This is a genomic window from Caulobacter sp. BP25 (genome assembly GCF_002737755.1).
Lineage (GTDB): Bacteria > Pseudomonadota > Alphaproteobacteria > Caulobacterales > Caulobacteraceae > Caulobacter.
On record NZ_PEGH01000020.1, the window covers coordinates 226744 to 284414 of the forward strand.

Genomic DNA, 57671 nt, shown 5'->3' on the forward strand with positions numbered 1-57671 from the left:
GCCCGCAGATGAAGGCCCTGGCTGGCGGCATCGACGTCCTGGTCGCCACCCCCGGCCGCCTGATGGACCACATGGCCGAGAAGTCGGCCATCGTCTCGGGCACCGAGATCTTCGTGCTCGATGAAGCCGACCAGATGCTGGACCTGGGCTTCGTGGTGCCGATCCGCAAGATCGCCAGCCAGCTGACCAAGAACCGCCAGAACCTGTTCTTCTCGGCCACCATGCCCAGCGAGATCGGCAAGCTGGCCGGCGAGCTGCTGAACGACCCGGTTCAGGTCTCGGTGGCTCCCCAAGCGACCACGGTCGAGCGCATCGACCAGCGCGTCCTGTTCATCGAGGCCCAGCGCAAGCGTCCGCTTCTGGCCGAGATCCTGGCCGAGCCCGGCGTGGAGCGCACCATCGTCTTCACCCGCACCAAGCGCGGCGCCGACCGGGTGGCCAAGTATCTGAACGCCGCCGGCATCGAGGCCGCCTCGATCCACGGCGACAAGACCCAAGGCCAGCGTGAGCGTGCCCTGGCGGCTTTCAAAGCCGGCGAGATGCGGGCCCTGGTGGCCACCGACATCGCCGCGCGCGGCATCGACGTCAACGACGTCAGCCACGTGATCAACTACGAGCTGCCCAACGTGCCGGAGGCCTATGTCCACCGGATCGGCCGCACCGCCCGCAAGGGCAAGGACGGCATCGCCATCAGCTTCTGCGCCGATGACGAGCGCAACCTGCTGAAGGACATCCAGAAGGCCACCCGCCAGACGATCCCGGCCTTCGATCGCCGCAACGACAAGAACCTCGCCGCCGCGGCGGCCGTGGCCGACAAGCTGGCGCCGCCCGAGAAGTATGTGGATCCGCGCCGCGCCGACCCGCGCAACGACGTGCCCTCGGAACTGCGCCGCAAGCGCAACCGCAACGGCAATCGCAATGGCGGCGGTGGCCAGGGCGCTCAAGGTCAGGCTCAGGGTCGCGGCCAGGGCCAGGGTCAAGGCCGCGGGAACGGCCAAGGCAAGCCGCAAGGCCAGAAGGCCGCCGGCGGCGGCAACAGCTTCCGAGGCCCCAAGCGCCCGCCGGCGCCGGCCGAGAAGCGCTGGTCGCCGGTCGACTAAATTCCATGCCCAGGGCCTGCGACCTTTTGTTGCAGGCCCTCCCCCTAACAACCGAGATAGGCTTTCCCCCTCGCTTTAGGCCGGCTGACGAGCCGGATGGGGGGCCAACGGAATGGGCGGGAGCGAGCCCAGCGCCACGCCTGGATTGACCATGCTCGCCCGTGGCGAGATGGCCGAACGCGTGCGCGCGTTCGACTGGTCCGCCACGCCTCTAGGCCCGATCGAGACCTGGTCCCCCAGCCTCCGGTTCGCCGTCGACATGGTGCTGGCCACCCAGCTACCGATGGCCCTGCGCTGGGGCCCCGAGCTGGTGCTGATCTATAACGACGCCTATGCCCCGGCGCTGGGCGAGCGTCATCCCGAATATCTGGGCGTCCTGTTCAAGGACACGTCCGCAGACTTCCAAGCCTCTACGCGGGCGCTCTACGCCGACCTCCTCAGCGGCGCCAGCCGGGGGTTCGTGTTCGAGAAGCTGCCGTACAAGCTGATGCGGACCGACCGGCAGGAGACCGCCTGGTTCACGGTCAGCTACAGCCCTGTGCCCGACGCGACCGCGCCCCACGGAGTGGGCGGCGTGCTGATCAGCGCCGTTGAGATCACCGAGACCGTAGCCTCCGCCCAGAAGCTTCGCGGCGCGGAGGAACGCTATGAGCTGGCGCGCGAAGCCGCCGGGGTGGTCGGTGCGTGGGAATGGGATGTCCGGGCGAACAAGGTCTATGCCGACGCCCGCTACGCCGAGCTGCATGGCGTCGTGCCCGATCTGGCCGCAGCGGGCCTGCCCGTCGAGGTCTACACGCCAGCCGTCCACCCCGACGACATCGACCGCATGATCCTCGCCGCCCAGACCTCTCTGCGCACCGGCGGCGACTTCTCTGAGGAGTATCGGCTGGTCCAGGCCGACGGCTCGATCCGCTGGATCTATACGCGCGGCCACTCGTATCTCAGCGCCGACGGCAAGCCCGCGCGCACCACCGGCGTCATCATCGACATTACCGAGCGCAAGATGGTCGAGGCCGCGCTGGAGGCAGCCCGCGTCGACGTCGACCTCGCCGCCCAAGCGGCGGGGATGGGCCGCTGGGACCATAATCCGTCAAAGGGCCTGCGCTACTGGGACCCCCGCGCACGGGCCATTTTCGGCATCGCGCCGGACGCGCCGCCTTCGACAAAGATCTTCGAGCAGGCCGTGTATCCCGACGACCTGCCCGCCGTGCGGGCGGCGGCGGCGGCGGCCGTCGATCCGGACGGTTCGGGCCTGATGAACCTGGAGTACCGGATCATCCGACAGAACGGCGCCATGCGCTGGGTCGAGGTGTTCGGGCGAGCCTTCTTCGAGGGGCGGGCCTGCGTGCGTTTCGTCGGCGTGGTCTCGGACGTCACCGAGCGGCGCGAGGCGATTGACCGGCTGCTGCGCCAGGAAGAAACCCTGCGCCTGGCCATCGACGCGGCCGACGTCGGCACCTGGGACTACAATATCGAGACCGGCGACCTGGTTTGGTCGGACCGTGTCTACGCCATGTTCGGCATATTGGATTCAACCGAGCCGCCCGCCGTATCTACGGCCGTGGACCATGTGCATCCCGGCGACGCAGACCGCGTCCGTGACGCCATCGCTCGCGCCATGGATCCCACGATCCGCGCCGACTATGCCGTCGAGTACCGGGTAATCGGCCGAGACGACCACGTCGAGCGCTGGCTGAGCGCCAAGGGCAAGGTGTTCTTCAGCCCCAACGGCGCCCCCGCGCGGTTCGTCGGCGCCGCTGTCGACACCACCGACCGCAAGCGCGCGGAGCTGCACCTGCGCCTGCTGGTCAACGAGATGAACCACCGGGTGAAGAACAGCCTGGCCACCATCCAGGCCATAGCGGCTCAGAGCTTCACCGACGCCCATTCCCTGCCCCAGGCCAAGGAGGCGTTCTCAAACCGCCTCGTCGCCCTGGCCGAGGCCCACGATCTGCTGACCCGCGAGAACTGGGATGGGGCCGACCTGCACGAAGTCACCGAGCACCTAGCCGCCCTGCACGGCGGCGCTGAACGCTTCGAGCTGAGTGGTCCGGCCGTGCGACTGTCGCCAAAGACGGCGCTCTCGCTGTCGATGGCCCTGCACGAGCTGGCCACCAACGCCCTCAAGTACGGCGCCTTGACCACGACCATCGGGCGCGTCCGCATCGAATGGGATATCGTCCCCTCTGCCGGCGCCGAACGGCTGAGCCTGACATGGATCGAGCGCGACGGTCCGCCCGTGACGCCGCCGACACAGCGGGGCTTCGGCTCGCGTCTGATCGAGCGCGGCCTGGCGGCGGAGCTATCCGGCTCGGCGAAGATCGAGTTCGAACCGACCGGCGTCGTCTGCAGGATCGAGGCGCTGCTCGAGGCTTAGAGGGCGTCGCCGCGCCTATCCCACCGCCGCCGCGCGCAGAGCCGCCGCGATCTGCTCTTCGGTTCGACGCAAGGCCATCAGCAGGGCCACGGCCACGATCAGGGGCAAAGCGGCCCAGGTCAGCCAGCCCGCGACGGCCAGGGCGGTGGCCGCGCTCAGCAACATGGTCACGACAACCTCGCCCAGCGCCGCCAGGAACGAGCTTCCCCGGCGACGGCGGAAGTCGGCGCGCTTGCCCGGCTTTTGACGCCAGACGCCGATCATGCCGGCGGCCCAGGCGGTCAGTCCCGAGCCGAGCGCCGTCCAGAAGCCCGCCAACGGCTGGAACCAGGCCAGGATCGCGACCGGGACCACCAGCAGCAGGGCCACGGGGATCAAGGCGGCGGTCAGCTTGGCGCGGTTCAGCACCGACACTGGCGTCGGCGAGAGCGCCAGAAGGTCGGGCGTGTCCTCGGCCGAGACGGTGATCCAGATCAGGCTGCCGGCGACCTGCCCGGCTAGAAAGGCGACCCCGGCCGCGCCGCCCGCTAGCATCCAGGCGGGCTGATCGGCGGCGTTGCGCGCCAGAACCAGAGCCAGCGGCAGCATGTAGAGCACGCGCAGCAGCACCTGCGAGAGCAGGGCCGCGTCTCGCCCCATCAGCCGCAGCTCCTTGCGCAGCGTGGCCCGGAAGGCGCCGGCGGCGAAGGCGCGTCCCGGTCCGACGGCCGCCTTGCGAGTCTCCGCGCCTTGGGTGGCGGCGGTCGCGTCGGCGAAGCGGCGGCCCAGGGTCCAGGCGGCCAGCAAAAAGATCGCGACCCCGACCGCGACCAGGGCCAGCAGCGGCAGAGGCTGGCCCAACGCCGCTCGCAGCGGCAGGTCGGCCAGGGGTGGCGGCTGGAGGCGACCTTCCCTGGCGTCGAGAGCGATGCGGGCGAACAAGCTCTCGCTGGCCTTGTCGCCCATCAGGGTGCGGTACTGGCTGCCCAGGAAGAAGGCTGCGCCGATCAGCGCCGCCATGATCTGGGCCACTGTGCGCGTGCGTCGCGGGCCGATCAGGGCAAACAGGACCATGGCCAGCAGCAGCCCGACGCCCGTCGCGGTCAGGGCGGCGGCGATCAGCACGACGAACACGCCAGCCCAAGCCGGGTGGCCCAGCACGATCGAGGGCGTAAGCAGCAGCACCGCCGGGATCAGGAACCAAAACAGGGCCGACACCCCCAGGCCCAGGGCCCGGACGAACAGCACCTTGCGCGGCGACAGCGGCGAGGAGAACAGCAGATCGAGGTCCCCTCGCACGTACAGGGCGTCGGCGGCCCCGGCCAGGGTCGTCGAAAGCATCAAGGTCAGGATCACCGCCAGGGCCAGGGCGACGATCACGATCGTCAGGGGCTGGATCGGGATCTCGCGACCGCGCAGGCCCAGGCCCAACAAGAGGCCGAGCGCCAGAAGCGCCACGCCCGCGACTGCGAGAGCGATCAGGCTTCCCACGGCGCTGCCCTTGCGCCCCGACATGGCGCCGCGCCAGGCCAGGCGCAGCTCGTGGGCCAGCAGCCAGGCCGTGCTGGCCGGCTTGAACAGCGCCATCAGGTGGCCTCGGCCGTCAGTTGCAGGAAGATGTCCTCCAACGTGCCGCCACTCGATGCGTTACCGACGGCCTCGCCGGCCTTGCCGCGCAGCTCGTCCAACGTGCCCTCGGCCAGGAGGCGGCCGCCCGCGATGATGCCGATCCGGTCGGCCATGCGCTCGGCGACCTCAAGAATGTGGGTGGTCAGGATGACCGTGGCGCCCGCCTCGACCCGGGCGCGCAGCATATCCTTCACCAGGCGCGCGGCGGCGGCGTCCAGGCCGGTCAGCGGCTCGTCCAGGATCAGCAGCTTGGGATCATGGATCAGCGCCCCGGCCAGGGCGACCTTCTGCTTCATCCCGCGCGAGAAGCCCTCGCAGCGTCGCCGCGCCTCGGCCGTCAGGCCCAGGGTGGACAGCAGGTCCTCGGCCCGCGCCTTGGCCGTCGTCGGCTCGATGTTCCAGAGCCCCGCGACGAACTCCAGATATTCCAAGGGCGTCAGCTTGTCGTAGATCATCGCCTCGTCGGGCGCCCAGGCCAGCAAGGCCTTGGCCGCCGCCGGCTCCTTGCGAGCGTCGACGCCGAAGATCGAGACCTCACCGCGATCCGGCTGGGTCAGGCCTGCGACCATGCGCAGAGTGGTGGTCTTGCCGGCCCCGTTTGGCCCCAGCAGCGCATAGAGCTCGCCTGCATGGACCGTCAGGTCGAGATCGGAAACCGCGGGCTTGGCGAACGCCTTGCTCAAGCTGCGAACAATCAGAGCTTCCGTCAAACCCGCCCCCACGCTTGTCACGCGGCGGAGTTGAGCGCGATTGCGTCATGACAGCAAGGCCGTCCGACGAAACGCGGGCTTGCAATGGTCTGACCTCTTGTCTTTATTGGTCAGATAAGACGCCGGCATTCACGTTCGACGGTTGGGGGAAGCGTGCAGCTCTATCGGTTCATCCTGCGAGGCGCGTTCGGTCTCGCCCTCTCCGTTTCTGCTGCTTCGGCGGCCTTCGCCTGCGATACGCCGGTCAGCGTCTGCGCCACGGGCAAGGCGACGAGCCTGCCCTTGATCCAAAAGGGTCGCTCGGCCGCAGTCTATGTCGACGCCAACGCCAATCCGGCCGTGCGCCACGCCGCCGAGAGCCTGCGCGGCGACCTCGCCCGCGTCGGCGGCGGCGAGGTGGTCAAGCTCGACGACCTCTCCAAGGCCAATGGACCGGTCGTCATCCTGGGCGTGCTGGGCCAAAGCCCTGTGATCGACGGCATCGTCAAATCCGGCAAGCTGAAGGTCGAGGACCTGCAAGGCCAGTGGGAAGGCTTCCGCCAGGTGGTGGTCGAGCGCCCCGCCCCCAACATCCCGCGCGCCCTGGTGATCGTCGGCTCGGACCGGCGCGGGGCGGTGTTCGGCGCCTATGACCTGTCCGAGCGGATCGGCGTCTCGCCGTGGGTCTGGTGGGCCGACGTACCAGTGGCGCGCAAGAGCGACCTCTTCCTGACGGCCGGCGCCCGCGCCGACCACCCGCGCGTCAAGTATCGGGGCTTCTTCATCAACGACGAGAACCCCGCCTTCAGCGGCTGGACCAAGGCCAAGTTCGGCGGGGTCAACTCCAAGGCCTACGCCCACGTCTTCGAGCTGATGCTGCGCCTGAAGGGCAACTATCTGTGGCCGGCCATGTGGGCGCCCAAGGCTTTCAACGACGACGATCCCCAGAGCAAGGTGATCGCCGACGAGATGGGCGTGGTCATGGGCAGCTCGCACCACGAGCCCATGACCCGCGCCCAGGACGAATGGCACCGCAACAAGGACAAGGGCGTCACCGGCGGCCGCTGGGACTACACCGTCAACGCCGAGAACCTGCGGACCTTCTGGCGCGGCGGCATCGAGCGGATGATGTCGAAGGGCGATGGGACGCCGTACGAAAGCGTCGTGACCGTGGGCATGCGCGGCGACGGCGACGAGCCGATGGCCGAGGGCGCGGCGACGGAGTTGCTGGAGAAGATCGTCGCCGACCAGCGCCAGATCATCACCGACGTCACAGGCAAGCCGGCCGACCAGACCCCGCAGATCTGGGCCCTCTACAAGGAAGTCCAGGACTATTACGACCACGGCATGCGGGTCCCGGACGACGTGACCCTACTGTTCGCCGACGACAACTGGGGCCAGATCCGCCGCCTGCCGGTGGCCGGCAAGGACAAGCTGCCGCGCGCCGGCGGCTACGGCGTCTACTACCACTTTGACTATGTGGGCGGTCCGCGGAACTACAAGTGGATCAACACCAGCCAGGTCGCCAAGGTCTGGCAGCAGATGGACCTGGCCTATCAGCGCCAGGCGCGGAACCTGTGGATCGTCAATGTCGGCGACATCAAGCCGATGGAGTATCCCTTAAGCTTCTTCCTGCGCATGGCCTGGAACCCAGAGGTCATGACGCCGAAGGCCCTGGCGGACTTCCCGCGTGAATGGGCTGGCGAGACGTTCGGCCAAGCGCTGGGCGGTGAGATCGGGGAGACGCTGGAGACTTACGCCACCCTAGCCTCACGCCGGAAGCCGGAGTTGCTGGACCAGAACACCTTCCCGCTGGGCCCGGACAATGGCGCCGGACCGCTGGACGGCGGCCAGTTCGGCGACATTGTCGAGCGCTGGCGGACACTGTCGGCCAAGGTCGCGGCGATCAAGACCAAGCTCGGGCCGGATCAGCAGGACGCCTATTACCAGTTGGTCGAATACCCGGTGACGGCCTTCGCCAACCTCTACGAGATGTACTACGCTACGGCCTGGAACCGGCGGCTGTCGGCCCGCAACGACGCCCGCGCCAACGTCTTCGCCGACAAGGTCGAGACCGCCTTCAAGCGCGACGCCGATCTGACCGCCCAGTATCACGCCCTGAACGGCGGCAAGTGGGACGGCATGATGAACCAGGTCCACATGAGCTATGTGAGCTGGAACGACCCGCCCGAGCAGACCATGCCCAGCGTCACCCGCGTGGCCGCAGACACCCCGCCCGAAAAGCTTGCCGCCAAGGTCGCCTTCGCGCGCTCGGGCAAGACCGATCCGAACCTCGTCACTGTAGAGGCCGCCCAGTTCGAGCGCGCGGTCGGCGGCAAGGGCCTGTCGTGGACCGTGGTCTCGAACCTGGGCCATGGCGACGCGGTCCTGGCCCTGCCGCAGGGCCGCGCCTCGACGACGGCGGCTGACGGGGTGCGGCTGGAGTACGGCGTCGATGTCCCGCGCGCGGGGCCGGCGACCGTGCGCCTAACCCTCGCCCCGACTCTGGACGTGACCGGCGGCGACGGCATCAGGATCGGGATCTCGATCGACGATGGTCCGATGCAGGTCGTGAAGTCCGACCTGATCCCCACCCCCGGCGCGGCTAGCCGGCGGGAACAGGCCGCCTGGACCGAAGCGGTCAAGAACCACGTCCACACGGTCGAGGCGCGCTTCCCCGCACTGACGGCCGGCCATCACGTGATCAAGGTCTGGCGCCTGGACGACAACGCGGTGCTGGAGAAGGTGGTGGTGGATATGCGGTGAGGCGGCGCCTCTAGAACTTCGTCTTGCAGCCCTGCTTCAGGTGGACGCCGCGCAGGAAGCCGCGACGAGCCAGGCCAGCGTCGATCGCCGCGTTCATCTGGCGGTCGGCGGGGGCGGCGCCGGTCATCTCGCGCACCAGGCTCCGGAACGGGATGATGCTGTTGATGATCGTCTTGCCGCCCGCCTCGGCCAGCTTGCCGGCGCGGTTTTCCTTGTAGGCGTTGCCGACGACATAGTCGGGGCCCAGCACGCCGTTCAGGGCTGTGACCTCGGCGGACAAGGCCTTACAGGCCTTCAGGCCCGCTAGGCTGTAGGGATCGTCATAGGCCTTCTGCAGGATCGGCGGAATCTCGCGCTTGGAAATGCCAACGTCGCGGACAGGCTGGGAGCCGATATCAACGGCTTTCTTGCCGGCCTCGCCCCAACGCCCCGGCTCGGCCTGCTGCACGGCCTTGGATGAATCGGACTTGGATGAATCGGACTTTGACTCCGACTTCGATGGCTCCGGCTTGGCCTGCCCCGCCATAGCCGGCGTCGCCGCCAGCGCCACGGCCAGCGCCCCAAACAGAACGGATCGCTTCAAGGTCATCATACGCTCCACCCAGCTGAACACCGAGCATGAACGGCGCTGGAACCCAGCGGTTCCGTTCCCGGCGGCGTTTCAGGCCAAGCTTAGTTCGGCAGAGTCGCCGCTTCCAGGTCGAAGGCGCCGTCGAGAGCGTCTTCGCCCGGGATTTCGCCCAGCAGGGCCTGAGCGAACAGGGGCTCCAGCGCGTCCCAGACATAGGTCAGCTGTTCCAGCACGGCGGGAACACCAGCCAAGTCGAACCCGGGGTAGAGGTCCTCGACCAGCCACAGGCCGCTCTCGGCGTCATAGGCGAAGCGGCAGCCGATCAGGCGGAACTGTACGCGGGCGATGGTCTCGAACAGGGCCGTCAGGTCGCGGGCTTGGCCCAGGTCCTCGGGATCCAGCACCAGGCAGCGCGCCTGCACCCAGCCGTGGTCGGGCAGCAGGTAGAACGCGCCGTCCTCCTCGTCCTCGCCCGAGACCTCCAGCCCCCGGTCGATCGCCTCGACCACATAGCCCGCCGTGCGGCAGACCTCGGTCAGCTTGGCCAGCTGGGCGGCTTCCTGGTCGGGGGTAAGGTCGGTCATTGAAGCGCTCCTACGGAGAACAAAGGGATCTTAGCATGAACGCGCGCTCGCTCCCTGGGGCCTTTAGCCTCAGAGCGGCGCGCCGCCCTAGCTCCGGTAATCCCCGTTGATCGCCACGTACTGCTTGGTCAGGTCGCAGGTCCAGACCGTGGCCGAGCCCTTGCCGACGCCGACGTCGACGCTGACCTCGAATTCCTGGTTCTTAACGTAGGCGCTCATCTTGGCCTCGTCGTATTCGGGCGAGATCAGGCCGTCGCGGGCGGCGTAGAGGTCGCCGAACTTGACGCTGATCTTCTCGCGGGCGACCGGCTCGTCGGCGCGGCCCACGGCCATGACGATGCGGCCCCAATTGGCATCCTCGCCGGCGAAGGCGGTCTTGACCAGCGGGCTCTCGGCGATGGTGCGGGCGATCTTGCGGGCCGAAGCGGGGCTCTCGGCGCCGTTGACGGTGATCTTGACGAACTTGGTCGCCCCTTCCCCATCGCGGACCAGCTGCAAGGCCAGATCCAGCAGCACGTGCTCCAGCTTGTCGCGGAAGTCGGCCAGACGCTTGTCGCCCGGACGGCTGATCTTGGGCGCGCCCGACTGGCCGGTGGCGAACAGCAAGAGCGTGTCGTTGGTCGAGCGGTCGCCGTCCACCGTTACGCAGTTGAAGGTCGTGCGGGTATAGAGCGAGACCAGGGTCTGCAGGGCGGCCGGCGCGATGGCCGCGTCGGTGGCGACGAAGGCCAGCATGGTGGCCATGTCCGGCGCGATCATGCCCGAGCCCTTGGCGATGCCGGCGATCTTGACCTCAACGCCGTCGATCATCGCGGTTGCATAGGCGCCCTTCGGGAAGGTGTCGGTGGTCATGATCGCCCGGCCGGCCTGGGCCCAGGCGTCGGCGGTCAGGCGCGTTTCGACCTCGGGAAGACGGGCGGTGATCTTGCTGTCGTCCAGGATGACGCCGATGACGCCGGTCGAGGCCATCATCACGTCGCGTTGGCGGCAGTCGAAGCGCTTGCCCACCGCCGTGGCCACGCGGCGCACCGCGTCGGCGCCGGGCTTGCCGGTGAAGCTGTTGGCGCAGCCGGCGTTGACCACCAGGGCGCGCACGTCCGCGCCGCCCGAGGCGGCCAGCTGTCGCTTGCACCAGTCCACGGGGGCCGAGCCAACGCCGTGGCGGGTGAAGACGCCCGCCGCCGAGGTGCCTTCGGCGAAGCGCATCAAGAGCAGGTCCTCGCGCTCGTGCTTGTAGAAGCCGGCGCGACCGGTGGCGATCTCGACGCCGGCGATCGGCGGGATGGTCGGGAACGGCACGGCCAGGGGCGAGATGACCAGGCCCGGCTTGCCCGCGCCTGACGCTGGCTTGGTGGCGGCAGGAGTCGAAGAGGCGCTAGTCGTATCGCCCGCGTTCTTCTGGGCGCGGCGCAGGCCAGCGCGCTTCAGCGCCGAGGTCAGGGGATCGACGATCGCGTCGATCATGCCCCGCTCGGCGGGCGCGGACACGGTCTGTGGCGCCTTCGCGGCGATCTTCTTGCCGGAGGCTTTGGGGGTCTTGGTCATCGGAACCGCGTCTTACTTCTTGGCGGGTTGAGCGGGAGGCGGCGCCGAGGCCGGCGGGCCGCCCGGAATGTCGGCGGGAGCCGAGGCCGGCTCCTGGGCGCTAGTCATCGGCGCGTCCTGGGGCCTGCCGATCAGCATTTCGACCTTGGCCGAGCCGCGCAGCTTCTCGAGGATGTCGCGGACCTGATCATAGGTCAGGAAGCGGACGATCTGCGGCCGGGCGGCTTCGAGGGTGATCGGCTCCTCGACGCGTTTGTCCTCGACCTTGGCCAGAACCCAGCCGCCCTCGGCGGCGAACGGGCCAACCAGCGCGCCCTTCTGGGCGTCCTTCAGGGCCACGCCATAGGGCTCGGGCATCACATCGAGCGTGAAGTAGCCCAGGTCGCCGCCATTGAAGCGGGTGGCCTGGTCGGTCGAGCGCTCCATAGCCAGAGCGTCGAACGAGGCGCCGGTGGCCAAGAGCTTCTTGACGCTCTCGGCCTCGGCCTGGCTGCCGACGATAATCTGGCGGGCGCGGATCTCTTCCGAACGCTTGGAGAGCTTCTGCTGCTCGGCGTAGAGCTTGCGGATCGCGTCCTCGGTGACGGCCTTCTCGACCACGCCCTCGACCAGCATGTCGCCCAGGATGCGCTCGCGGGCGGCGGCCAGGCGGCGCTGAGCCACCGGGTCCTTGTCGATCTTGCGCTTCATGGCCTCGGCGGCCAGCAGCTTCTGGTCGATGACCTCGTCAAGGCGTTGGCGGAACACTTCGCTGGAAACGTCCAGCGGCTCGCCCTCGCTGATCAGGCCCTGCGCGACGGCCTCGCGCTTGACGTCGCTGGCCCAGATCACCTGGCCGTTGACGCGGGCCACGGCGGTATCACCCGGCTCGGGCGGCTTGTCGGCGACCTTGTTCTGGCCACAGGCGACGACCAGAAGGGCCATCGCGACCGCCAGACCGACGCGGCCGAGGGAGAAGAAACCGCCTTGCCCACCCGATGCCCGGCCCTGCGTATCCGCCATGCGCGCTGCCCGTTTCCGTGAAACCTAAGGGGTCGAAGAAGAAACCCGTCGCGTTGACAGGCCTTTGACCGGTGCTTAAGTCTCGCGCGCGTGCAAGTCGAGCGGTTTTTCCGTCAGTCAGTACGCCCCGAAAAACCCCGTAGTCGAGGCCGCCAAAGCCTTTGCGCCGGCTTCAATAATAATCGCTCCGGATTTCCCCTGCATGCTTGGTTTCGCCAAAAAGCTCTTCGGCTCTTCAAACGAACGCAAGGTCAAGGCCTTGGCGGCGCGGGTGGCGAAGATCAACGCCTACGAAGCCGAATACAGCGCGCTGTCCGACGAGGCCCTGAAGGGCAAGACCGCCGAGTTCAAGGCGCGCCTGGAAAAGGGCGAGACTCTCGACGATCTCCTGAACGAAGCCTTCGCCACGGTGCGCGAAGCCTCCAAGCGCGTGCTGGGCATGCGCCACTTCGACGTCCAGATGGTCGGCGGCATGGTGCTGCACTTCTCGGGCATCTCGGAAATGCGCACGGGTGAAGGCAAGACCCTGGTCGCCACCCTGCCGACGTACCTGAACGCCCTGGAAGGCAAGGGCGTCCACGTCATCACGGTCAACGACTACCTGGCCCGCCGCGACGCCGACTGGATGGGTCAGATCTACACCTTCCTGGGCCTGACCTATGGCGTGATCGTCAATGGTCTCAGCCAGGGCGAGCGCCAGCGCGCCTATCGCAGCGACATCACCTACGGCACCAACAACGAGTTCGGCTTCGACTACCTGCGCGACAACCTCGTCTACAGCGTCGACGAGATGGTCCAGCGCGGCCACAACTTCGTCATCGTCGACGAAGTGGACTCGATCCTGATCGACGAGGCCCGCACGCCGCTGATCATCTCCGGCCCGACCGAGGACCGCAGCAGCTTCTACAAGACCATCGACGTGCTGGTTAAGGAGCTGATCAAGGACAAGACCACCTACGATCACGACGAAAAGCAGCGCCAGGTCATCCTGACCGAGGACGGCCAGGAGAAGATCGAAGAGATCCTGATGTCGGGCGGCCATCTGGCCGAGGATTCGGCGGGTCTCTATGACGCCGCCAACGTCTCAGTGGTCCACCACGTCAACCAGGCTCTGCGCGCCAACATCCTGTACACGCGCGACAAAGACTACATCGTCAAGGGCGGCGAGGTTGTCCTGATCGACGAGTTCACTGGCCGCATGATGACCGGCCGCCGCCTGTCGGAAGGCCTGCACCAGGCCATCGAGGCCAAGGAAGGCGCCGACATCCAGCCCGAGAACCAGACCCTGGCCTCGGTGACGATTCAGAACTACTTCCGCCTCTACAAAAAGCTGTCGGGCATGACCGGCACGGCCTCGACCGAGGCGCAGGAATTCGACGACATCTACAAGATGGGCGTGTCGGAAATCCCGACCAACCGTCCGATCCAGCGCATCGACGACGACGACGAGGTCTATCGCACCGAGCGCGAGAAGAACGAGGCCATCCTCAAGCAGATCGCCGACTGCCACGTGCGCGGCCAGCCGATCCTGGTCGGCACCGTCTCGATCGAGAAGTCCGAAGAGCTTTCAAAGCTGCTGTCGAACTTCAGCTTCGAGAAGGACGGCAAGAAGCAGAAGGGCATTCCGCACCAAGTGCTGAATGCTCGCTTCCACGAGCAGGAAGCCCCGATCGTCGCCGACGCGGGCGTGCCCGGCGCGGTGACCATCGCCACCAACATGGCCGGCCGCGGCACCGACATCCAGCTGGGCGGCAGCATCGACATGCGCCTGTTCAACTGGCGCCAGCAGCAGAAGGGCATGGGCCTCGAGATCACCGTCGAGGACGAAGCCGAAGAGCGCGCCCGCCTCGAGACCGAGATCGCCGACAAGAAGGCCCAGGCCCTGGCCGCCGGCGGCCTGTTCGTGCTGGGCACCGAGCGCCACGAAAGCCGCCGCATCGACAACCAGCTGCGCGGCCGCACGGGCCGTCAGGGCGACCCGGGCCGTTCGAAGTTCTTCCTGTCGTGCGAGGACGATCTGCTGCGCATCTTCGCCGGCGACCGTCTGGATGCGATCATGCGCACCTTCGGCGTCCAGGAAGGCGAGGCCATCACGCACAAGTGGCTGAACAACGCCATCGCCACGGCCCAAAAGCGCGTCGAGCAGCGCAACTACGAGATCCGCAAGAACCTCCTGAAGTACGACGACGTCGTTAACGACCAGCGCAAGGCCGTGTTCGAGCAGCGCCAGGAGTTCATGGAGTCCAGCGACCTCTCGGAAATCATCACCGAGATGCGTCACGACACGATCGACGATCTGGTCGCCCGCCACCTGCCGCCCAAGGCCTATGCCGAGCAGTGGGACGTGGAAGGCCTGACCGAGCGCGTGAAGTCGATCCTGGGCCTGGACCTGCCGATCGCCGAGTGGGCCGCCGAGGAAGGCATCGCCGACGAGGAGATGAGGGAACGCATCACCAAGGCGGCCGACGAGTACGCCGCCCAGCGTGAGACCATCATCACGCCCGAGCAGATGCGCTCGGTCGAAAAGAACTTCCTGCTGCAGATGATCGACCTTCAGTGGCGCGAGCACCTGATGCACCTGGATCACCTGCGCAACGTCATCGGCCTGCGCGGCTACGGCCAGCGCGATCCGCTGAACGAGTACAAGACCGAGGCCTTCTCGCTGTTCGAGAAGCTCTTGGGCGATCTTCGCACCAACACCACCCGCTGGCTGATGACGGTCGAGATCGCCTATGCAGAGCCGGAAGTCCCGCACACTTCTCTGGAAGGCCTGCAAGAGGTCCACCTCGACCCGCTGACCGGCGAGAACGCCGCCGTGGCCGGCGCGATCCCCGAAGGCCTATCGCCCGAGCAGCGTCAGGCCTTGCCGGTCTCGGCCCTGCCGGAAGGCTGGGACCGCACCAACCGCAACGCCCCCTGCCCCTGCGGCTCGGGCAAGAAGTTCAAGCAGTGCCACGGGTCGCTGGTGTGAGGTCAGGCTTCGGCGGTGGCTGGGGTTAGGATGTGAGATTGAAAGGGCGCCGAACGGATTCGTTCGGCGCCTTTTTCGTGGTGGGGGATAGTTGGTTCAGCGCCCGAAACCCGAGCGCTACTAGGCTGCGGAGTGCGTCTGATTGGCGATTGATCGCCAACAGATGAAATCAATCCACTACGGGGCCCGGCTCACGACGAGGCTTTTGCGTTTGTGCGCGATTGAGCCGAGTAGCAGCCAGACAGCGAACGCGAGTTCGGTGCGTAAAGCCTGCTCCTCCAACGCTCCCATTGTGTCGGGGTGCTCCTTCAGGGTCGCGAGTATGGTGGCCCTGTCGGGAAACAGATTTCTGCCTGTCTCCCGTTCCATCTCAAGACCCTTGTTCAGGAGCGAGTCGAAGTAGGGCGTCACAACAGCATCGATCGCGAACCGATTCACATTGACCGTGGTGCCAGGCCCGAGGTCTGAGATTTTACGAAGAAGTTCGAGGTTGTCCTTCAAGCGAAATCCGCCCTGCGAGTGAGCAGCGTTGTTGCGTAGGCCGCGCAGAGTGTTGATTGAGTGGTATGCGATTGGGCTGATGAAGCCCGCCATGAGTGCTACGTCATTCCGCGCAGCAAGACTGCTGATCATGCCGGGATAGTTCAGCATCTCCTTGAGGCGCTTAGCTCCGAACTCGCTGGGCGCCAACTCGCGGATGACGATCTCCAAGTGCGCCGCCACGATGTCGGCCGCAATCAATACGGCGCCACGATCAGACTCCCTCGCGAACTCCTGGAGCATTGTCGCAAAGGCTTGAGAGACGTCCGGATCGTCTAGGAAGTGAGGTTCGTCCTCGGTGGCGGCCAGTCCCTGCTGCAGATCGTCCATGTTGCTCCCCTGCGACGGTGTGGCTGATGATACCCGGGTCGCAAATGTCGTCGCCCGGGACCGATTTCCACCGATATCGGCAGTTTAGATCGTCCGCCTATCCGGCAATCAACTGGCCCAGAGTTCGGCACCGGGAGATCAGGTTGTTTTCCCTCTCCCCTTGCGGGAGAGGGTGACTGCCGTAGGCGGTCGGGTGAGGGGTCGCGCTCGGTTATCCGGACACGTCTTTCAAACCCTCATCCGGCGCTCCGCGCCACCTTCTCCCGCAAGGGGAGAAGGAAACTAAGGCCGCAGCACCACGCCCACATCCGCCGCCGTCCCGCCCTCGACCTGCTCCAGATAGGCCGCGCGGATCGCCTCAGGCCCCCGGCCCTCCTTCACCTGCAGCCACCGCGCCGCGTCCGCCACGAACGGCGTCCAGGCCGCGCCGTAGCGCCGGTCGAACTCGCCGCCAGCCCAGTCCTTCAGGCGCTTGGCGATACGGTCGGGGGCGAAAAAGAACACAGGTTGCGGGCCCGGCAGCTGCGCCTGTTCGCGCGGAACCTCCCAGTGGGTGCCGCCGACCAGGATCGAGGCCTTCAGGTCATCGCCGAACCGGCGATGCACGGCGCCCAGCACCTGGCTGTCGCCGGCGAAGTCGACGAAGACGGCCGGCGTGGCGATCGGCGCGCCGACGATGTCGTCGTAGAGCACGACCTGGTCATAGAAGCCGAGGCCCTCGACGAAGGCCTGGTTGCGGGGCGAGGTCAGGCCCACGACCTTCACGTCGCCGCGCCGATGCAGCAGCGCCGCCAGGGCGATGGCGGTCTTGGACGAGGCGCTGGACAGCACCACGCTGGCCGCGCCGTGGAAGCCGGCCTCGTCCAGCTGGTCCTCGATCAGGAACGAGGTCATGAACAGGGGCTGCAGCAGGGCGCGATGGGCCTCCGAGGGCTCTTCGTCCCCGACCGCCAGATACTGGTTGTAGATCACCGCCATCGGCTGACGATGCGGGGCGGCGTCGAGGAAGCCCGACTTGCCCGCCCTGGCCTGGACGGTCAGGTGCGTCGACATCGGCCAGTAGCCGTAGAAGCGCTGTCCGACGACGATCTCGGGATGGGCGCTTTCCTCGACCCGCGCGTGGCCCCAGACCGGCACGCGGCCAAAGCCGTCGGGCGCCGGGAAGAAGTTCCAGTACTGCATCATCTCGCCGAACACCGCGTAGGTGATGTTGTTGGTGGTCAGGGCGAAGCTCTCGATCGCCAATCGCACCTGCCCGTCCGCCAGCGGCGCGGGCGCGGTCTCGCGGATTTCGGTGCGGCGCAGGTCGTCCTTGGCGACCAGCAGGTCCCAGCCCATGGCGTTCTCTCCCTATGTTTGAAGGCGAAGCTAGGCGGCGGGCGACAGGGCGTCAAACGGGCGTTTGCCTCTTCACTCACCGTGTCATCCCGGCCGAAGCGTAGCGTAGAGCCGGGACCGCGGAGAATGCCGAGCTTTCCGCGGTCCCGGCTCGGCGCGCTACGCGCTTGGCCGGGATGACAAAAAGGGCAGGCCCCGCATTGTCACCGGAACAATGTTTCCATTGCTCCGACGCCCCCGGCGTAGCAATCCAAGGCCATCCCCGCCGACGGAGCGCTCATGTCCCACGCGTCCCTGCCCTTGCGCCACTTCCTGCTGGCCCTGGCCGTGGTGGCGGTGTGGGGCACCAACTTCGTGGTCATCCGCGTGGGCCTGGACCACCTGCCGCCGCTGCTGTTCGCCACCTTGCGCTTTACGCTGGTGCTGTTGCCGATGGCGTTCATCGTCAAGCGCCCGCCGGTCCCCTGGGCCAACCTCGCGGCCTATGGCGTGCTGATCGGCGCGGGGCAGTTTGGCCTGCTGTTCGTGGCCATGAAGGGCCATATCTCGCCGGGCCTGGCCTCGCTGGTCGTGCAGACCCAGGTGTTCTTCACGATCGGCATGGCGATGCGGATCAATCGCGAGCCGATCAAGCCCTTCCAGATCGCCGCCCTCCTCCTCGCCGCTTCCGGCATCGTGCTGATCGCCGCGCACGGCGGCGGCGCGGCCACGCCCCTAGGCGTCGTCCTCGTGCTGCTGGCGGCGGCCAGCTGGTCGGGCGGCAACATGGTCGCGCGTCAGGCCGGGACGGTGAACATGCTGGCCTACGTCGTCTGGGCCAGCCTGTTCTCGATCCCGCCGCTTTTTGCGATGTCGCTGTGGCTGGAGGGCTGGCCGGCCATCGTCAAGGGCGTGACCCAGGCCGACGCCCTGACCTGGGCCGCCGTCGCCTGGCAGGCGGTCGGCAACACCATGTTCGGCTACGCCGCCTGGGGCTGGCTCTTGGCCCGCCACCCGGCCGCCACCATCACCCCGATGGCCCTGCTGGTCCCCGTCTTCGGCATGGGCGCCTCGGCCCTGCTGCTGCACGAGGCCCTGCCCGCCTGGAAGCTGATCGCCGCGGCCCTGGTGCTGACGGGCCTGGCGGTCAACATGCTGTGGCCGAAGGTTCGGGCGTGGAGAGCGGCGGCGGCTTGACCTCCCCCACGTAACCCGGCCGACCCTCCCGCAAAACAGGGAGGCCGCCATGGCGACGCCGTTCGAGGTGAACTGGACTCGCGACCAGATCGACAAGGTCCTCAGCCAAGTCCGCGCCTACGAGTTCCCACCGGCTCCGGAAGGCGGCGGCTGGGGCTATGGCTGCGACGCGGACTTCCTCAAGAACCTCTGCGCCTATTGGACCAGCGGCTTCGACGTCGGCTCGGCACAGGCCAACCTGAACCGCTTCCCGCAGTTCACCGCGACGATCGAGGACCTCAACATCCACTTCGTCCACGTGCTCGGCGAGGCTCAGGGCAAGCGGCCGCTGCTGATCACCCACGGCTGGCCGGGTAGCCACTTCGAGTTCTGGGACGCCATCGAGCCGCTGGCCTTCCCCTCGCGCCACGGCGGCGATCCGGCCGACGCCTTCGACCTGGTCATCCCGTCGCTGCCGGGCTTCGGCTTTTCCGGAGAGCCCAAGCGGCCCCTAGGCCAGCGGGCCACCGCGCGGCTCTTCAACACCCTGATGACCCGCGAGCTGGGCTACGAGACCTACCTCGCCCAAGGCGGCGACTGGGGCGGGCTGGTCACCTCGTGGCTGGGCCTGGACCATGGCGCCCACGCCAAGGCCATCCACCTGAACATGATCGGCCTGCGCCCCGCCGGCCCGCCGACGAGCCCTGAGGAGATCGCCTGGATCACCGGCTTCGGCGCCCAGATGGACGCCTACGGCGCCTATTTTCGCTTGCAAGCGAGTAAGCCCCAGTCCGTCGCCTGGCTGGGCGCCAACAACCCGGTCGGTCAGGCCGCCTGGATTCTGGAGCGCTTCCACGACTGGGCCGACCTGTCGACCAAGCCCTTCGAGCAGGTGTTCACGCGCGACCAGTTGCTGACCAACGTGCTAATCTACGTGATGACCGGCAGCTTCACGACCGGCGCCTGGTACTACCGCGCCCTCCTGGAGGAAGGCGGGCCGGTGCTGGCGGAGGGCCAGCGCTGCGAGACGCCGACCGCCTTCGCCAACTTCCCCGGCGAGAGCATTTACAAGCCCCCGCCCCGCTCGTGGGCCGACCGCGCCTACAACATCGTCCGCTGGAGCGAGATGCCGCGCGGCGGCCACTTCGCGGCGATGGAGGAGCCGGGGCTGTTCGTCGATGACGTCCGGGAGTGGGCGCGCGCGACCTGAGATTTTCTGGAGCGCCGGCGAGAATATCGGACCTTCGCGCCGTAATCCCCAGCGCTAAGGTCGGCTTGTCGTCGCCGAGATTACAAGTACGAGGAAACGCCGATGTCCGACCGCAAGCTTCACCCCGAGACCCTGGCCCTGCACGCCGGCTGGCGCGCCGATCCCGCGACGGGGGCCGTGGCCCCGCCGATCTACCAGACGACCTCGTACCAGTTCGAAAGTGCCGAGCACGCGGCGGACCTCTTCGCCCTACGCAAGCTGGGCAACATCTATACGCGGCTGGGCAATCCCACGACCGACATCCTGGAGCAGCGCTTGACCGCCCTGGAGGGCGGCGCGGCGGCGCTGGCGGTGGCCTCGGGCCAGGCGGCCTCGGCCTTCGCGATCCAGAACCTGGCGCGGGCCGGCGACAACATCGTCAGCTCGACCGACCTCTATGGCGGCACCTGGAACCTGTTCGCCAACACCCTGCGCGACCAGGGGATCGAGGTCCGCTTCGTCGATCCGGAAGACCCGCAGGCCTTCGCCCGCGCCACCGATGAACGCACCCGCGCCTACTACGCCGAGACCCTGCCGAACCCGAAGCTCAGCGTCTTCCCGATCGCAGAGGTCGCGCAGATCGGGCGCCAGCTGGGTGTTCCGCTGATCGTCGACAACACCGCCGCCCCGCTGCTGGCCCGGCCGCTGGAGCACGGCGCGGCGATCGTCGTCTATTCGACCACCAAGTACATCGGCGGCCACGGCACCTCGATCGGCGGCGTCATCATCGACGGCGGCAATTTCGACTGGACCGCCCACCCCGAGCGCAGCCCGACCCTGAACACCCCCGACGCCAGCTATCACGGCGCGGTGTGGGCGGAGGCCGCCAAGCCGTTGGGCCCGATCGCCTACATCCTGCGGGCCCGCACGGTGCTGCTGCGAGACCTGGGCGCGGCCCTGTCGCCGTTCAACGCCTTCCAAATCCTGCAAGGCCTGGAGACCTTGCCGCTGCGCATCACCCGCCATAGCGAGAACGCTGCGGCCGTGGCCAAGGCGCTGTCGGCGGCGCCGGGCGTGACCCGCGTCATCCACCCCAGCGTCCAGACCGGCCTGCAGCGCGAGCGCGCCGACCGCTACCTGTCCGGCGGCTACGGCGGCCTCGTCGGCTTCGAACTGGCCGGCGGACGCGAGGCGGGCCGCAAGTTCATCGACGCGCTGAAGCTGTTCTACCACGTGGCCAATATCGGCGACGCGCGCAGCCTGGCGATCCACCCGGCCTCGACTACCCACTCCCAGCTCAGCGCCGAGGAGCAGGCGGCGACCGGCGTCTCCGACGGCTACGTCCGTCTGTCGATCGGCCTGGAGCACATCGACGACATCCTCGCCGATCTGACGCAGGCTTTGGCGGCGGCGAAGTAGGTTATCTCCTCAGCCAATCTTACTTTTCGTCATCCCGGAAGCCACGGAGAGGCTATCCGGGACCCAGGGGCAAGCGGCAATGCAGCGGCCCCTGGGTCCCGGCTCTCCGCTCCGCTGCGGCCGGGATGACAAGGGTTTGTGTCTTCCAATGAGGGGAGCGCGCCCCTATCCAGGGGGCATGACAGCTCCCCGTTTCGACTTCGCCTCGGACAACGTCGCCGGCGCCATGCCCGAGGTCATGGACGCCCTGATCGCCGCTAACGCCGGCACGGCCTCGGGCTATGGGACCGACCATGTCAGCCGCGCGGCGGGAGACCGTATCCGCGCCCTGCTGGACGCCGACGCCGAGGTCCGGTTCACCGCCTCGGGCACGGCCGCCAACGCCTTCGCCCTGACCCTGCTGGCCCAGCCGCACGAGGCGGTGCTGGCGCACGAGCACGCCCACATCTGCACCGACGAGACCGGCGCCCCCGGCTTCTTTGGCCAGGGCGTGGGCCTGATCGGCCTGCCGGGCGCCTCGGGCAAGATCGAGGTCGCGGCGCTGGAGGCGGCGCTGGCGCGGCCAGAAGTGTCCTACAACCAGCCGGCCAACGCTCTGTCGCTGACCACCGCGACCGAGTACGGCACGGTCTATTCGGAAGACCATCTGCGGGCGCTGGTCGCGCCGATGAAGGCCAAGGGCTACGGCGTCCACCTGGACGGCGCGCGCCTGGCCAACGCCGTCGCCGCCGGCTTCGACCTCAAGAGCATCGCCAAGATGGGCGTCGACATTCTGGTGATCGGCGGGACCAAGGCCGGCTCGACCCCGACCGAGGCCGTGGTGCTCCTCAATCCCGACCATGCGCGCCGCCTGGACGCGCGGCTCAAGCACGCGGGACAGCTAGTCTCCAAGGGCCGGTTCCTGGCCGCGCCATGGCTGGGTTTGCTGGGCGAGGACGGTTCGGCCGGCCCCTGGGCAGCCCGCGCGGCCCACGCCAACGCCATGGCCCAAACGCTGGCCGGCCTGATCCCCTTCCCGATCAAGCACCCGGTCGAGGCCAACGGCCTGTTCGTCGAGATGGACGAGCCGACGCTGGAACGCCTGCGTGGCGAAGGCTGGTTCGTCTACCGCTTCCTGGACGGCACGGTGCGCTTCATGTGCTCGTGGGCGACGACGCCGGAAATGGTCGAGGACCTGGGCGCGGCGCTGAAGAAGATCGCCTGAGCGACTAGTCCCGCTCCCTGCTCGTCTTCCCCAGGAAAGCCTGGCCGATCCAGCTGATGACGCCGGTGACGATGGCGACCTGGATGCCCGCCCATAGGCCCGGAACCCTCAGCCCGTCCAGCAACCAGTCGACGATCCCGATCATCGCGGCGTTCACGACCAGCAGGAACAGGCCCAGAGTGACGAGCGTCAGGGGGAAGGTCAGCACCGTGACCACCGGCCGCACCACGGCATTGACGACGCCGAGCAGGAAACCGGCGATGATCAGGGTCTTCCAGCCGTCGGCGGTGACGCCCGGCACGATGCGCGCGGCCAGCCACAGGCCCGCAGCGGCGATCAGGATGCGCAGAACGAAACGGATCATCTCAAGCCCCATTTCCGTTACGGCGCCCATGCGTCCAAACTGTCGCCGCATTCGTACAATATCCCAGCAGGCAACTCGGACATTACAAATGCGTTACTGCTCTTCAACCCGGCGCTTCGTGAACTATCTATCCCCTCGTGTGGGGGATGATCGCGCGCGATTGGCGAGCGGATCCGCACGCAAGGGGATATAGGTACTATGGCCGTGAATTCTCTATCGGTGATGTCGCCGGACGGCGGTCTGTCTCGTTATCTGACCGAGATTCGCAAGTTCCCGATGCTGCCCAAGGACGAGGAGTTCATGCTCGCCCAGCGCTGGAAAGAGCATCAGGACTCCGAAGCCGCCCACAAGATGGTGACGTCGCACCTGCGCCTCGTGGCCAAGATCGCCATGGGCTATCGCGGCTATGGCCTACCGATCGGCGAAGTGATCTCCGAAGGCAATGTCGGCCTGATGCAGGCGGTCAAAAAGTTCGAGCCCGACAAGGGCTTCCGCCTGGCCACCTACGCCATGTGGTGGATCCGCGCCTCGATCCAGGAGTACATCCTGCGCTCGTGGTCGCTGGTGAAGATGGGCACGACCGCCGCGCAGAAGAAGCTGTTCTTCAACCTGCGCAAGGCCAAGAGCCAGATCGCCGCCTTCCAGGAAGGCGATCTGCATCCTGACCAGGTCAGCGCCATCGCCACCAAGCTGGGCGTGCTGGACAGCGAGGTCATCTCGATGAACCGCCGCCTGTCGGGCCCCGACGCCTCGCTGAACGCCCCGCTGCGTTCGGACAGTGAGAGCGAGTGGCAAGACTGGCTGGCCGACGAGGAGCAGGTCTCCCAGGAGACCCGCGTCGCCGAGGACGAGGAAAAGTCGCTGCGGATGTCGCTTCTTGAAGAAGCGATGATCGAACTGACCGACCGCGAGCGCCACATCCTGACCGAGCGCCGCCTAAAGGACGACCCGACCACCCTCGAGGAACTGGCCGCTCAGTACGGCGTCAGCCGCGAGCGCGTTCGCCAGATCGAGGTCCGCGCGTTCGAGAAGCTGCAGAAGACCATGCGCGAGGCGGCGATCGCCAAAAACATGGTCGAGGCCTGACACGATCACGACGCTCCGGCCTCGGAGCGGCGATAACGATCAAGGGAGCGCCGGTCATGGCGCTCCCTTTTTTGTTGGGCCTTAGAAGTCCACGGTCAGGAACAGCGTCGCCGTCCGGGGGGCGTTGACCTCGAAGGCGTTGCTGGCGACCACCTTCCAGTCGAACTTGTCGGTCAGGTTGGTGACCTGGGCGCGCAGCAGGGCCGGCTTGTCGCCGATGTCGAAGCGATAGCGCAGGCCGGCGTCGAAGATCGTCGCGGCCGGCGTGTAGGTGCGGTTCAGCTGGTCCGCGGCGCGGCGGCCGTGGTTGTTGGCCGAAAAGGTCAGCGCCAATCCCTCGACCGGCAGGGCCCAGGTTCCGCTCAGCGTCAGCACACGCGCGGTCTGGCCGACGGGCTCGCGGCCGATCCGCCCTTCGCGCACCGGCGCGCCGGTGACGCGCGGACGCATCAGCACAGCCCCGGCCACCACCGACAGCCCCTCGATGGGCGAGCCGGTCAGGCTGACCTCGACGCCGCGATGGCGCACCGATCCCATCTCGCGGAAGACGTTGGCGTCGTCGGCGGCGAAGTAGGGCTTACGCACCTGGAAGCCGCCCGCCACCAGGCGCAGGTTGCGCGGCAGAACCCAGCGCACGCCAGCGTCCCACTGGTCGGTGATGATCGCCGGCAGGGCCTGGGTGCGGTTGGCGGCGCTGTCGGGGGCCACGCCGCTCTCCTCCAGACCGCGGGTCACGCTGCCGTACAGCGCCAGGCGGCGCGATAGCGTCCACGACGCGGCGGCGTTGTAGAGCCAGGCCGGATCGTGGGCGACGGCGCGGACGCCGTCAGGACGCAGGACGGTCTTGCGATAGTCCGCCCGCTGCAGGCCCACGCTCATCGCCCCATGTCCCCGCCAGCGCAGGTCGTAGGCCAGGCCGCCGGTCCACTGCTCGACCTCGTCCCGCGTGCGGGCGCCCAGGGCGAAGGCCGGCTCGGCGATATCGACGCGATCCTCGACGTGGGTCGCGCCCAGGCTCAGGCTGGCCCCGCCGCCATACAGGCTGTCGCGCTGGCGGCCGCGCAGGGAGGCGTGCAGGGCGTGGGCCCAGTCGCCCGCGACGATCGTTCGGCTGAGCCGGATCTCGCCGCTGGTCGAGACTAGCTTCTGGCGCGGATCGCGGCTGATCCGGCGCAGCGCCGAGCCGTCGGTCTGCACGTTGCTCAGCACGTGAGCGTAGTTCTCGCGCGTATCGTTCACCGAGCGGAAGAGGCCCGCGGCCAGGGTGAAGCCGCCCGGCAGCGTGGCGCGGCTCAGCACGCCGGAGTTCGTCGCGATATTGCGATAGTCCGCCCAGTTCGGACCGGCGTAGCGGCGACGCTCCACGGGCGCGGGCAGGACGCCCGGCGCGGCGACATAAAGGGGCGTGGCTTCGCGGTCCCAGGTGTCGACCCGACTCCAGAACGGCAGGACCAGCAGCTTTTCGGTCGGCCGCCAGCGCGCGGCCAGGGCGTAGGAGCCATAGACCGCGTCGGCGCCGCTGCCGAATTCGTCGTCGAAGCCCGCGATCCCGGCGACCAGGCTCAGCCGATCCGTGACTGGGATCTGGCTGTCGATCTCGATCCGGCCGCCGCCCATGGGGCCGTAGCCGGCGACCAGGCTGACCACGCGGCGATCACCGGCCGGGCGGATGCGGTAGTCGACGATGCCGGTCGGTGCGGGGAACAGATAGTTCTGCGCGGCCAGGCCCACGCGGACCACGTTGCTCTCGACCAGCCGGTCGGTGAACGAGGCCGGGCGGTCCATGTACAGCCCCTCCATCCGGATATTGCCAGCGGTGATCGGCGAGAAGCCCCGAACCTCGCTGCTGCTGTAGAGACCGACCCGCTCATTGCCGATGCTGACGCCAAAGGCGTCCTCGGCCCCGGCCACGGCGTTGTCGTTGACCCGCTGGGCCAAAGCCTCTCCAGGCGCGCCGAGAGCGCAAGCGGCCAGGACGCCCCGCACTGGGGCCAGCTTCAGGAAACGCATAGACAATGTACTCAGGCTTTGGCGGTTGGGCTGGCGGACCAGGGGCGAAGCCCGTTGAGGCCCACCCGCGCCGTTACGGTATAACGTCGCAAATGCAGGATCGCCCCTGACTTGGCAAGACGCAAACCCCGCCATTCGGAACACGAAACACCCGTCCCGCAGATGCTATGAGCGCTCCATGACCACCGCTTCTTCCCTGCCCCAGCTGATCCTGCTGCCCGGCCTGCTCAACGACGCCGAGCTTTGGCGCGACCAGATCAGCGGTCTTTCGGACGTGGCGCGGATCTGGGTTCCGGATCTGACGCCCTACGCCACCCTCCGCGCGATGGCCGAGCACGTGCTGGAAAACGCCGAACCGACCTTCGCCCTGGCCGGCTTCTCGATGGGCGGCTACGTGGCCCAGGACATCGCCCGGATCGCGCCCGAGCGGATCGAGCGCCTGGCCCTGCTGGACACCTCGATCCACGTCGATACGCCAGAGCGCGCCGCCCAGCGCCGGGCCCTGAACAAGGCCGCCGCCAAGGGCGGGACGTTCCTGGGGATCGGCCAGGCCATCCTGAAGTCTTACGTCGACGCCTCGCGCCTGGACGACGTGGCGCTGACCAGCCGCATCGTCGACATGACCCAGCGCCTGGGTCGCGAGGTCTTCCTGCGCCAGAACAGTCTGGAGCGCGAGGACGGCGAGGCGGCGCTGAGGGCGCTGCGGGTTCCGCTGCTGGTCATCGTCGGCGAGACCGACCAGATCACGCCCGCCGAAGGCCACCGCGCCATGGCCGCCGCCATCGGCTGCACGCACTTGGTGGTGATCCCCCGAACCGGCCACATGGCGCCAATGGAGGCCCCCGGCGCGGTCAACGGCGCGCTGAGACATTGGCTGAAGCGACCGGCGGGCAAGCGGTAGCTCCCCACGCCAGCAAACGCGACCTTCAAGATTCTGCAACAAAAACGTCAGCGAAACATCGCGTCTGAAAACTATTCCGACCCCTGAAGCTGTCGAGGCGCGCCTGCTCAAAAAGCGCTCGCGGCCAACGAGGGGATTAGGATGAAGAAGACCATGCTCTTCGCGCTGGCGGCGCTCGCGCCGCTGGCCCTGGCGTCAGCCGCGATAGCGGCGCCCGAAAACGCTATGGCCGACGCGCCGATCGCCACAGCCGACGAGCCGACCCTGGCCTCGGCGGTCGTGGTCCAGGCTAAGATCGCCTATCGCAATCGCAGCGAATCGACCGCGCCGGTCCTCGACTACGGCCTCGACTACTTCCAGCGCTTCGAACCGTTGACCGTCGGCGACGCCCTCAAGCGCGTGCCCAGCGTGTCGTTCCTGTCGGACGTGCTGGAGTCGGATGGCGTGCGCTTGCGCGGCCTCGACCCGGCCTACACTCAGATTCTGATCAACGGCGAGAAGGTCCCCGGCTCGGGCTCCAGCTCGGGCTCGTTCGGCAACGGCGCTGATCAAGCCTTCTTCGTCGACCGCATTCCGGCCGAGCTGATAGACCACATCGAGATCGTCCGCAGCAGCAGCGCCAATCGCAGCGGCGACGCCGTCGCCGGCGCCTTGAACATTGTGCTGCGCGACGCCCTTGCGCTGGACGGCGGCTATGTTCGCGTCGGCGCCCTGCGCTTTGACGACAAGCGCGTGCGCGAGGTGATCGGCGCGGTGTGGGGCGGCCAGGTTGGTCCGGGCCGGCTGCTGGTCGGCGCCAATGTTCAAGGTCGCCGCAACCCCAAGGAAAAGCTCAGCCTGCGCTACGACGAGCCGGGCGCCAGCCTGAACAACAACGAGATACAGAGCGACGTCCGCAACGGCACCGACAGTTCGTTCAACATCGCCTATGACGTACCGGTCGGCCCAGGCCAGCTGTCGGTGAACGGCTTCTATGTTCACACCGATCGCTACCAGAACGAGGACTCGATCGAGTACAATGACGGCGTCCAGACCAACGCCAAGCTGTCGACCATCAATGACAACGACGTCGACATCCAGCAGGACAGCTACGCGCTGAACGGCAAGTACAAGTTCCCGATGGCGGGCGGCGAAACCAGCATCAAGCTGGGCTACGCGACCTTCCAGAACGACGAGTACGAGTTCGAGTACGAGACCGAGTACCTGCGCGACTCCACGCCGTTCCCCGACGGCGACCGCTTCACCGGCGACCGCGCCAAGACCCGCATCACCGACGATGAGGTCACAGCCAAGCTGGAGCACAAGCGCGAGCTGACCGCCGGAACTGATCTGGAGTTCGGCGTCCAGTACGAAGGCAAGCGCCGCGACTCGCGCGTCAGCGAGGTTCCCCGCAACCGCTACAACCTGCCGTCCGCGAACCCGCCGGCCTACAAGCCGTTCGAGATCACCAGCAAGGCGCGACTGGAGCAGACCCGGGTCGACCCCTACGTCATGCTGTCGGGCCGCTCGAACGGCGTGAAATGGGAAGCGGGCCTGCGCTACGAGACGACCGACGTGACGGTCCAGGACTTCGTGATCAACGAAAAGACCGAGAAGGACTACAGCGTCCTGCTGCCATCGGCCTCGGTCCGCTACAACCTGACCAACGCCGACCAAGTCTACGCCTCGGTCGCCCGCACCGTGCGCCGGCCCAGCTTCCAGTTCCTCTCGCCAGTCACGCTGGAAGAAGAGCTGGGCGACAACGACTTCCGCGGCGATCCCACCCTTGAGCCGGAAAAGGCCTGGGGCTTGGACGTCGGCTACGAGCGCCGAATGGGCCGCGACGGCGTCTTCGGCGTCAATCTGTTCTATCGCGACATCAAGGACCTGATCGAGATCTACAACACCGGCGCGGCGGGTTCAGCCAACGATCCGCCGGATGACGTCACCTGGATTTACTCGGCCCGCAACACCGGCGATGGCAAGGTGTACGGGATCGAGTTCGACCTCTCGACGCCGCTGTCGTTCATCGGCTTGGACAACACCGGCGTGTTCCTGAACTACTCCTATCTCGACAGCGAGGTCAGCGATGAGTTCGGCAAGCGTCGCTTCAACAGCCAGGCGGAGTCGGTGTTCAACGTCGGCTTCATCCAGGACATCCCGACCTTCGGGGCCGCCTTCGGCATGACCTATCGCAAGCAGGGCGAGGCCTATAGCCGCGTCGTCGGCGAGGAAGTGACCACCACCTATGGCGCGGACCTGGAGGCCTTCATCGAAAAGCGCATCGGCAAGAATATGGTCGTTCGCCTGACGGGCTCGAACCTGCTCGACGCCGACAAGAAAGAGACCTTCAACAAGTTCACCACCATCACCAACCAAATCGACCGCTCGTTCGACGAATACGAGTTGGAGCGAGAAAAGGCCGGCCCAGTGGTGCAGCTGACCGCGCGCATGGCGTTCTAAAGTCTCTTCGCTGTCTGAACACGAGGAAGGCGGCGCTCAACGGGCGCCGCCTTCTTTCGTTTGGGCGCCTGGGAAAGGGTCAGATCAGGCCGCCCGTCCCTTGTCGTCCGCCGCCATGAAACCCATCACCGCGTCGATGCGCTTGATCAGGTCAGCGCGTCCGCCGGAACCGGCGAGAACGGCCTGGGTGCAGGTTGTGAGGGCGGCGGCGGCCTGGATCAGACGGCTGTCCTTCACCGCCTCGCCGACACGACGCAGCTCCTCGGCCTGGGCGGCCAGGGCCCGGCGAGCCTGGGCCGGATCGCTGTCCAACGCCGCGGCGGCCGACTTGACGATGCGAAGGGCCTGGGAAAGACGCGCGGCCGGCGTGGCGGCGGCGTCGGCCTTGCGCTTGCGAGGCCCACGATAATCGGCGGAATTGAACCGGCGGCGGTCAGGGCCGACATAGCCCACGCCCTCGACCCAGTCGCGCGGCTTCAGGGTCACAGCTTCGAGCCGACGCTCCAGGTCCTTGATGTTGAATGGCTTGCGCATGAACTCGTGCACGCCGGCGTCGCGAGCGCCGAAGATGACGTCGGCGGTGGCGTCGGTGGCGCACATGATGATCGGCGCCTCGCGGCAGGTCAGATCGCCGCGGCGAATCTTGCGCGTGAAGGCCAGGCCGTCGACGCCCGCCTGGGCATGCTCGACGAAGATCAGCTGGGGATCGAGCGCGCAGGCCATGGCGTAGCCCTTCTCGGCCGTCGGGGCCGAGAACATGTCGACCGCCCCCAGCGGGCGCATGTGCTCGGCCAAGAGGCGCGCCATGGCGGGGTTCGGGTCGACGACCAGAACCCGCTGCACCTTGGCGGCGACACGCTGGAGAGTGCGGACGTTGCCGTCGAACACGAAACCCAAGCTCCCTGAAAGAGGGCGCAATCCTGGGGGCAGAACGTTAAGAATCCGCTCGCCAAGCCCAGGGGCGTCAGGTCAGGTCAGTCTTGGGCCACGCGCGATCGCCCCTGCCGACGACAGCCGCGCCACCGTCGCCAGGAGGCCCGCCGGCGCGATCGGCTTGGGATGGGCGTCGTCGAAGCCTTGGGCCAACAGGCGCTCGGCGTCGCCCACCATGGCGTCGGCGGTCAAGGCCACGACCGGCATGTCGACCCGACCGCCCTCGCCCGACCGGATCCTGCGCACGGCCTCAACGCCGTCCATCACCGGCATGTGGACGTCCATCAGCACCAGGTCGAAGGGCTCGGCCCCCAGCCGCGCCAAGGCCGCCCGCCCATCTCCGACGGCGGAAACCTCGATGCCCGCGGACTCCAGCACCGCGCGAGCGACCACCTGGTTGACGGTGTTGTCGTCGACGACCAGCACCCGCAACCCTTCTAGACCGGGTGAGGCGGCCTGCGGGTCCTGCCCCCCGGAAAGCTCGTCCACCGCTGGCAGAGCCAGACGGACGGTGAAGGTCGATCCCTGGCCCGGCGCGCTCTGAGCGCCGATCGTCCCGTCCATCAACTGGGCCAGCTGACGGCAGATGGCGAGGCCAAGGCCCGTGCCTCCGAACCGACGGGCGGTCGAGCGATCGCCCTGGACGAACGGCGTAAACAGGCGCGCCTGCTGCTCGGCGCTGAGCCCGATTCCCGTATCGGCCACCGACAGGACGATCTTGCCCACCTCGTCCGGCATGATCCGGATGCGCACCTGGCCCGCCTCGGTGAATTTCAGGGCGTTGGACAACAGGTTCAGCAGGATCTGGCGAACGCGGGCCGCGTCGCCCAGCAACCAGGCCGGCGTGGCCGGATCGACGTCCAGCGCAAGGTCGATTCCCTTGGCCCTGGCCGTCTCGCTCCACAGCAGGCGGGTCTGGGCCGCAAGCGCGCGGATATCGAACGGCGCGATGTCCAGATCCAGCTTGCCCGCCTCGATCTTGGACAGGTCCAGGACGTCGTTGAGGATGGTCATCAGGCTGTCGCCCGACTGGATGATCATGTCGACATATTCGGCCTGCCTGGGGTCCAGACGGGTTTCGCCAAGCGCGTGGGCCAAGCCCAGCACGCCGTTCATGGGCGTGCGCAACTCATGACTCATCATCGCCAGGAAGGCGGATTTGGACCGACTGGCCTCTTGCGCCTCGGCCTGGGCGCGCTCGAGCGCCTGGGCGTTCTCCCGCAGCAGACGGACGGCGTCCATGGTGAAGCCAAACACGCCGACGATCACCACCGCGACGACAATGTACTCCCACGCCTTCCAGTGCTGGGAGGTCAAGGCCGCGAAAACCAGGGCCGCGAACGGGGGCGGCGCCAGGGCCAGCAGCATGGTCCGGCTGACGGCCGCGTGTTTCAGCCCCTCGATCAACAGGCCAAACATCAGCATCAGGGCGGCGAACTTCAGGCCCGACGAGCCGTGGATCCAGAAGAGGCAGGCCACGATGGACCAGACCGTGCTGAACAGCGCCCCCAGCCCCAGCCTCCGGATCAGCGGAAAGCGCCGCTCGGAGGCGGGCCGGAACTGCACCTTGAGCAGGATCATCAGGCCTTCCAGCCCTGCGCTGACCAGGATCCATGCCAGCAGGGCGTAAGGTCCGAAGCGATAAGCGATCAGCGTGGCGACCAGCGCCGTCATACCCAGGCGCACGGCCGTGCCCCGTCGGCCCATCTCAAGCGAGGCGCCGTCAACCCCGTCGTTGAGAAACTCACGAAAACTCACGCGTCGCCCCCGACTTGGCCGATAACGCAGCCATAACAGGATTCCCGCGCCGACCGTTACGAAGGTCGTCAGGCGGTGGCGCCGCCCACGCGTCGGAGCTCTGGCGCTTTCGGAGCCAGGATCGTCAGTTGAGCCACGATCATCAACAACTCGGTCGGGCGGATCGGCTTGGGATGGGCGTCGTCGAAGCCCTGGGCCACGAGGCGCTCGGCGTCGCCGACCATGGCGTCTGCGGTCAGGGCCACGATGGGCATGTCGGCGCGGCCCGCCTCGCCGGCCCGAATGCGGCGCACCGCCTCGATCCCGTCCATCACCGGCATGTGCACGTCCATCAGCACCAGATCGAACGGCTCGTCCCTTAGGCGTTCCAGCGCCGCGCCACCGTCGTCGGCGGTCAGGACCGCCACCCCCACCGACTCCAGAACAGCCCGCGCCACCATCTGGTTGACGACGTTGTCGTCCACCACCAGCACCCGCACGCCGCCGAAATCTAGTCCCTCGGACTCCTCGGTCTGGGGCGGGCTCGGCTTTTCGGCCATCGCCAGCGGCAGGCTCACGGTGAAGGTCGAGCCTTCGCCAGGCGCGCTCTGGACCGTGACCTCTCCGCCCATCAGCTCCGCCAGATGCCGGCAGATCGTCAGGCCAAGGCCGGTGCCGCCGAAGCGGCGGGCGATCGAGCGGTCGCCCTGGACAAACGGAGAGAACAGGCGGGCCCGCTGTTCCTGCGTCATGCCGACACCGGTGTCGGAGACAGTTAAAGCAACACCCTCGCCAGCCGGGGCGACCCGCACGGTCACGGCGCCCTCGTCGGTGAACTTCAGCGCGTTGGAGATCAGGTTCAGCAGAATCTGCCGCACCCGCGCGACGTCCCCTATCACCCAGGCCGGAGTGGCGGGATCAATTTCGAGCCTCAGCTCCAAACCCTTCTCCCGCGCCGTCTCGCTCCACATCACCCCGGTCTGGTCGACGAGGTCGCGCAGGTCGAACGGCGAGATGTCCAGCTCCAGCTTGCCGGCCTCGATCTTGGACAGATCGAGGATGTCGTTGAGGATCGTCATCAGGCCCTGGCCCGACTTCTCGATCATCTCCAGATAGCGGGCGTGGCGCGGCTCAAGGCGCGCGCCCCGCAGAGCATGGGTAAGGCCCAGCACCCCATTCATCGGCGTTCGCAGTTCATGGCTCATCATCGCCAGGAAGGCGGACTTGGCCTCGCTGGCTTCCAGCGCCGCGCTCTGGGCCTCCTCCAGGGCCTTGCTGTTCGCCCGCAACTGCTGGGCGGCGTCCAGCATGTAGAACAGGAGGCCGGCGACGGTGACCAGGACAACGCACCATTCCCAATTGCGACTGCCGACCTCGACCAGGGGCGCGGCCAGCAAGGCGATGAAAGGCGGCGGCGCGATGAACAGCATGGCGCCCCGGCTGATCGCCCCATAGCGGATGGTCTCGACGATCAGGCCGAACAGGACCAGCAACGCGGTGAACTTCAGCGCCAGCGCACCGTTGATCCAAAGGAAGCAGGCCATCGCCGACCAGACCACGCTGAAGCTGATCGGCGTCCCAAGCCTGACCAGCAGGTTCCAGCGGTCCTCCGAGCGCGGTTTGATGTGTCGCCGCAGGTATTCGATCCAGCCCTCCAGCACGACGTTGACCGCGCACCAGATCAGCGCCGGACGCCAGCCGAACTGGGCCAGCAACAGGCCAGCCGCCAGAAGCGCGACCACGATACGCGCGAACCGGCTGCGCTGGCTCATCGCCAGCGTGGCGCCCTCCCGGCCATCTTCAAGCAGTTCACGCAGCCCCACCGCGTCCCCCAACGCAGAAACTAAAGGAGATGGTAGGCGTCAGAAAGGTTCACCAAGCTTTACCACGGGAAGTAATCCCGTGGCGTTTGCTGCTTGATCTGACTCGAAGACTTGAGCCCAGGCGCTTTACTGAGGCGCTCTATCCCTGAAACGGGTCGCGCATCAGAATCGTGTCGTCGCGCTCGGGGCTGGTCGACAGTAGGGCCACGGGCGCGCCGATCAGTTCCTCGACACGGCGGACATACTTGATGGCCTTGGCGTTGAGGTCCTTGAACGAGCGGGCGCCGGCGGTGCTTTCGCTCCAGCCTTCCAGCTCCTCGTAGACGGGCGTGGCGGCGGCCTGGTCGCGCAGGCCTGCGGGCAGGTAGTCCAGCACCTTGTCGCCGATCTTGTAGCCGACGCAGATCTTCAGGGTTTCCAAGCCGTCCAGCACGTCCAGCTTGGTCAGGGCCACGCCGTGGATGCCGTTGATGGCCACCGACTGGCGCACCAGCACTGAGTCGAACCAGCCGCAGCGGCGAGCGCGGCCGGTGTTGACGCCGACCTCGCGGCCGACGGTCGACAGGTGCTTGCCGACCTCGTCGAACAGCTCGGCCGGGAACGGGCCTTCGCCCACACGGGTGGTGTAGGCCTTGACGATGCCCAGCACGTAGCCCGTCGCCGAGGGGCCCATGCCCGAGCCGGCCGAGGCCTGGCCCGCCGCCGTGTTGGACGAGGTCACAAAGGGATAGGTGCCGTGGTCGACGTCCAGCAGCGAGCCTTGCGCGCCCTCGAACAGGATGCGGCGGCCGGCCTTGTAGGCTTGGTCCAGCACCCGCCAGGCCGGCTGCGCGTAAGACAGGATGCGCGGCGCCAGTTCCATCAGGGCGTCGAACAGCTCCTGCGCGTTCGCCTCGGGCAGGCCAAGGCCGCGACGCAGGGCGCCGTGGTGAGCCAGCAAGCGGTCGATCTTGGGCTTCAGGGCCTCCGGATCAGCCAGGTCGGCGACGCGGATGGCGCGGCGGCCGACCTTGTCCTCATAGGCCGGCCCGATGCCGCGACCGGTGGTGCCGATCTTCTGGGTCGAGGCCGCCTCGCGCGCCTGGTCCAGGTCCTTGTGCAGCGGCAGGATCAGGCAGGCGTTGTCGGCCAGGATCAAGAGGTCCGGCGTGATGGCCACGCCCTGGTCGGCGATCTTGTCGATCTCGGTCAGCAGGTGCCACGGGTCGACCACGACGCCATTGCCGATCACCGACAGCTTGCCCTGCACGACGCCCGAGGGCAGCAGGGCCAGCTTGTAGACCTTGCCGTCCACCACCAGCGTGTGGCCGGCGTTGTGGCCGCCCTGGAAGCGCACCACGACATCGGCGCGGTTGCTGAGCCAGTCGACGATCTTGCCCTTGCCCTCGTCGCCCCACTGGGCGCCGACAACGGTCACGTTGGCCATGGTTGAGATATGCCTTGTCGCCTGCCGGGTGACGTCGCGGGGTCCTTCGACAGGACTCGACCCCGAACGTTTCTCAGATTTTCGGCGGCGCCGCGCGAACCGTCATCCGGCCCTTCGCGAAGTCAGAAGGCGTAAACCAGTCGGACCCCTGCGTCGTCAAGCCCCTGGTTCTTGCCCTGGTGGAAGATCTGGCCGTTCGACAGGTGGGTGTAGGACAGCTCGACCGACACGCGGTCGTTGACCTGATAGCCTAGAGCCAGCTCCGGCTCGAACAGCACGCGCGAGCCGAACTCGATGCGGTTGTAGTAGAGCCAGGTGCGGCGGGCCCGCTCCTCGGGCGTCAAGTTCGGGGCGTTGGCGGGCGGCAGCTTGGCCTTGCCGTCGGTATAGGCCAGGCCCAGGCCCGGACGCAGATAGAAGCCGCCCTTCTGGCCCAGCTCGACCTTCCAGTTGAAGCCGGTCGCCACGAAGTTCGAGGTGTTCTCGCTGTTGATCGACACCATGGCGTGGACCTGCGGCTTGCCCAGCCAGGTCAGGTTTTGAAGCTTGTCGGTGCGATAGCCTAGATGGACGTCGAACCCGTCCTCCCGCCCGGCGGCCCCCAGGCCCACGGCGCTGCCAATGAAGGTGACGTCGTGCTTGTAGACGCCGACAAAAGCCTCTCCGGCGAAAGCGGGCGCGGCGAAAGCCAGCGCGGCGACGCCGAGCGAAAGGCGGGCCGCGGAGGCCAAGAAGGCGGTCTTCATCGAGTCGTCCTGAATTGAGCCCCCGGCGGCTCTTATGTCGTGAACGGCGAAGCTCGCAAAGGGTTTCGCCCTGTTACAGCGCAACAACGCCGCTGGGAGGCTCAAATGGGGCGCATGGCTTCAAAAGCCAGCACTGCCCCCTTAGAACTTCGCCGCATGACCATCACCCTCGCCGATATCCAAGCCGCCGCCCAGCGCCTGAAGGGCCTGGCCGTCGAAACGCCGCTGATCGAAAGCCCCGCGCTGGACGACCGCCTGGGCGGCCGGATCTTCCTCAAGCCCGAGACCCTGCAGCGGGCCGGAGCCTTCAAGTTCCGGGGCGCCTACAATCGTCTCAGCCAACTGACCGACGAGGAGAAGTCGCGCGGGGTCGTGGCCTTCTCGTCCGGCAACCACGCCCAGGGCGTGGCGCTGGCGGCCCAGCTGATCGGCTGTCCGGCCCTGATCGTCATGCCGTCGGACTCGCCCGCCGTGAAGGTCGAGGGCACGCGCGGCTTCGGCGCCGAGATTCGCTTCTACGATCGCTTCACCGAGGACCGCATCGCCATCGCCGACCAGATCGCGGCCGAGCGCGGCTGCGTCGTGGTCCCGTCCTATGACGACCCGCACATCATGGCCGGCCAAGGCACGCTGGGGATCGAGATCGTCGAGCAGGCCGCCGCGCGGGGTGCGACACTCGACACCCTGGTCTGCTGCGTCGGCGGCGGCGGCCTGATGGCGGGAACCTCGACGGCGGTGAAGGCCCTCTCACCCGCCACCGCGATCTGGGGCGTCGAGCCCGCCGGCTTCGACGAGACCCGCCGCTCGCTGGAGAGCGGCCGGCGCGAGACCATCGACAAGGACGCCCGCTCGTTCTGCGACGCCCTGCTGACCCCGATCCCCGGCGAACTGACCTGGCCGATCAACCAGCGCAATCTCGCCGGCGGCGTGGCGGTCACGGACGCCGAGGTCGCCGAAGCCATGCGCTACGCCTTCTCGGTCCTGAAACTGGTGGTCGAGCCCGGCGGCTGCGTGGCCCTGGCCGCGGCGCTGGCGGGAAAGGTGGATCTGAAGGGCAAGACGGCGGCGATCGTGCTGTCGGGGGGGAATGTCGATCCGGGGTTGTTCGCCCAGGTTTTGAGCGGTCAAATCTAGCTCATAAAAGGTGTCATCCCGGGCGGAACGCAGCGCAGACCCGGGACCGCCACAAAAGCAGAGCTTCCGGCGGTCCCGGCTCGGCGCGCTCCGCGCTTGGCCGGGATGACAGTCGGTAGCGAGGGGAGAACACATGAACCTGCCACCCGCCACCGCCCTCCCCCAAACACCCCTCCTCGTCGTCGATCGCGCCGCGCTGATGCGCAACATCGACCGCATGCAGGCCCTGTGCGACGCCGCCGGCGTGCGCCTGCGCGCCCACGGCAAGACTCACAAGTGCTCCACCCTGGGCCGGCTGATCGTCGAGCGGGGCGCCGTCGGCCTGTGCTGCCAGACCGTGGGCGAGGCCGAGGCCTATGTGGCCGGCGGGATCAAGGACGTACTGGTCACCGCCCCGGTCCCGGCCTGGGGTCCGCCGCGCTTGGCGGCCCTGGCCAAGCCCGGCGTGACGGTCGGGGCCGTGGTCGATGACGAGGACCAGATCGACCGGCTGTCGGACGCCGCCGTCGCCGCCGGCGTCACGCTGGACGTCGTGATCGACCTCGACCTCGGCACCCATCGCGCCGGCGTCTATCCGCAAGATGCCCTGGCCCTGGCTCGCGCCGCCAACGCCGCGCCGGGCGCGCGCTTCGCCGGGATCCAGGCCTATCTCGGCCATCTGCAGCACCTGGACGACGGGCCCTTGCGCAAGTCCGCCGACGAGGCCGCCTTCGCCACGCTGAAGGCCCTGGTCGCCGCGCTGACCGCCGCTGGCCTGCCCCCGCCGGTGTTGACGGGCGGCGGCACCGGAACCCACGCCTTCGACCTGGCCTCGGGCGTCTTCACCGAGCTGCAGGCCGGCTCCTACGCGGTAATGGACGTCGAGTACGACGCCTGTGGCGCGCCGGGCGGCGGGGTCTGGCCGTTCGAGCCGGCGCTGTTCGTCGCTTCCACCGTGGTCTCGGCCCGCCACAAGAGCCACGTCGTCTGCGACGCCGGCTTCAAGGCCATGTCGATGGACGGCCCGCCAGCCCGCGTCGTGTCTGGCGCGGCGCCCGGCTCCCTATGGCGGCCGATGGGCGACGAGCACGGCATGATCGCCCACCCGGCGACCTTCGACGTGCTGAAGGCCGCCGGTCGCGACCCGCTTGGCTTCGACAAGGCGGTGTCCGCCGCCGACGCCGATGACGCCCGCGCCTGGCCCGCCGACGCACCCCAGGTCGGCGAGGTCGTCTGGCTGCAACCCGGCCACTGCGACCCGACCATCAACCTCTACGACGCGCTGCACGTCTGGGATGGCGAGCGACTGGAACGCTGGGCGGTGGATGGGCGGCGGGTGAGCACCTGACTCGCCCCCTCCGCGCTTCGCGCTCCTCCCCCAGAGGGGGAAGAAGGACGCGCGCCTTCCGCCCCCTCTGGGGGCGGACGACCGCGAAGCGGTCAGGTGGGGGCAAGTAGCGCTGGCGACCTTCAAAAACGCCAGCTAGGTTCCCGCGCTCGACGACAAGATTTGCTCCCGAATGGAGTTGCGATGAAACGCCTGCTGCTCGCCACCGCCCTTCTCGCCGCGCCCATGCTGGCCCAGGCCGCGGACGCGCCGAAGATCGACCCCGCCAAGCTGGCGGCTCACATCAAGGTCCTCTCGTCGGACGACTTCGAAGGCCGTGGCCCGGCCACCGCGGGCGAGACCAAGACCGTCGCCTATGTCGTCGAGCAGATGAAGGCCGTGGGCCTGGAGCCCGGCGGCGACCTACAAAACGACGGGACCCGCGCCTGGACCCAGGACGTGCCGCTGGCGATGTTCGACATCGACGGCCCCGTCAGCGCCCACGTGATGGTCGGCGGTCAGCACATGATGCTGGCCCAGGGCGAGCAGGTCGCGATCCGCGCGGCCATGACCAATATCGACAAGGTCTCGATCAAGGACGCCCCTATCGTCTTCGCCGGCTATGGCGTGAAGGCCCCCGAGCGCAATTGGGACGACTTCAAGGGCATGGACCTGAAGGGCAAGCTGCTGGTCGTGCTGATCAACGACCCGGACTTCGAGACCGGTTCCGGAGACTTCGGCGGCAAAGCCATGACCTATTACGGCCGCTGGACCTACAAGTTCGAGGAAGCCGCGCGCCAGGGCGCGGCCGGCCTGCTGATCGTGCATGAGACCGCGCCCGCCTCGTACGGCTGGGCCACGGTCAAGAACTCCAACACCAACACGATGTTCGACATCGTCCGCAAGGAGCCGGCCAAGTCCCACCCCGCCCTCGAGGGCTGGATCCAGCGTGACGTGGCGGTGAACCTGTTTAAGGCCGCCGGCCTCGACTTCGAGACCCTGAAGAAGCAGGCCCAGAGCCGCGACTTCAAGCCGGTCGAACTGAAGGGCGCGACCTTCTCGGCCGACTACAAGGTCAAGCACCAGACGATCATCTCGAAGAACATCGTCGGCAAGGTCACCGGGGCCAAGCGCCCTGACGAGACCATCTTCTTCACCGGCCACTGGGACCACCTGGGCGTCGGCGCGCCGGACGCCAAGGGCGACAAGATCTATAACGGCGCCGTCGACAACGCGACCGGCATCGCCGCCATGCTGGAGATGGGTCGCCTGGCCGCCAGCGGCCCCAAGCCCGAGCGCTCGATGGTGTTCCTGGCCGTGACCGCCGAGGAAAAGGGCCTGCTGGGCTCGGAATACTACGCGGCCAATCCGCTGTATCCGCTGGCCAAGACCGTTGGCGTGCTTAACACCGACGCCCTGGACCCGTCCGCGCCGGCGCGGGATTTCACGATCTCGGGCAACGCCAAGCTGACCCTGCTGGATGACCTGATCGCCAAGGGCAAGGCCGTGGGCCGGACCTATACGCCCGACCCCGCCACCGAGGCCGGCTACTTCTACCGCTCCGACCACTTCCCGTTCGCCAAGCGCGGCGTGCCGGCGATCTCGTTCGGCTCGGGCGAGGACCTGGTCGAAGGCGGCGTGGCGGCCGGCAAGGCCGCCTCTGACGCCTATCGGATCAACGCCTATCACCAGCCTGCCGACGAATGGAACGACAGCTGGCGGCTGGACGGCATGACCGCCGACATCGCCTTGGTCTACAGCGTCGGGATCGACCTGGCCAACGCGACCCGCTGGCCCGCCTGGGGCGAGGGCTCGGAGTTCAAGGCCGTCCGCGACGCCACGGCGGCGCAGCGGAAGTAAGCGTTGAAAACTGTCATCCCGGCCAAGCGCGCAGCGCGCCGAGCCGGGATGACACATTGAATTTGTGACCCCATGACCACCTCCGTCTTCGACCTCTTCAAACTCGGCGTCGGCCCGTCGAGCAGCCACACCATGGGCCCGATGACGGCGGCAGGACTGTTCATCGGGCGGCTGCGCGCGGCGAGCCAGCTGGCGCAGGTCGCGCGGGTCGAGACGCGTCTCTACGGCTCGCTGGCCCTTACCGGACGCGGCCACGCCACCGACCGAGCCGTGATCCTGGGGCTGCTGGGCTTCGTCCCCGCCGAGCTCGATCCCGACGCCGGCGAGGCCGCGCTGCTGGAGGTCCAGGCCAGCCAGTCCCTGAAGCTGGGCGGAGAGCTCGACATCGCTTTCGACGAAGCCCGCGACATCGTCTGGCTGGGCCACGAGCGCCTGCCGCAGCATCCGAACGGCCTGACCTTCGCCGCCTACGACAAGGCCGGCCAATTGCTGGGCGAACGGACCTATTTCTCGATCGGCGGCGGCTTCGTCCGCGACGAGGCCGAGATGGGCCGCAACGCCCCGCCCGAGGAGGGCCCGCCCGTCCCCTACCCGTTCGAGAGCTCGGCCGACCTCTTGGAGCGGGCGGACGAGGCTAAGCTGACGATCGCGGAGGTCATGGCCGCCAACGAGCAGGCGCGGATGAGCCACGGCGAGATGAACGCCGGCCTCGACCGGATCTTTGGGGCCATGGAGGCCTGCATTGATCGCGGCATGCGCCAGGACGGCGTCCTGCCCGGCGGCCTGAGCGTCAAGCGCCGCGCCCGCCAGATTCACCAGACCATCCAGGGCCGGATGGAGCGCCAGATCAGCGACCCTCTGGCGGCGATGGACTTCGTCAACCTGTGGGCCATGGCGGTCAACGAGGAGAACGCCGCCGGCGGCCGCGTCGTCACCGCCCCGACCAATGGCGCCGCGGGCCTGATCCCGGCCGTGCTGCGGTTCTTCGTGCGGTTCCACAACGGCTCGCCCGAGCAGATTCGGACCTTCCTGCTGACCGCGGCGGCGATCGGCGCGCTCTACAAGCGCAACGCCTCGATCAGCGGCGCCGAGGTCGGCTGCCAGGGCGAGGTGGGCGTGGCCTGCTCAATGGCGGCGGCGGGCTTGGCCGCGGCGCTGGGCGGGACCAACGCCCAGATCGAGAACGCCGCCGAGATCGGCATGGAGCACAACCTCGGTCTCACCTGCGACCCGATCGGCGGCCTGGTGCAGATCCCCTGCATCGAACGCAACGCCATGGGCGCCATCAAGGCCATCGACGCCGCCCGCCTGGCTCTACTGGGCGATGGCCAGCACTCGGTCAGCCTCGACAAGGTCATCGCCACGATGAAGCGCACCGGCGAGGACATGAACGAGATCTACAAGGAGACCTCGATGGGGGGTCTGGCGGTGGGTCTGTCGGTGAACCGGGTGGAGTGTTGATCACGCGCCCCCTCCGGGCCTGACGGCCCTCCTCCCCCAGAGGGGGAAGAAGGACTCCTTCCGCCCCCTCCGGGGGCGGACGACCTCGCAACGCGAGGTCAGGTGGGGGCGGCTCGGCGCTTGCCGTCCGCGCTCCTTTTGCTAGGGTGCGCCACCGGAACATCAAGGGAACATCCACACATGGGCAAGATCCGAACCGGCATCGGCGGCTGGACGTTCGAGCCCTGGCGGGGGACCTTCTATCCCGACGATCTCAAGCAGAAAGACGAGCTGAAATACGCGTCGTCTAAGCTGACCAGCCTCGAGATCAACGGCACCTACTATTCGACCTTCAAGCCCGACAGCTGGATGAAGTGGCGCGACGAGACGCCCGAGGATTTCGTGTTCTCGGTCAAGGCCAGCCGCTTCTGCACCAACCGCAAGATCCTGTCGGCCAACGGCGAGTCGATCGGCAAGTTCCTGAGCCAGGGGCTGGACCTGCTGGGGCCCAAGCTGGGCGCCATCAACTGGCAGTTCATGGCCACCAAGAAGTTCGAGCCGGCGGATTTCGAGGGGTTCCTGCAATTGCTGCCAAAAGAGCTAAACGGCGTGCGGCTGCGTCACGCGCTGGAGGTCCGTAACCCGACCTTCGCCTGCCAGGAATTCTACGATCTGGCGGCCAAGCACGGCGCGGCCATCGTCTACGCTGTCGACGACGAGGAGCCGACCTGGCCCTGCATCGACCAGCCCACCGCCGACTTCACCTACGCCCGGCTGATGTCCAGTAAGCCCGACGAGCCGACCGGCATGACCTCGGAGGAGTTGGACGGGATCGCCAAGCAGGCCCGCGCGTGGGCCAAGCGCGGGGATGTGTTCGCCTACTTCATCGCCGGGGCCAAGGTGCGGAACCCGGCGGCGGCGATGGCGCTGATTGGGAAGCTGGGGGCGGCGTAAGCGCCCCCTCCGTCTCGTCGCTTCGCGCCGATCCACCTCCCCCGTTGCACGGGGGAGGATGTCGCCTCCTCCTCACCCGCGAAGCGGGGGAGGTGGCGCGCTGCGGATACGCGGCGTGGCGGAGGGGGCGCTAGACCTTCCTAGGAAACCACGGCACGAACCCGTTGGTCCGCGCCACATACTCCGCATAGCCGGGCTTGGACTTCTTCATCTTGCCCTCGGTGGTCGGCACGCCGCTCCACTTGGTCAGCAGGAAGGTGATCAGCACCGGGCCCGGCAGGGCCCAGGCGCCCAAGCCCGTCTCGGCGGCGATCAGATAAAGACCCCACCAGACGCAGGCGTCGCCGAAATAGTTCGGGTGGCGGGTGTAGCGCCACAGGCCCTGGTCCATGACCTTGCCGGCGTTGTCGGGGTTGGCCTTGAAGGCGGTCAGCTGGGCGTCGCCGATGGTCTCGAACAGGATGCCGATGATCGTCAGCGCCGCGCCGGCATAGGCCAGGGCGCCCAGCGCGCCCGGCCCCTGGCCCAGCTGCACCGGCAGGGCGACCAGATAGCTCAGCACCGCCTGCAGGCCGAAGACGATGATCAGCGAGGTGGTGGCGAAGCTCCACTGCTTGGTCTTCTCATAGTGGGCGAAGATCGCGACGTAGCGGCGGTCGGCGCCGTGCTTGCGCCAGCGCCACAGCAGATAGACCCCCAGCCGCGCCGCCCACAGGGTGCAGAGCCCCGTCAGCAGCAGGCCATGCGGCGTGTGCTGTCCCTGCAGCAGCGTGCTCCAGGCCAAGAGCGCCATGCTCGGCCCCCACCAGGCGTCGATGAAGCTGACGTCCCGGGTCCGCAGACTGACGACCCAGAGGGCCAGGAACGCGACCGCCGAGACGGCGGCGTTGACGGCGAGGAGGGTCAGCAGGGGCATGGGTGGCTCTGGGCGGAAGATGCGGTTGATACGGGCGGCGAGGCGTTTTGGTTGTTGATCCTCCCCCGTATCGCGGGGGAGGTGGCCCGAAGGGTCGGAGGGGGCCAGCACGGCATGGGTCCAGTTCGCCCCCTCCGTCGCTCCGCGACACCTCCCCCGCATCGCGGGTGAGGATCTCAGCTCACGTCCCCACGACAAAACTCACCGTCGTCGTGGTCGATCCGCCGATGTTCAGCGTCTGCACCGTCCTGGCGCCCTCGACCTGGTAGTCGCCAGCGCGATCCGAAGTCTGTTTCCAGGCGTCGAGCAGCATCCGAACGCCGGTGGCTCCGACCGGGTGGCCGGTACCGATCAGGCCGCCGGAGGGGTTGATCGGCAGACGCCCGCCCATGGCGATGTCGCCCGCCTCGATCGCCTTCCAGCTCTCGCCCGGCGCGGTCAGGCCCAGGTGGTCGATGGCCATGTATTCGGTGGCGGTGAAGCAGTCGTGGGTCTCGACCGCGTCGACCTCGGAGACGTCTGACGCGATCCCGGCCCGGGCGCGGGCGTCCAGGATGGCCCGGCGCACCTGCGGGAAGACGTAGGGCTCGTCGCGCGAGGCCTCGACCTTGCGAGCATAGCTCAGCGGCGCCGAGCGGTGCCCCCAGCCCTTGATGCGCGGAATGCTCTCGAGCGGAATCCCCCGCGCGTCGGCATAGGCCTTGGCCCGCGCCTCGGAGGCCAGAAACACCACGGCCGTCCCGTCGGTGACCTGGCCGCAGTCCTGCTTGCGCGTGCGCCCCTCGACTACCGGATTGGCCTCATCATTGGCGGTGAAGGCCTCGGGCCCGAAGTCCCAGCCGCGCGTCTGGGCGTTGGGATTGCGCCGGCCGTTGGCGAAATTGACCTCGGCGATGCCCATCAGGTGCTCGTATTTCAGCCCATAGCGCCGGTCGTACTCGTCGGCGAGGTCGGAGAAGGCGCGCGGCCACAGGAAGCGGGCGTCCTGGAATTCGTGGCCGGCCCAGGCGGCGGTCCCTAAGTTCTCGGCCGCCTTCTGGCCAGGGACGTTGCGCATCTGCTCGATGCCGACGACGCAGGTCAGGTCATAGCGCCCGGCCTCGATCTCGGCCGTGGCCGCCAGGATGGCGACGCTGCCCGAGGCGCAGGCCGCCTCGTGCCGGGCGGTCGGCAAACCGTCAAAGGCGGGATGCACCAGGCCGAACATACCGCCCAACAGGCCCTGGCCCGCGAACAGCTCAGCGGCGAAGTTGCCGACGTGGCCAGTCTCGACGTCTTCGGGATCGAGGTCGACGGCGGCCAGCCCCTGGCCCACGGCCTCGGCGAAAGCGTCGGCCAGTTCCTTGCCCTCGCGGGCCCAGTTGGCGGCGAAGTCGCTCTGCCAGCCGCCCAGCACATAGACCATGCCGGCTCCTCCCGTTTTCTAGTTAGTTCGATTATACAAGTGACTTGCGGGGAGTCCACGCCGTTGACACGCCGCGCCGAAGCGTCCCACCAAGCAGCATGACCCCTCAAGAGGTCCCCGCCGCGTCGCCGGCCCTGGTCCGCCGCAGTTCAGCCGCCCGCGCGCTGAACCTGATCGGCGACCGCTGGACCCTGCTGATCCTGTACGCAGCCTTCATGGGCGTGAAGCGCTTCGGCGGCTTCGCGGCCATGACCGGCGTGGCGCGCTCGCTGCTGACCGATCGCCTGAAGCGGCTTGAGACCGCCGGTGTGCTGGCGCGGGTGCTCTATCAGGAGCGGCCGCCGCGCTATGAGTACCGGCTGACGGCGATGGGCCGCGATCTCTATGACTCGGCGCTGATGCTGCTGGGCTGGGAGATGCGCTGGCGCTTTGATCCCGCCTGCCCCTCGCACCAGATCGTCCACACGACCTGCGGCCAGCCGCTGCGCCCGGTGCTGGTCTGCAAGGCTTGCGGCGAGGCGGTGAAGGTGCGCGACGTCACCGTCTCGCCCGGCCCCGGCGCGGGGCTGGAGCCCGCCCCACCCGCTCGCCACTCGCGCCGCGCCCGAGGCGACGACGTCGGCGGCCCGTCGCTGCATCCGATGCTGGAGCGCGGGATCGAGGTGCTGGGCGACCGCTGGACCGCTCACGTCCTGGCGGCGGCCTTCTATGGCAGGCGCCGGTTCACCGACTTCCAGGAGGAGCTGAAGGTCGCCAGCAACATCCTGACTGATCGCTTGGGCCGCCTGGTCGAGCGGGGCATGCTGGAGCGCGTGCGCTATCAGGAACGGCCTGAGCGCTGGGAATATCGACTGACGAAAGAGGGCCGTGACTTCTTTCCCTTGATCGTCGCTTTGATGGGCTGGGGCGATTGCTGGTTGGCAGAAAGTGAGGGAAATCCTGAAATCCTGACACATCACTGCGGAGCGCGCCTGGAACCCGTTGTGCGGTGTGGCGCGTGCGAGGGCGCGGTGGAGGTAGGCAATACGCAGCTAGCGACGAGTTGAAGATGCCCCCTAGGCCCTTTCGGGCCCCTCCCCCGCATCGCGGGAGAGCATCTTTTGCTCAATCCCGGCGCGGCGCGTAGCTCAGGCGACAGACGGTCCAGCCGTCCTCGCGCGCCATCTCGAACCGTCCCCCCAGCTGCTGAGCCATGGCCCGGACGATGCGCAGGCCAAGGCTCTTGGAGCGCGCGGGGTCGAAGCCCGACGGCGGCGCTGCGCCGTCGTTGCTGACGCTTAAGCGGTGGGTCAGGCCGGTCTGGTCCAGGCGCACGCGCACCTGCCCTTCTCCCGCCTCGCCGAACCCGTGCTCGAGGGCGTTGTTGAAGCTCTCCAGCATCATCAGGGTCACGGGCGTGGCCTGGTCGGGGTGCAACGGTTCGTCGCCGCCCTCGATGTCCAGGGTCACGCGAGCCCCGGCGGCAGCGGCGGCGCTGGCCAGCAGCGTCTCGGCGAAGGCACGAAACGGCACGGGCTCGCCCACGGCGTTGTGCAGCTCGCGCTGGATCTGGGCGATCACCTCGATCCGCGCGCCGGCCTGGTCAAGGACTTGGCGGGCGTCGACGTCCATGACGCCCTGCCCTTGCAGCCGCAGCAGTGCGCCGGCCACCTGCAGGTTGTTGCTCACCCGGTGGTGCAGCTCGCGATAGAGTAGGTCGCGGCTCTCGGCCAGCTGGCGATAGCGCTCGCGCTCGGCCCGCAGCTGGTCCAGAGCCTGCCGCATCCCGTCGATGAAGAAGATGTCGACCGCGACCACGAAGACGTAGAAGCCCAGCGCCAACGCCACCGGAAAGCTGATGCTGAACCCCCGCGCTGACGGGATGAAGAAGTACCAGGCAGCCAGGCCGCACAGTGTCGCGCACAGGATCGCCGGCCGCAGACCCAGGAAGTAGGCGCAGACGACCACGGCCGGGAAGAAGGTCACATAGGGAAAGCCAGGCGGAAACAGCCCATCCAGGCCCAGCCTGAGAAGGAAAGACAGGGCCGCGATCAGCACCGCCAAGGCATAGCGCGTCGAAGGACTGCCTTTGATCTTGCCCCTCAGGTCCAAGGTCGCCTCCCTGTTCAGAGAACGGTGCTCGCTTTTTCCACTAGCGCCGTCAAGCGGGTACCCGACATAGCGGGGAAGTAGGATGTCTCTGATTGAGCGAGAGAAATACGCCTGCTCTGGCCAAAAGCCGTGGCCTGCCGGGCGGTCGCCGATATGCCGCGCTGCCGATCGCAACCTCGATCTCGCGCGGACGTTATCCCGCCAACTTCCCCAAAACCGAAAGACGCCCCATGGCCATCCCGGCAAAAACCAAGGCCAGCAAGGCCCCGCGCGACGGCGCAAAGTCCACCGCGACCAAGGTTCCTCAGCCCGCCGGTCCGTCGACCGAAGGCGAAACCTTGATCGCGCCGGGCGGCGAGACGCACCAGCAGGCCGACGGTCCGGACACCCAGCTGACCACCAACCAGGGCGTGCCGATCGCCGACAATCAGAACTCGCTGAAGGCGGGCGCGCGCGGCCCCGTGCTGCTGCAGGACTTCATCCTGCGCGAGAAGATCACGCACTTCGACCACGAGCGCATTCCCGAGCGCGTGGTCCACGCCCGGGGCTCGGCCGTGCACGGCTTCTTCGAGTGCCTGGACTCCTGCGCCGACGTCACCAGCGCCGATTTCCTGCAGCGCCCGGGCGAGCGCGTCCCGGTATTCACCCGCTTCTCGACCGTGGCCGGCAACAAGGGCTCGGCCGATCTGCCGCGCGACGTTCGCGGCTTCGCGGTCAAGTTCTACACCGGCCAGGGCAACTTCGATCTCGTCGGCAACAACATGCCGGTGTTCTTCATCCAGGACGCCATCAAGTTCCCCGACCTGATCCACGCGGCCAAGCAGGATCCCGACCGCGAGTTCCCCCAGGCCGCCACCGCCCATGACACGTTCTGGGACTTCATCTCGCTGACGCCGGAAAGCATGCACATGATCATGTGGGCGATGAGCGACCGGGCCATTCCGCGCTCGCTGCGGATGATGGAGGGTTTTGGCGTCCACACCTTCCGCCTGATCAACGCCGAGGGGATCAGCACCTTCGTCAAGTTCCACTGGCGGCCCAAGCTGGGCTCGCAGTCGGTGGTCTGGGACGAGGCCGTGAAGATCAACGGCGCCGACCCCGACTTCCACCGCCGCGACCTGTGGGAAGCTATTGAAGGCGGCGACTTCCCCGAGTGGGAGTTCTGCCTGCAGGCCTTCACCCAGGAACAGGCCGACGGTTTCGACTTCGACGTGCTGGACGCCACCAAGCTGATCCCCGAGGAGGTCATCCCCCTGCGCGTGGTCGGCCGCATGGTGCTGGACCGCAACCCCGACAACTTCTTCGCCGAGACCGAGCAGGTCGCCTACTGCGCCGCCCACGTGGTGCCAGGGATCGACTTCACCAACGACCCGCTGCTGCAAGGCCGGCTGTTCTCGTACCAGGACACCCAGCTCAAGCGCCTGGGCGGGCCCAACTTCCATCAGATCCCGATCAACCAGCCCAAGTGCCCCTTCCACAACCTGCAGCGCGACGGGCACATGCAGATGGGCGTACCCAAGGGCCAGGTGAACTACGAACCGTCGACACTCGGCGCCGACGTGGCCCGCGAGTCGCTGGAGCGGGGCTATCACACCTTCCCCAATCCGGAGGCGGGCGAGCAGCTGCGCCTGCGGCCCGAGACCTTCGCCGACCACTACACCCAGGCGCGCCTGTTCTTCGCCAGCCAGACCAAGCCCGAGCAGGACCACATCATCGCCGCCCTGGTCTTCGAGCTCAGCAAGTGCGTGACGCCGCGCGTCCGTGAGGCGGTGCTGTCGCGCCTGATCCATATCGACGCTTTCCTGGCGCAGTCGGTGGCCGAGGGCCTGGGCTTCACCGGCCAGATCGTTCCGGCGCCGGCCCCGATCTCGGCCAAGGACATGGATCCTTCGCCCATGCTCAGCATCCTGGCCAAGGCGCAGCCGACCCTGGATGGCCGCAAGGTCGGGGTCATGGTCAGCGACGGCTGCGACGAGGCGCTGGTCGCCAAGCTGAAGGCCGCCGTCGAGGCCGCCGGCGCGCGCCTGCAGGTCATCGCCCCGACCATCTACGGCGTGACGACCGCCGGCGGCGAACTGCTACCCGCCGATCACAGGATCGACGGCGGCCCCTCGGTGCTGTTCGACGCGGTGGCGATCCTGCCTTCGCAAGACGGCGGCGAGCAGCTGGCGATGGAGGCGGCGGCGGTCAACTTCCTGCGCGACGCCTATGGCCACCTGAAGGCCATCGCCTACCTGCCCTCGGCCGGGCCGTTGTTCGCGGCGGGCGGGATCACCGACGTCGGACCCGATGATGACGCGGGCCTGATCGCCCTGCCCGACGCCAGCCTCGACGCCTTCATCGCCGCGGCCTCGGCCGGTCGCGTCTGGGCGCGCGAACCGCTGGTGCGTCCGCCGCCCAAGCCGCTGGTGGTCGCGGCGTAGGGGCGGGCGGTCAATCAGCCGGGACCCCAGGGGCGACCGCTATGCGCCGGCCCTGGGAGGTCGGGTTGCGACCCTGAGCGGACGTTGGCTCAGCAACGCTCCTCCGTCACGATGCGTAGGCAAGGACGCCTTGGTTGCAAAAATTGCCGACACGACCAATCGGCGCGTTTGCACTCATCGGCGTACCCACATTCAGACCGCTTCAACCATCCGAATGAGTGCGAGCCGGAAAAGAGGCTATACCTTGACGTCTACTATAGCCGACGTCATCACGCGGCTCTTAGCTGCCGATGGGGCAGCAACGCTCGACGCTCGCTCAGCGAGCCATGACATGTAGACGTCGAGAGAAGCGGTCCGAAGATCGCCATTCACAGCATCGACACCCATGTGCTCTATGCCGCCCAATTCCTTCAGCGTTTTCAACTGAATGAGTGTGGACTCCGCCTGCTCAGGCGACATCGCCAAAACGTCTCTCGTCCGAGCGTCGCGAGATGGAGAGGCTCCTCCCTTGAAAACCGCGCCAGTCGAGCCCGGGGCTTCGTGATCTGCTTTAGCTTTGGCTCGGTCTTGCTCGGTCTGCGTCGTCTAAACTCGCCGCGTTGAAACCTTACCGGCGGCGGCGGCGGCGGCCTCCAATCTCGTCCTGGCGTCATATTCTAGCCAATTGATGCGCGGCCTTATGGCGTCCGTCATGTCGTTTCTCGCCGGTTCAAGGTCGGTCTGGCCCAAACCCAAGCAGGATTGGGGCCATGACTGCGGCTGTCTTTGCCCTAACCTTTTTGGGCCGCGCCCTAACCCTCTGAGATCGCTAGGGCGGCCCCCCCCCCTCCATGCCGATCTGAAGGTCCACCGCCTTCGCAGTCACCTAGCTGCCTGGCGCTATTCGCTGCCGTTGGCATAGCTCCAGGAACGCGACATTCAGCAGGCGGTGCGACTGGCAGCGAACGACCCTAGTCGGACCCAACCCTATAAAGCTCCGTCATTCCCGCCCTTGTGGCGGGAACCCCTGGTTCAGCTGACACGTGAGATGCAAGCGGACTGCTTAGCAGTCCGCCACGGTCGCCCTTTCGGCGGATAGAGAGGTTCCCGCCACAAGGGCGGGAATGACGAGACTTATTGAGCAGATGGGGAGGTCCGCGTTCCACCCTATTCGGACATCTCAAACGTCCGCTCGCCATCGCCTCGTCGCTATAGCCCCCCAAAGCAAAAGGCCCCGGAGATTGCTCTCCGGGGCCTTCGCATTTTCTAGCCGAAGCTAAGACGGTCGAGGATTACTCAACGATCTTCGCGACGACGCCGGCGCCGACGGTGCGGCCGCCTTCACGGATGGCGAAGCGCAGCTTCTCTTCCATGGCGATCGGGGTGATCAGCTCGACGTCCAGCTCGGCGTTGTCGCCCGGCATGATCATTTCCACGCCTTCGCGCAGCTTGATGATGCCCGTCACGTCCGTCGTGCGGAAGTAGAACTGCGGACGGTAGTTGGTGAAGAACGGGGTGTGACGGCCGCCTTCTTCCTTGGTCAGGATGTAGGCTTCGGCCACGAACTTCGTGTGCGGGGTGATCGAACCCGGCTTGCAGAGCACTTGGCCGCGCTCGACGTCTTCACGCTTGGTGCCGCGCAGCAGCACGCCCACGTTGTCGCCGGCTTGACCTTGGTCCAGCAGCTTGCGGAACATTTCGACGCCCGTGCAGGTGGTCTTTTGGACCGGACGGATGCCGACGATTTCGACTTCTTCGCCGACCTTGACGATGCCGCGCTCGACGCGACCGGTGACCACGGTGCCGCGGCCCGAGATCGAGAACACGTCTTCGACCGGCATCAGGAAGGGCAGGTCGACCGGACGTTCCGGCTGCGGGATGTAGGTGTCGACCGAGGTCATCAGCTCGAGGATGCGGTCTTCGCCGATGGCCGGATCACGGCCTTCGACGGCGGCCAGGGCCGAGCCCTTGGTGATCGGGATGTCGTCGCCCGGGAACTGGTAGGACGACAGCAGCTCACGAACTTCCATTTCGACGAGCTCGAGCAGCTCTTCGTCGTCGACCATGTCGACCTTGTTCATGAACACGACCAGGGCGGGCACGCCGACCTGACGGGCCAGCAGGATGTGCTCGCGGGTCTGCGGCATCGGGCCGTCGGCGGCCGACACGACCAGGATCGCGCCGTCCATTTGGGCCGCGCCGGTGATCATGTTCTTCACGTAGTCGGCGTGGCCGGGGCAGTCGACGTGAGCGTAGTGACGGTTTTGCGTCTCATACTCGACGTGAGCGGTGTTGATCGTGATGCCGCGGGCCTTTTCTTCCGGCGCGGCGTCGATGTCGGCGTAGTTCTTGGCGGTCGCGCCGCCGGTCTTCGCCAGCACGATCGTGATCGCGGCCGTCAGCGTCGTCTTGCCATGGTCAACGTGACCGATGGTGCCGATGTTGCAGTGCGGCTTGTTACGTTCGAACTTTTCCTTGGCCATCTTCTTAGCTCCAGGACCCCAGAGGGGCCTTCAGTTTGATTGGACTACTTCTGGGGTGAGCAGGAGAGGGCTTGTGGGCCCTCTCCGGTTCCGCGTCTAGGCTTTTCCGGAAGGAAAGGCTCAGCCGTACTTCTTGATCACTTCGTCGGCGACGTGCTGCGGCACCGGCTCGTAGTGGTCATAGACCATGCTGAACTGGGCGCGGCCCTGGGACATGCCCCGCAGCGTGTTCACATAGCCGAACATGTTGGCCAGCGGCACGAAGGCGTTCACCACCGTGGCGTTGCCGCGCATGTCTTGACCTTGGATCATGCCCCGGCGGCTGTTCAGATCGCCGATGACCGAGCCCAGGTATTCTTCCGGCGTCACGACCTCGACCTTCATGATCGGCTCGAGCAGCTTGGGCGAACCCTTTTCGCGCAGTTCCTTGAAGGCGGCGCGCGAGGCGATTTCGAAGGCCAGGACCGACGAGTCGACGTCGTGGTACTTGCCGTCCGTCAGGGTCGCCTTGAAGTCGATCAGCGGGAAGCCGGCCAGCAGGCCGCTGTCCTTGACCGATTCCAGGCCCTTTTGGACGCCGGGGATGTATTCCTTCGGCACCGCGCCGCCGACGATCGCGCTTTCGAACACGAAGCCCGAACCCGGCTCGCCCGGTTCGAAGGTGATCATGACGCGGGCGAACTGGCCCGTACCACCGGTTTGCTTCTTGTGCGTGTAGTCGATGTCGACCTTGCGGCCCAGCGATTCACGATAGGCAACCTGCGGCGCGCCGATGTTGGCTTCGACCTTGTAGGTCCGCTTCAGGATGTCGATCTTGATGTCGAGGTGCAGCTCGCCCATGCCCTTCAGGATCGTCTGGCCGCTTTCGAAGTCGGTCGAGACGGTGAAGGACGGATCTTCGGCGGCCAGCTTCTGCAGGGCGACGCCCAGCTTTTCCTGGTCGGCCTTGGACTTGGGCTCAACGGCGATTTCGATAACCGGGGCCGGGAATTCCATGCGCTCGAGGATGACCGGCGACTTCAGCGGATCGCACAGGGTGTCGCCGGTGCGGGTTTCCTTCAGGCCGGCCAGGGCGACGATGTCGCCGGCATAGGCTTCCTTGATGTCTTCGCGGTTGTTGCTGTGCATCAGCAGCATGCGGCCGACGCGCTCGCGCTTGTCGCGCGTGGCGTTGAGCAGGCCCATGCCGGTTTCCAGCTTGCCCGAATAGATGCGGCAGAAGGTCAGCGAACCGACGAAGGGGTCGTCCATGATCTTGAACGCCAGAACCGACAGCGGCTCTTCGTCCGAGGCGTGACGGACGACTTCTTCTTCGGTCTTGAAGTCGATGCCCTTGGTCGGCGGGATGTCCAGCGGCGACGGCAGGTAGTCGACGACGGCGTCCAGCAGCGTCTGCACGCCCTTGTTCTTGAAGGCCGAGCCGCAGAGGATCGGATAGAAGGCGCCGGTCAGAACGGCCTTGCGCAGGCACTTCTTGATCGTGGCTTCCGACGGCTCTTCGCCGCCCAGATAGGCTTCCATCGCTTCGTCGTCGAGTTCGACGGCGTTCTCGACCAGATAGGCGCGGGCTTCGATCGCCTTGTCCATCAGGTCGGCGGGGATTTCCTCGTCGCGGAAGTTCGCGCCCAGGGCGTCGTTGTCCCAGATCACGGCCTTCATGCGGACCAGGTCCACCAGGCCCTTCAGGTTCGTTTCCGAACCGATCGGGAATTGGATCGGCACGGCCTTGGCGCCCAGACGGTCACGGATCGATTCCACCGACTTGTCGAAGTCGGCGCCGATCTTGTCCATCTTGTTGACGAAGACGATGCGCGGAACCTTGTACTTGTCGGCCTGGCGCCAGACGGTTTCCGTCTGCGGCTCGACGCCGGCGTTGCCGTCCAGCACCGTCACGGCGCCGTCGAGCACGCGCAGGCTGCGTTCGACTTCGATGGTGAAGTCGACGTGCCCGGGGGTGTCGATGATGTTCAGGCGCTTGCCGTTCCAGAAAGCGGTCGTCGCGGCCGACGTGATCGTGATGCCGCGCTCCTGCTCCTGCTCCATCCAGTCCATGGTGGCCGCGCCATCGTGGACTTCGCCGATCTTGTGCGACTTACCCGTGTAATACAGGATCCGTTCGGTCGTCGTGGTCTTACCGGCGTCGATGTGCGCCATGATGCCGAAGTTACGGTAGTCTTCGATTTTATGCTGGCGGGCCATGATGAAGCTCTGCGTAGCGCTGCGGTGAGGCAGGGACATTTAAACGTGCGGCGCGGGCGGTTTATCGCAAACCGCCCGCGCCTGAAAGAGTGCTGGTCGCGAAAAGCTTACCAGCGATAGTGCGAGAACGCCCGGTTGGCTTCAGCCATCTTGTGGGTGTCTTCGCGCTTCTTCACGGCGGTGCCGCGGTTGTTCGAGGCGTCGAGCAGCTCACCGGCCAGCTTCTCGGTCATGGTGTTTTCGCCACGCTTGCGAGCGGCGGTCACCAGCCAACGGATGGCCAGGGCGCGGCGACGGTCCGGACGGACTTCAACCGGCACTTGGTAGGTGGCGCCGCCGACGCGGCGCGACCGGACTTCGATCGCCGGGGCGACGTTGTCCAGAGCGGAGTGGAAGGTCTCCAGCGGACCTTGGTCCTTGCGCTTGGATTCCAGGATGTCGAAAGCACCATAGATGATGTTTTCGGCGACGGCTTTTTTGCCCTCGTACATCACGTAGTTCATGAACTTCGTGACAATCAGATCCCCAAACTTGGGGTCCGGCAGGACTTGGCGTTTCTCGGCGCGACGGCGGCGGGACATTCTTCTTCTTCCTTACTTCGGACGCTTGGCGCCGTAGAGCGAACGACGCTGCTTACGATCCTTGACACCTTGGGTGTCGAGGACGCCGCGCAGGATGTGATAACGGACGCCGGGCAAGTCCTTGACGCGGCCGCCGCGGATGAGCACCACCGAGTGCTCCTGCAGGTTGTGACCTTCGCCCGGGATGTAGCACACGGCTTCGATGCCGGTGGTCAGACGGACCTTGGCGACCTTACGGAGAGCCGAGTTCGGCTTCTTCGGGGTCGTGGTGTAAACGCGGGTGCAAACGCCGCGACGTTGCGGGCAGCCCTTCAGGGCGGGCACCTTGTTCCGCACCGGCTTCGGAGAGCGCGGCTTACGGATGAGCTGGTTAATGGTAGGCATTAAGTCTCTGCTCTGATGGAAGCGTGTGCCTTTCGGCCGAGGCGCTTCAGGTCCTTGTCTTTGTTGTTCTTGGTTCAAGGCTCCGCAAGGAGACCCGATAAACACGAAACTCGCCGGGACGCGGGATGCATACCGGCGGGTTCAGATCCCTCAAGCGAAAGCCATCGGGAACGTAGGCTCATCAGGACGGACGCGAACGACCGCCTCGAAAAAGAGCGCGGTATTTACTCGCGAAGGAGCCTTACGTCAATCGCCTGTTCCGGCGTCGGTTAACGCCGCCTTAAGGCTGGTGCGACGGTCAAGATTCCGCCACTCCAGGCTGTGCAAGCTCGCCCTAGGAGCGTGGGCGAAGATTGCGGCTTGTTTCAGAGGCTGCTCTCGCCATGTGGGGAAGACACGGCGAGTTTGGAAGGGCGGTTGGCGAGCGGCGTTGGGATCAGGGCGGCGGACAGACGACAGGCAGCGATTCTCGCTGGCTCGCTGCTGCTGCATGTCCTGGTGCTAGCCTGGCTGGCCCTGCCCGCCCCGCCGCTGATGGAGCAGATCTTGGCCGACGACCTGCGGAGCGTGCAGGTCGATCTGATCCGCCCAGAGCGACAAGAATTGCCCATGACGCGCCCCGCCGCCGCGCGGGCGGCAAGCGCCCCCTCCCCCGTCCTGCCGTTTCAGGTGCGACAGCCCCTCCGCCCCGCCCCGGCCGGCGTGCCGACGCTACGGGTCCCGGCCGCCGGAATCGCCAGGCCCGGCACCGCCATCCGCCCAGCGCCTCTGCCCGGCGAGGCCGCCGGCGACCTGCGCACGGCGCTTCGCGCCAGCACGGGCTGCGCCAACGCCGACGTTGTGGGCCTAAACCGCCGGGAGCGCGAGACGTGTGACGAGCGCTTCGGCGCGGCCAAGGCCAAAGGCGATCCGCTGTCGGGCATGAGCGCCGCCAAGCGCCAGGCTCTTGAAGCCCAAGGCGCGGCCCAGCGCGCTTACAAGGACTATGTCGACGGCCCGATGGGGCCGGGCGTCGACCACCGCAGTCGCGAGCACCCTGGTACGATGAAGGAAATCCCCTTCGTGCTCGGCGCAGAGCAGGACGGCCTGGGCCGCCCCCGCAAGGACGTGGTCGACCAGATCCGCAAGAAGCAGGACGTCGAGGACCGGGCGCGCAAGTATCTGGAGCTGCGCAAGAAGGCGGGTGAAGAGCCGTAGGGCCGGCTCTTCTCGAACCGCGCTGGCCCCCAAACAGCGCGGCGGTGTTTGAAACCCTCACGCTCCCAGCGCGTAGGGTCCGCTCTTGGACAGCGCAGCCTTCCAAGCCGGCCGAGCGTGCATGGTTTCGATCCAGGCGGCCATGTGCGGATAGTCGGCCAGCTTGCCCATGGCTTTCGCCACCTCGGGCACGAAGCTCATCTGGATGTCGGCGCCGGTCAGGCTGTCGCCGACAAAGAAATCCCGCCCCGCCAGACTCTGGTCGACGAAGGACAGGTGATTGGCGATCTCGGACTGGATGCGCGGATGCAGCGGTGCGCCGGCCAGGCCCAGGCGGCCGACATACATATTAAGCAGCAGCGGCAGCATGGCCGAGCCCTCGGCGTAGTGCAGCCACTGTTGATAGACGTCGTAGTCGGCGCTGGCCAGATCGGGCGCCAGGCGGCCGCCGGCGTGGCGACGGATCACATAGTCGATGATCGCCCCGGACTCGATGATCACGTGGCCTGCGTCCTCGATCACCGGCGACTTGCCCAGCGGATGAACATCGGTCAGCGACGGCGGGGCCAGGCGCGTCTGCGGGTCGCGGGTGTGCTGGACGATCTCGTAGGGCAGGCCCAGCTCCTCCAGCAGCCAAAGGATCCGCTGCGAGCGTGACTCGTTGAGGTGGTGGACCTTGAGCATCGGACTCCCCGTTTTGTGATCTTTATGCTGCAGCGCGGCATTGCTCGCAGATGCGAAATGCGCCACGGTGAAAGAAAACAATTGTTTGGCTTAAAACACGCGTTTGGCCAAGGGGAGCAAGCCATGACCACGACGATCGCGCGGGACAGCGCTGAAAACCTCGTTCTTCCAGGCCTGATCGGCCTGCTGCGCGAGGCCGCCGACGCGGCGGGGCTGTTCGTGGCCGAGGCCAAGCCCGCCGTCCTGGCTCATATCGCTGCAGATGGCGGAAAGGTCGATCGCAAGCTGGCCGACGTCCACCAGCACCGCGTCCACGGCTATGGCTGGTACGCCTCGTACGCTGAGCTTTTGAACCAGGTCGCCGGCTGGGCCGAGCGGCTGGAGGCCGAGGGGCGGTTTGGCGAGATCGAGGCCCTGCTGGCCCAACTCCTATTCTCCGAATACTGCGCCCAGTTGGTCGGCGGCGTGCCGATGAACCAGAGCGAGATCGTCCGCCCGGCGCATCTGGTCGAGGATCGCGCGGTCCTGAACCGCCTCTATTCCAACGGCCTGATGAAGCTGATGGTCGAGGGCGGGACGCAGGCCGTCAAAACCCGGATCGCCCAACGCCTGGCCGAGGCGCGCGGCCGGCCGACGTTGGAATATGCCGGCCTCGACGAGACCTTCGAGATGATCCGCGACCAATTCCACGCCTTCGCCGAGGAGAAGGTCACCCCCTTCGCTCACCAATGGCACCTGAAGGACGAACTGATCCCGCTGGAGCTGGTTGAAGAGCTGGG

General features: G+C 67.2%; 44 protein-coding genes and 1 pseudogene (2 of these 45 only partly in view). 21 read left to right on the plus strand and 24 right to left on the minus strand.

What is annotated here, in order from left to right:
* A protein-coding gene (locus CSW59_RS19985; protein ID WP_099445717.1) for a DEAD/DEAH box helicase crosses the window boundary here: on the plus strand, positions 1–1100 show its 3' portion. It extends 346 nt beyond the left edge of the window; only the last 1100 of its 1446 coding nucleotides appear in the window; its start codon lies beyond the left edge, outside the window; it ends in the stop codon at positions 1098–1100.
* 151 nt (positions 1101–1251) lie between these two features.
* The gene (locus CSW59_RS19990) at positions 1252–3477 is read left to right on the plus strand and encodes a sensor histidine kinase (protein ID WP_236632280.1); all 2226 of its coding nucleotides are present in this window, start codon (positions 1252–1254) and stop codon (positions 3475–3477) included.
* A gap of 15 nt (positions 3478–3492) precedes the next feature.
* Here CSW59_RS19990 and CSW59_RS19995 read toward each other — a convergent pair whose 3' ends face one another.
* The gene (locus tag CSW59_RS19995; RefSeq protein ID WP_099445719.1) at positions 3493–5043 is read right to left on the minus strand and encodes a hypothetical protein; all 1551 of its coding nucleotides are present in this window, start codon (positions 5041–5043) and stop codon (positions 3493–3495) included.
* Positions 5043–5807, minus strand: a complete 765-nt coding sequence (locus tag CSW59_RS20000; protein ID WP_099445720.1) for an ABC transporter ATP-binding protein — start codon at positions 5805–5807, stop codon at positions 5043–5045. Before CSW59_RS20000 ends, CSW59_RS19995 begins: the two co-directional genes overlap by 1 nt.
* A gap of 141 nt (positions 5808–5948) precedes the next feature.
* On the opposite strand from CSW59_RS20000, the gene CSW59_RS20005 reads away from it, so the two are divergent.
* On the plus strand, positions 5949–8540 hold the full coding sequence (locus CSW59_RS20005; RefSeq protein WP_099445721.1) for a glycosyl hydrolase 115 family protein: 2592 nt from the start codon (positions 5949–5951) through the stop codon (positions 8538–8540).
* 10 nt (positions 8541–8550) lie between these two features.
* On the opposite strand, the gene CSW59_RS20010 is transcribed toward CSW59_RS20005, so the two are convergent.
* The 4 genes from CSW59_RS20010 to CSW59_RS20025 form a co-directional block, all read right to left on the minus strand.
* Positions 8551–9129, minus strand: coding sequence for a hypothetical protein (locus tag CSW59_RS20010; protein WP_099445803.1), 579 nt, complete (start codon positions 9127–9129; stop codon positions 8551–8553).
* A gap of 83 nt (positions 9130–9212) precedes the next feature.
* Positions 9213–9695, minus strand: coding sequence for a hypothetical protein (locus CSW59_RS20015; RefSeq protein ID WP_099445722.1), 483 nt, complete (start codon positions 9693–9695; stop codon positions 9213–9215).
* 87 nt (positions 9696–9782) lie between these two features.
* Entirely contained in the window at positions 9783–11240 is a 1458-nt protein-coding gene (gene argJ, locus CSW59_RS20020; RefSeq protein WP_201722869.1) for a bifunctional glutamate N-acetyltransferase/amino-acid acetyltransferase ArgJ, read from the minus strand.
* 12 nt (positions 11241–11252) lie between these two features.
* On the minus strand, positions 11253–12164 hold the full coding sequence (locus CSW59_RS20025) for a peptidyl-prolyl cis-trans isomerase (RefSeq protein ID WP_369825798.1): 912 nt from the start codon (positions 12162–12164) through the stop codon (positions 11253–11255).
* A gap of 280 nt (positions 12165–12444) precedes the next feature.
* Between CSW59_RS20025 and secA the strand changes: the two genes are divergently transcribed.
* Positions 12445–15213 (plus strand): preprotein translocase subunit SecA, encoded by a 2769-nt coding sequence (secA, locus tag CSW59_RS20030; protein ID WP_099445724.1) that lies wholly within the window; start codon positions 12445–12447, stop codon positions 15211–15213.
* 177 nt (positions 15214–15390) lie between these two features.
* Here secA and CSW59_RS20035 read toward each other — a convergent pair whose 3' ends face one another.
* Positions 15391–16083, minus strand: coding sequence for a hypothetical protein (locus tag CSW59_RS20035; protein ID WP_099445725.1), 693 nt, complete (start codon positions 16081–16083; stop codon positions 15391–15393).
* Positions 16084–16365: 282 nt separating this feature from the next.
* A complete protein-coding gene (locus tag CSW59_RS20040; protein WP_099445726.1) occupies positions 16366–17421 on the minus strand; it encodes a DUF2855 family protein in 1056 nt (351 codons plus the stop codon).
* A gap of 279 nt (positions 17422–17700) precedes the next feature.
* Between CSW59_RS20040 and CSW59_RS20045 the strand changes: the two genes are divergently transcribed.
* The 3 genes from CSW59_RS20045 to CSW59_RS20055 all read left to right on the plus strand — a co-directional run bounded on the left by CSW59_RS20045 (position 17701) and on the right by CSW59_RS20055 (position 21184).
* Positions 17701–18597: an EamA family transporter gene (locus tag CSW59_RS20045; RefSeq protein ID WP_099445727.1), complete on the plus strand. Its 897-nt coding sequence runs from the start codon at positions 17701–17703 to the stop codon at positions 18595–18597.
* Between the two features lie 49 nt (positions 18598–18646).
* Positions 18647–19786 (plus strand): epoxide hydrolase family protein, encoded by a 1140-nt coding sequence (locus CSW59_RS20050; RefSeq protein ID WP_099445728.1) that lies wholly within the window; start codon positions 18647–18649, stop codon positions 19784–19786.
* Positions 19787–19888: 102 nt separating this feature from the next.
* Positions 19889–21184 (plus strand): O-acetylhomoserine aminocarboxypropyltransferase/cysteine synthase family protein, encoded by a 1296-nt coding sequence (locus CSW59_RS20055; protein ID WP_099445729.1) that lies wholly within the window; start codon positions 19889–19891, stop codon positions 21182–21184.
* Between the two features lie 29 nt (positions 21185–21213).
* Here CSW59_RS20055 and CSW59_RS21560 read toward each other — a convergent pair.
* A pseudogene (locus CSW59_RS21560) lies at positions 21214–21315 on the minus strand (hypothetical protein); the annotation flags it as partial.
* A 47-nt stretch (positions 21316–21362) separates the two neighbouring features.
* Between CSW59_RS21560 and CSW59_RS20060 the strand changes: the two are divergent.
* Entirely contained in the window at positions 21363–22388 is a 1026-nt protein-coding gene (locus CSW59_RS20060) for a beta-eliminating lyase-related protein (RefSeq protein WP_099445730.1), read from the plus strand.
* Positions 22389–22392: 4 nt separating this feature from the next.
* Here the strand turns inward: CSW59_RS20060 and CSW59_RS20065 are convergent, their stop codons facing one another.
* A complete protein-coding gene (locus tag CSW59_RS20065; RefSeq protein WP_099445731.1) occupies positions 22393–22752 on the minus strand; it encodes a phage holin family protein in 360 nt (119 codons plus the stop codon).
* A gap of 88 nt (positions 22753–22840) precedes the next feature.
* On the opposite strand from CSW59_RS20065, the gene CSW59_RS20690 reads away from it, so the two are divergent.
* The gene (locus CSW59_RS20690; RefSeq protein WP_143755025.1) at positions 22841–22945 is read left to right on the plus strand and encodes a hypothetical protein; all 105 of its coding nucleotides are present in this window, start codon (positions 22841–22843) and stop codon (positions 22943–22945) included.
* Entirely contained in the window at positions 22942–23838 is an 897-nt protein-coding gene (gene rpoH, locus CSW59_RS20070) for an RNA polymerase sigma factor RpoH (protein ID WP_099445732.1), read from the plus strand. The genes CSW59_RS20690 and rpoH overlap by 4 nt, the downstream gene beginning before the upstream one ends.
* Before the next feature lie 81 nt (positions 23839–23919).
* On the opposite strand, the gene CSW59_RS20075 is transcribed toward rpoH, so the two are convergent.
* A complete protein-coding gene (locus CSW59_RS20075) occupies positions 23920–25848 on the minus strand; it encodes a TonB-dependent receptor domain-containing protein (RefSeq protein ID WP_099445733.1) in 1929 nt (642 codons plus the stop codon).
* Between the two features lie 178 nt (positions 25849–26026).
* On the opposite strand from CSW59_RS20075, the gene CSW59_RS20080 reads away from it, so the two are divergent.
* Together CSW59_RS20080 and CSW59_RS20085 are read left to right on the plus strand one after the other, a co-directional pair.
* Positions 26027–26749 carry an alpha/beta fold hydrolase gene (locus tag CSW59_RS20080; protein WP_099445734.1) on the plus strand — a complete coding sequence of 241 codons (723 nt, stop codon included), beginning with the start codon at positions 26027–26029 and terminating at the stop codon, positions 26747–26749.
* A gap of 141 nt (positions 26750–26890) precedes the next feature.
* Complete coding sequence (locus CSW59_RS20085) at positions 26891–29191, plus strand: TonB-dependent siderophore receptor (RefSeq protein ID WP_236632281.1); 2301 nt, start codon at positions 26891–26893, stop codon at positions 29189–29191.
* An 84-nt stretch (positions 29192–29275) separates the two neighbouring features.
* Here CSW59_RS20085 and CSW59_RS20090 read toward each other — a convergent pair whose 3' ends face one another.
* From CSW59_RS20090 to CSW59_RS20110, 5 genes are all read right to left on the minus strand, one after another.
* Entirely contained in the window at positions 29276–30088 is an 813-nt protein-coding gene (locus CSW59_RS20090) for a response regulator transcription factor (protein WP_099445735.1), read from the minus strand.
* A gap of 72 nt (positions 30089–30160) precedes the next feature.
* Positions 30161–31882, minus strand: a complete 1722-nt coding sequence (locus CSW59_RS20095; protein WP_099445736.1) for an ATP-binding protein — start codon at positions 31880–31882, stop codon at positions 30161–30163.
* A gap of 68 nt (positions 31883–31950) precedes the next feature.
* A complete protein-coding gene (locus CSW59_RS20100) occupies positions 31951–33633 on the minus strand; it encodes an ATP-binding protein (RefSeq protein ID WP_236632283.1) in 1683 nt (560 codons plus the stop codon).
* Positions 33634–33823: 190 nt separating this feature from the next.
* Positions 33824–35110, minus strand: coding sequence for an adenylosuccinate synthase (locus tag CSW59_RS20105; RefSeq protein ID WP_099445737.1), 1287 nt, complete (start codon positions 35108–35110; stop codon positions 33824–33826).
* A gap of 122 nt (positions 35111–35232) precedes the next feature.
* Positions 35233–35856, minus strand: a complete 624-nt coding sequence (locus tag CSW59_RS20110) for an acyloxyacyl hydrolase (RefSeq protein ID WP_099445738.1) — start codon at positions 35854–35856, stop codon at positions 35233–35235.
* 156 nt (positions 35857–36012) lie between these two features.
* Here CSW59_RS20110 and CSW59_RS20115 point away from each other — a divergent pair, with 156 nt between their 5' ends.
* The 5 genes from CSW59_RS20115 (at position 36013) to CSW59_RS20135 (ending at position 42550) form a co-directional block, all read left to right on the plus strand.
* The gene (locus CSW59_RS20115) at positions 36013–36990 is read left to right on the plus strand and encodes a threonine/serine dehydratase (RefSeq protein WP_099445739.1); all 978 of its coding nucleotides are present in this window, start codon (positions 36013–36015) and stop codon (positions 36988–36990) included.
* A 133-nt stretch (positions 36991–37123) separates the two neighbouring features.
* On the plus strand, positions 37124–38317 hold the full coding sequence (locus CSW59_RS20120; RefSeq protein WP_099445740.1) for an alanine racemase: 1194 nt from the start codon (positions 37124–37126) through the stop codon (positions 38315–38317).
* A gap of 183 nt (positions 38318–38500) precedes the next feature.
* Complete coding sequence (locus CSW59_RS20125) at positions 38501–40156, plus strand: M28 family metallopeptidase (RefSeq protein ID WP_201722870.1); 1656 nt, start codon at positions 38501–38503, stop codon at positions 40154–40156.
* Positions 40157–40228: 72 nt separating this feature from the next.
* The gene (locus CSW59_RS20130; RefSeq protein ID WP_099445741.1) at positions 40229–41617 is read left to right on the plus strand and encodes an L-serine ammonia-lyase; all 1389 of its coding nucleotides are present in this window, start codon (positions 40229–40231) and stop codon (positions 41615–41617) included.
* Positions 41618–41719: 102 nt separating this feature from the next.
* Entirely contained in the window at positions 41720–42550 is an 831-nt protein-coding gene (locus CSW59_RS20135; protein WP_099445742.1) for a DUF72 domain-containing protein, read from the plus strand.
* A 130-nt stretch (positions 42551–42680) separates the two neighbouring features.
* On the opposite strand, the gene CSW59_RS20140 is transcribed toward CSW59_RS20135, so the two are convergent.
* Both CSW59_RS20140 and CSW59_RS20145 read right to left on the minus strand, forming a co-directional pair.
* The gene (locus CSW59_RS20140; RefSeq protein ID WP_369825799.1) at positions 42681–43466 is read right to left on the minus strand and encodes a DUF1295 domain-containing protein; all 786 of its coding nucleotides are present in this window, start codon (positions 43464–43466) and stop codon (positions 42681–42683) included.
* A gap of 181 nt (positions 43467–43647) precedes the next feature.
* Complete coding sequence (locus CSW59_RS20145) at positions 43648–44871, minus strand: acetyl-CoA acetyltransferase (RefSeq protein WP_099445743.1); 1224 nt, start codon at positions 44869–44871, stop codon at positions 43648–43650.
* A gap of 98 nt (positions 44872–44969) precedes the next feature.
* Between CSW59_RS20145 and CSW59_RS20150 the strand changes: the two genes are divergently transcribed.
* Entirely contained in the window at positions 44970–45917 is a 948-nt protein-coding gene (locus CSW59_RS20150) for a helix-turn-helix domain-containing protein (RefSeq protein WP_099445744.1), read from the plus strand.
* Positions 45918–45975: 58 nt separating this feature from the next.
* Here CSW59_RS20150 and CSW59_RS20155 read toward each other — a convergent pair whose 3' ends face one another.
* Positions 45976–46962 (minus strand): sensor histidine kinase, encoded by a 987-nt coding sequence (locus tag CSW59_RS20155; protein ID WP_099445745.1) that lies wholly within the window; start codon positions 46960–46962, stop codon positions 45976–45978.
* 230 nt (positions 46963–47192) lie between these two features.
* Here CSW59_RS20155 and CSW59_RS20160 point away from each other — a divergent pair, with 230 nt between their 5' ends.
* Positions 47193–49385 (plus strand): catalase, encoded by a 2193-nt coding sequence (locus CSW59_RS20160; protein ID WP_099445746.1) that lies wholly within the window; start codon positions 47193–47195, stop codon positions 49383–49385.
* 1271 nt (positions 49386–50656) lie between these two features.
* Here the strand turns inward: CSW59_RS20160 and tuf are convergent.
* The 4 genes from tuf to rpsL form a co-directional block, all read right to left on the minus strand.
* Positions 50657–51847, minus strand: a complete 1191-nt coding sequence (gene tuf / locus CSW59_RS20175) for an elongation factor Tu (protein WP_099445748.1) — start codon at positions 51845–51847, stop codon at positions 50657–50659.
* 120 nt (positions 51848–51967) lie between these two features.
* Complete coding sequence (gene fusA / locus CSW59_RS20180; protein ID WP_099445808.1) at positions 51968–54046, minus strand: elongation factor G; 2079 nt, start codon at positions 54044–54046, stop codon at positions 51968–51970.
* A gap of 107 nt (positions 54047–54153) precedes the next feature.
* The gene (gene rpsG / locus CSW59_RS20185; RefSeq protein ID WP_047403744.1) at positions 54154–54627 is read right to left on the minus strand and encodes a 30S ribosomal protein S7; all 474 of its coding nucleotides are present in this window, start codon (positions 54625–54627) and stop codon (positions 54154–54156) included.
* 12 nt (positions 54628–54639) lie between these two features.
* Complete coding sequence (gene rpsL, locus CSW59_RS20190; RefSeq protein ID WP_004624021.1) at positions 54640–55011, minus strand: 30S ribosomal protein S12; 372 nt, start codon at positions 55009–55011, stop codon at positions 54640–54642.
* A 417-nt stretch (positions 55012–55428) separates the two neighbouring features.
* On the opposite strand from rpsL, the gene CSW59_RS20200 reads away from it, so the two are divergent.
* Complete coding sequence (locus tag CSW59_RS20200; protein WP_099445749.1) at positions 55429–56208, plus strand: hypothetical protein; 780 nt, start codon at positions 55429–55431, stop codon at positions 56206–56208.
* A gap of 57 nt (positions 56209–56265) precedes the next feature.
* On the opposite strand, the gene CSW59_RS20205 is transcribed toward CSW59_RS20200, so the two are convergent.
* Positions 56266–56892, minus strand: coding sequence for a glutathione S-transferase family protein (locus tag CSW59_RS20205; RefSeq protein ID WP_099445750.1), 627 nt, complete (start codon positions 56890–56892; stop codon positions 56266–56268).
* A 123-nt stretch (positions 56893–57015) separates the two neighbouring features.
* On the opposite strand from CSW59_RS20205, the gene CSW59_RS20210 reads away from it, so the two are divergent.
* Positions 57016–57671, plus strand: the 5' portion of a protein-coding gene (locus tag CSW59_RS20210) for an acyl-CoA dehydrogenase family protein (protein WP_099445751.1). It continues 1039 nt past the right edge of the window; only the first 656 of its 1695 coding nucleotides appear in the window; it begins with the start codon at positions 57016–57018; the stop codon falls past the right edge of the window.

What these genes read in the sequence shown, in the direction of transcription:
- tuf (WP_099445748.1), bottom strand. Translation starts at nt 51,847, where the DNA reads ATGGCCAAGGAAAAGTTCGAACGTAACAAGCCGCACTGCAACATCGGC.
- secA (WP_099445724.1), top strand. Translation starts at nt 12,445, where the DNA reads ATGCTTGGTTTCGCCAAAAAGCTCTTCGGCTCTTCAAACGAACGCAAG.
- fusA (WP_099445808.1), bottom strand. Translation starts at nt 54,046, where the DNA reads ATGGCCCGCCAGCATAAAATCGAAGACTACCGTAACTTCGGCATCATG.
- CSW59_RS19995 (WP_099445719.1), bottom strand. Translation starts at nt 5,043, where the DNA reads ATGGCGCTGTTCAAGCCGGCCAGCACGGCCTGGCTGCTGGCCCACGAG.
- CSW59_RS20045 (WP_099445727.1), top strand. Translation starts at nt 17,701, where the DNA reads ATGTCCCACGCGTCCCTGCCCTTGCGCCACTTCCTGCTGGCCCTGGCC.
- CSW59_RS20010 (WP_099445803.1), bottom strand. Translation starts at nt 9,129, where the DNA reads ATGACCTTGAAGCGATCCGTTCTGTTTGGGGCGCTGGCCGTGGCGCTG.
- CSW59_RS20145 (WP_099445743.1), bottom strand. Translation starts at nt 44,871, where the DNA reads ATGGTCTATGTGCTGGGCGGCTGGCAGAGCGACTTCGCCGCCAACTGG.
- CSW59_RS20130 (WP_099445741.1), top strand. Translation starts at nt 40,229, where the DNA reads ATGACCACCTCCGTCTTCGACCTCTTCAAACTCGGCGTCGGCCCGTCG.
- CSW59_RS20120 (WP_099445740.1), top strand. Translation starts at nt 37,124, where the DNA reads ATGAACCTGCCACCCGCCACCGCCCTCCCCCAAACACCCCTCCTCGTC.
- argJ (WP_201722869.1), bottom strand. Translation starts at nt 11,240, where the DNA reads ATGACCAAGACCCCCAAAGCCTCCGGCAAGAAGATCGCCGCGAAGGCG.
- CSW59_RS20150 (WP_099445744.1), top strand. Translation starts at nt 44,970, where the DNA reads ATGACCCCTCAAGAGGTCCCCGCCGCGTCGCCGGCCCTGGTCCGCCGC.
- CSW59_RS20015 (WP_099445722.1), bottom strand. Translation starts at nt 9,695, where the DNA reads ATGACCGACCTTACCCCCGACCAGGAAGCCGCCCAGCTGGCCAAGCTG.
- CSW59_RS20035 (WP_099445725.1), bottom strand. Translation starts at nt 16,083, where the DNA reads ATGGACGATCTGCAGCAGGGACTGGCCGCCACCGAGGACGAACCTCAC.
- CSW59_RS20205 (WP_099445750.1), bottom strand. Translation starts at nt 56,892, where the DNA reads ATGCTCAAGGTCCACCACCTCAACGAGTCACGCTCGCAGCGGATCCTT.
- CSW59_RS20085 (WP_236632281.1), top strand. Translation starts at nt 26,891, where the DNA reads ATGAAGAAGACCATGCTCTTCGCGCTGGCGGCGCTCGCGCCGCTGGCC.
- CSW59_RS20025 (WP_369825798.1), bottom strand. Translation starts at nt 12,164, where the DNA reads ATGGCCCTTCTGGTCGTCGCCTGTGGCCAGAACAAGGTCGCCGACAAG.
- CSW59_RS20040 (WP_099445726.1), bottom strand. Translation starts at nt 17,421, where the DNA reads ATGGGCTGGGACCTGCTGGTCGCCAAGGACGACCTGCGCCGCACCGAA.
- CSW59_RS20115 (WP_099445739.1), top strand. Translation starts at nt 36,013, where the DNA reads ATGACCATCACCCTCGCCGATATCCAAGCCGCCGCCCAGCGCCTGAAG.
- rpsL (WP_004624021.1), bottom strand. Translation starts at nt 55,011, where the DNA reads ATGCCTACCATTAACCAGCTCATCCGTAAGCCGCGCTCTCCGAAGCCG.
- CSW59_RS20065 (WP_099445731.1), bottom strand. Translation starts at nt 22,752, where the DNA reads ATGATCCGTTTCGTTCTGCGCATCCTGATCGCCGCTGCGGGCCTGTGG.
- CSW59_RS20125 (WP_201722870.1), top strand. Translation starts at nt 38,501, where the DNA reads ATGAAACGCCTGCTGCTCGCCACCGCCCTTCTCGCCGCGCCCATGCTG.
- CSW59_RS19990 (WP_236632280.1), top strand. Translation starts at nt 1,252, where the DNA reads ATGCTCGCCCGTGGCGAGATGGCCGAACGCGTGCGCGCGTTCGACTGG.
- CSW59_RS20080 (WP_099445734.1), top strand. Translation starts at nt 26,027, where the DNA reads ATGACCACCGCTTCTTCCCTGCCCCAGCTGATCCTGCTGCCCGGCCTG.
- CSW59_RS20050 (WP_099445728.1), top strand. Translation starts at nt 18,647, where the DNA reads ATGGCGACGCCGTTCGAGGTGAACTGGACTCGCGACCAGATCGACAAG.
- CSW59_RS20690 (WP_143755025.1), top strand. Translation starts at nt 22,841, where the DNA reads ATGCGTTACTGCTCTTCAACCCGGCGCTTCGTGAACTATCTATCCCCT.
- CSW59_RS20075 (WP_099445733.1), bottom strand. Translation starts at nt 25,848, where the DNA reads ATGCGTTTCCTGAAGCTGGCCCCAGTGCGGGGCGTCCTGGCCGCTTGC.
- CSW59_RS20100 (WP_236632283.1), bottom strand. Translation starts at nt 33,633, where the DNA reads ATGAGCCAGCGCAGCCGGTTCGCGCGTATCGTGGTCGCGCTTCTGGCG.
- CSW59_RS20110 (WP_099445738.1), bottom strand. Translation starts at nt 35,856, where the DNA reads ATGAAGACCGCCTTCTTGGCCTCCGCGGCCCGCCTTTCGCTCGGCGTC.
- rpsG (WP_047403744.1), bottom strand. Translation starts at nt 54,627, where the DNA reads ATGTCCCGCCGCCGTCGCGCCGAGAAACGCCAAGTCCTGCCGGACCCC.
- CSW59_RS20105 (WP_099445737.1), bottom strand. Translation starts at nt 35,110, where the DNA reads ATGGCCAACGTGACCGTTGTCGGCGCCCAGTGGGGCGACGAGGGCAAG.
- CSW59_RS20060 (WP_099445730.1), top strand. Translation starts at nt 21,363, where the DNA reads ATGACAGCTCCCCGTTTCGACTTCGCCTCGGACAACGTCGCCGGCGCC.
- CSW59_RS20160 (WP_099445746.1), top strand. Translation starts at nt 47,193, where the DNA reads ATGGCCATCCCGGCAAAAACCAAGGCCAGCAAGGCCCCGCGCGACGGC.
- CSW59_RS20140 (WP_369825799.1), bottom strand. Translation starts at nt 43,466, where the DNA reads ATGCCCCTGCTGACCCTCCTCGCCGTCAACGCCGCCGTCTCGGCGGTC.
- CSW59_RS20055 (WP_099445729.1), top strand. Translation starts at nt 19,889, where the DNA reads ATGTCCGACCGCAAGCTTCACCCCGAGACCCTGGCCCTGCACGCCGGC.